The following is a 53923-nucleotide window of genomic DNA, read 5'->3' on the forward strand; positions in this document are numbered from 1 at the left end:
TGCGCTGAATTCCAGCACCACACTCAGGCCATCGCCGGTAGCGAGTTCACGGTGATAAGTAAAGTCTTCAAAGACGTTGATCACCGTATTGAGGATCATCGACACCACCGGCGCGCCAGGGTAGGGCGTATGAGCCATAGGTGAGCGGAAGACGGCGTCGGGCGCCAACAGTTCGGGCAGGGCCTTGAGGTCACGATTGGCCAACATGGCATGCCAGCGTTGCAGGGTGTGTGCCGCTGCAGTGTTGAGCGTGAGTTCGGACATGTTCTGTACCTGTTCTTATGGTGGGAAGGTATTTCACCTGCCCAACATAAGAGCGGTATCCAAACAGGGTCAATCACCCTAACTTACAGATAAGTGACCTAAGCGCACTTAGACCATCTCCAGGTACGAGCTGTGAATCGCCCGCGCCAACTCGCGCACGGTGTCGATAAAGTCCGTGAGACGGGCGTGCAATCCCTCCTCAAGAATCTCATCGATCCCGGTATACCTCAGCCGCGCCTCGAACTCCGCTGCCAAACGCTGCGCCGTGCGCCCATAACTGCCGGGCAGGTCCGCCAGGATATGGCTCAGTTCTTCGATGCAGGCATGCAACGAACGCGGCACATCACTGCGCAACAGCAGCAACTCGGACACGGAGCGGGCATTCAATGCATTCGGGTACAGCTCGGTATACGCCTCGAACGACGACAACGCGCGGAGCAGGGCGCTCCACTGGTAATAACCGCGTGCCGACAAGTCGCTGACTTCTTCCGACTCCTCGCCAAACATCTCGTACCGCGCATCCAGCAGGCGCAGGGTGTTGTCGGCGCGCTCGACAAAGGTGCCCAGGCGGATAAACCGATAGGCGTCATTGCGCATGATCGTCCCGGACGTCGCCCCCCGGAACAGGTGCGAGCGCTGCTTGACCCAATCACAGAAGTGACTGATGCCATGCCGCGCCAGGCCGCCGGCGGCGATGCTGCGCATTTCCAGCCAGGTGGCGTTGAGGTTTTCCCACATGTCGGCGGTGATGCGCCCGCGTACCGCGTGGGCATTGCCGCGTGCGGCGCGCAGGCAGTTGTAGATGCTCGCCGGGTTTTCTTCGTCGAGGGCGAAAAAGTGCAGCATGCGCTCGGCGTCCAGCTGTTTATGGCGCTCCAGGTAACTGTCCAGGGTGCCGCTGCTGAGCAACGACATGGCCAGCTCATCGAGGCCGTCACTGCGCCCGGCCTGGGGCATCAATGACAGGGAATAACTGACTTCGAGCATGCGCGCCAGGTTCTCGGCGCGCTCCAGGTAACGGGACATCCAGTACAGATCTGCGGCGGTTCTACTCAACATACTCAGCCCTCCACCACCCAGGTGTCCTTGGTTCCGCCGCCTTGCGACGAGTTGACGATCAACGAGCCTTCCTTCAGCGCCACGCGGGTGAGGCCACCGGGCACCAAGCGGGTTTCCTTGCCCGAGAGTACAAACGGCCGCAGGTCGATATGCCGTGGGGCGATGCCGTTTTCGACAAAGGTCGGGCAGGTGGAGAGGCTCAACGTCGGCTGGGCAATGTAGGCGTGGGGCCTGGCCTTGATGCGTCGGCGGAAATCCTCAATCTCGGCGGCGCTGGAGGCCGGGCCGACCAGCATGCCGTAACCGCCGGAGCCCTGGGTTTCCTTGACCACCAATTCCGGCAGGTTGGCCAGCACGTGGGACAGTTCATCCGGCTTACGGCACTGGAAAGTCGGTACGTTCTGTAACACCGGTTCTTCGTCCAGGTAGAAACGGATCATTTCCGGCACATAGGGGTAGATCGATTTGTCGTCGGCCACGCCGGTGCCGATGGCATTGGCCAGCACCACATTGCCTGCGCAATAGGCGGCGACCAGACCGGGCACGCCGAGCATCGACTCAGGGTTGAAGGCCTTGGGGTCGAGAAAAGCGTCGTCGATACGCCGGTAGATCACATCCACTGGCTTGGGGCCGTCGGTGGTGCGCATGAACACCTTGAGGTCCTGCACGAATAGGTCCGCACCCTCAACCAACTCAACGCCCATTTCACGGGCCAGAAACGCATGCTCGAAGAACGCGCTGTTGAAGCGACCGGGCGTCAGCACCACCACGTTGGGGTTGTCCAGGCGGCTTGAGCTTTTCAGGGTCTTGAGCAGCAGGTTGGGGTAGTGGTCCACCGGTGCGATGCGCTGCTTGGCGAACACCTCGGGGAACAGGCGCATCATCATCTTGCGGTCTTCGAGCATATAGCTCACACCGCTGGGGGTGCGCAGGTTGTCTTCCAGCACGTAGTAGGTGCCGTCGCCATCGCGCACCAGGTCCACGCCGGAAATGTGCGAATAGATGTCGCGGTGCAGGTCCAGCCCGACCATGGCCTTCTGGTAACCCTCGTTGCCCAGCACCTGGTCTGCCGGAATGATCCCGGCCTTGATGATGCGCTGGTCGTGGTAGATGTCGGCGAGGAACATGTTCAGCGCGTTGACGCGCTGGATACAGCCGCGTTCGATCACGCTCCACTCACTGGCGGGGATGCTGCGCGGGATGATGTCGAAGGGGATCAGGCGCTCGGTGTCTTGCTCGTCGCCATACAAGGTGAAGGTGATTCCGGCGCGGTGGAACAGCAAATCGGCTTCACGGCGACGCTGGGCCAGCAGTTCCGGCGGCGTATTCGCCAGCCAGCGGGAAAAATCCTGGTAATGCGCACGGCACACGCCGTTTGCGTCATTCATTTCATCAAAGAAAGATCGAGCCATTCCAGTACCTTGTCAGTGCCGAGGGGAACAGGTGGCACTGCCGTTTCAAAAAACGCATTTTTTATGAGCCCGTGGCGGTGGGTGCCAATGGGCCTGGTCCTTACTTTCTTATGGGGGTCGGCTCTGGGTCGGGGGGTAACCAATGCTCCTGTATCCGGGCAGATGAATGGATAAAGCAATGCTTGTGCCGGAAACCCTATTCAAGCTGTCCAGCTGACAGGCTTTTGTAGTGAGCGGGCTTGCCTCGCGCTGGGCTGCGCAGCGGCCCCACCAAAAGCGGGAGCGCTACGCACTCCAGCGCGGGGCAAGCCCGCTCACTACAGTGCACCCCATGCTCCGACTTGGTGCACGAACAAACTTGAACTTCATCCGCCCGCGATTCTTCTAACAGCACACGAACCTGCATGGAGCACCGACGTGCCCAGAATCATTTCACCAGAGACACCGGAATCGAGCCTGCCCGATCACAGCGAACACAACGCCAAGATCTTCGGTTCGCCCAAGGACCGCCTGGACTTCTACCGGCGTGAAATCCAATACGAAACCACCATTCTCGCCAACCGTACGGACGCCTATCTCACCGCGCAGTCCTTCCTGGTGATCGCCTTCGTCTCCGGCATGGGCAACCTCAACCCCGAGTGGGGCAAGCTGTTCACCGTGGTGGTGCCGATTTTCCTCGCGGCGCTGGGCATCCTCAGTTCCCTCAACGCCTGGCCAGGGATACGCGCGGCGTATGACATCATCGACCACTGGCACTTCAAGCAAAGCGAGTTGTTGCGCAGCGAGCCGGTAATGGGCATGGCGTACGACGAGTCACCGCTGTTTTCCGAAATGGAGTCGTCCCACAAGGGCTATCGCAAGTCGCTGCTGTTCTCCATGCGCGCGCCGTGGCTGTTCATGGTGTTCTGGGTATTGCTCGCCGCTTATGCGTTTTACATTCAGGTCGACAACCCAGGGTCGTAAGCCGATGGAACTTCACCGCCCTGGGCATGACCTTAACTCTACCCAGGCGATATTTTCCGAGAGGTAACCATGAGCACAGACAAACAACCCGCCACCGGTGCGGATGCGCCCAAAGACCCGGTTCCGGCCAAAGACCCCAAGGCCAAGGAAAACGACTACAGTCCAGACTTCAAGCCCAAGCCTGAGCCCAAGCCTGAAACCGATGCCGATATCGACACCCAAGGCGGTTAGAGGAGACGGTCATGTCCAAAGAACTCGACGATGAACTCAACGACCCAGGTAACGAAGACCCGGGTTCACTGATGGACGATGCAGAAGTGCCGCTCAACGATCTGGATGACGCGGCGGATGTGGGCAATACCGAAAACCAGGACTGAGCGTCACTCGATCATCTGTGAGCCAATGGTTTTCATCCGGATCATATCCATCAACTGCCGCAACCCCGGCTGTGACTGGCGCCGGCTGGGGTAATACATGCACAGCGGCTCGCCCATGCAGGCCCAGTCAGGCATCACCTCCACCAGGCGCCCCTCTTTCAGCTCCTGCTCCACACGATTGGACAGGCAGTAGGCAATCCCCACCCCTTGCAGCGCGGCATTGACGATAGTCTCGGTATCGGCCGCGCTGAAGTGGCCGGGCACGTCGATGCGTTGTTGCCGTGTGCCGTTGCCCAATTCCCACTTGTAGGTGGTCTTGTCGCCCAGGTACATGCGGATGCAGGCATGCTCCAGCAAGTCCTTGGGGGCCTGGGGCGTGCCCCGTCGGGCGAGATAGGTGGGGGAGGCGACCATGATCCAGCGCAGCTCAGCCGTCAGCGGTACAGCGACCATGTCCTGGGGCACGGTGGCACCGTAGCGGATACCCGCGTCGTAACCTTCAGCGATGATGTCGATCATCTGGTCCTGCACGATCAGGTCCAGGCGCAGTTGCGGGTAAGCCGCGCAAAAGTCCCCAAGAATCGGCGCCAGCAGCAAGACCGCCGCGTCCCGTGGCACATTCAGGCGCAGGCGGCCGATCGGTGCCTCGCGGTACAACTCCAGGGTGTCGAGGCCGTCCTTGATGGTGGCAAACCCCTGGAGGAGTTTTTCCGCCAACAGGGAGCCCGCATCGGTGGGTTCCACGGCGCGGCTGGTGCGATAGAGCAGCTTGACGCCCAGGCGGGTTTCCAGGTTGCGCATGGTGTGGCTCAACGCCGAGGTGGTCACCCCCAGTTCATGGGCGGCGTGGCGGAAGCTGCGGCGGCGGATGATCGCCATGAACACGTTGAGATCAGCCAATTCGGAGCGGTTGAAAGCAGCCATTTCAAGTCTCTTGAGCGGGAATTCGGCTGTATGCGGCGTTGAGCCCGATTCAACCGTAGATGATTTAGAGTAATTGTTTTTCTAAGCATTATTGCGCGCCATGGGATTTTTTTATGCACGTTGAGACCATCAGAATTGCCGGCATCGACCAAACGGTCTCGCGGATTGCCCTCGGCACCTGGTCCATGGGCGGGCACCTGTGGGGTGGGGCGGATAATGAACAAGCCATCCGCACGCTGCGCCATGCCCTGGCCATCGGTATCAACTTGATCGACACCGCGCCCGTGTACGGTTTTGGCCTGTCCGAAGAGCTGATCGGCAAAGCCCTGCGCGGCGTGCGCCACAGCGCGGTGATCGCGACCAAGACCGGGCTGCAATGGGACACCGGCACACCCCGGCGCAACGCCACGGCCCAGCGCATCCGCAAGGAAGTCGAAGATTCCCTGGTGCGCCTGCAAACCGACTACATCGACCTGTACCAGATCCACTGGCCCGACCCGCTGGTGGCCCAGGAAGAAACCGCTGATGAACTGGAACGCCTGCGCCGTGAAGGCAAGATCCTCGCGGTCGGCGTGAGCAACTATTCTTCCGCGCAAATGGACGATTTCAGCCAGTACACCGCACTGGCCACGGTGCAGCCGCCCTATAACCTGTTCGAACGGGCCATCGACAGCGACATCCTGCCCTACGCCAAGCAGCATTCGCTGGTGGTGTTGGCCTACGGCCCGCTGTGCCGAGGTTTACTGAGCGGCAGCATGCACTCGGCCACCCGCTTTGTTGGCGATGACGTACGCAAGCTCGACCCCAAGTTCAAGGCGCCGCGTTTCGAACAATACCTGGCCGCCGTGGCCGCGCTGGATATGTATGCCCGCGAGTGCCACGGCAAATCGGTGCTGGCCCTGGCCCTGCGCTGGGTGCTTGATCAAGGCCCGACCATCGCCCTGTGGGGCGCCCGGCGACCTGAGCAGTTGAAAGGCTACGAAGAAGCCTTCGGCTGGCACCTGACGCCCGAAGACCTGACGCATATCGACCGTATTCTGGCCAGCACGATAAAAGATCCGATCGGCCCGGAATTTTTGGCCCCGCCCAAGCGTTAACCCTGCGACAGGGATGTCGCCAGCAACACACACAACATCCCTGTACGTCGAGGTTTTTGCATGAAGCGCGGTTCCGTAGTCACGATCGCTGGTGGTTTGCTCTGTGGGTTGGTGCTCGTGGGGGCCTGGAAGTGGCGGGGAAACCCGGATGCCTTGTGGCAGACCGTCAGCCAGCAATGTGTGCCCCACCAGCAACAGCAGCTCAAGCCCGACCCCTGCCTGGCGGTGGACCTGGCCCGCGGCTACGTCCTGTACAAAGACCGCAACGGCCCGCTGCACAACCTGCTGATGCCGGCAGACAAGGTCACCGGTATTGAAGACCCGGCCCTTGGCCGCGAGCTGCTGCCGCATTACTTCACCCAGGCCTGGCAACATCGGCGGGTGTTGTCCGAGGGCTTGAAAAAACCCATTGCCGATCAGTTCGTCTCGGTGGCGATCAACTCTCGCTACGGCCGCTCCCAGAACCAGTTGCACGTGCATATCGCCTGCCTGCGCCCGGACGTCTATAGCACGCTCAACCAGCAAGTGCTGGATGAGCAATGGCGCACGCTACCGGTGCAGTTGATGGGGCACACCTACAGCGCCCGGCTGCTGTCGGCGGCCGATGCCGAGCTGCGCGACCCACTGGCAGTGTTGCGTGATTATGTGGACGCCCAGGGCGACTCGATGAGCCAGTACAGCCTGCTGATGGCAGCGCGTGCCGATGGCAATTTCGTGCTGCTGAGCACCCATGTCACGTTGAGCGAGCTGAACCTCGGCTCGGCCGGCGAATTGCAGGACTATCGCTGTGACCTGATGAGCCAGCTGTAAACCGACAAAAATCACCACAACGACCTCTTTGGAGCATAAACGACACCGCCGCAAACTTACCCATTGAACGACTGTTCAGTTTGAACTATGTTGACCGCATCCACCCGTTTGTCACGTAACGGGTTCGCGCTGTTTCTTCTTGAACGAGAGGCTCTGGCATGCGGTTTTCCCCCTTCGTCGAACGAATTGCAGGGCAGGGCGTAGCCGCCTGGGACATCCACCACGCCGCATTCCAGGCGGCCAGCCAGGGCGATGACATCATCATCCTCAGCGTTGGCGATCCGGATTTCGCCACGCCCTCCTTCATTACCGACGCCGCCGTGAGCGCCTTGCGCGAAGGTGACACCCACTACACCGAAATTCCCGGTCGCCCGGCATTGCGCGAGGCCATTGCGGCACGCTACAGCCAGACCCTGGGCCGTCCGCTGAACGCCGACAACGTGATCACGGTGGCCGGTGCACAGAACGCGTTATTCGTGACCTCCCTGTGTCTGTTGCAAGCGGGTGATGAAGTGCTGGTGCTCGACCCGATGTACGTCACCTACGAGGCCACGCTCAAGGCCAGCGGTGCGACGCTGGTGCGTGTGCCCTGTTCGCCGGAATCCGGCTTTCGCCTCGATGCCCAGTTGCTCGGCGCAGCCATCACACCGCGTACGCGGGCGATTTTCTTCTCCAACCCGAACAACCCGACCGGCGTGGTGCTCAACCCGCACGAACTGCAAGCCATTGCCGACCTGGCCATCGCCCACGACCTGTGGGTGGTGGTGGATGAGGTCTATGAAAGCCTGGTGTTCGACGGTGAGTACCACAGCCTTGCAGCGCTGCCGGGCATGGCCGAGCGCTGCGTAGTGATTGGCAGCCTGTCCAAGTCCCATGCCATGACCGGCTGGCGCATTGGCTGGATCATCGCCACGCCGCAGATGGTCGCCCACGCCGAGACCCTGGTGCTCAGCATGCTCTACGGGCTGCCGGGCTTTGTGATGGAAGCCGCCACCGCCGCCGTACTGGCCCATGACGAGGTGACCCAGGGCATGCGCGAGATTTATCGGCGCCGACGCGACCTGGTGGTGAGGGGGCTGAGTGCGTGCCCAGGCATCCAGGTGCAGGCGCCGCAAGCCGGGATGTTTGTGCTGGTGGATGTACGCGGCACCGGCCTGGGCTCCCTCGACTTTGCCTGGCGCCTGTTTCGGGAAGCCGGGGTTTCGGTGCTCGACGCCGCCGCCTTTGGCGAGTCGGCCCAGGGTTTCGTGCGCTTGTCGTTCACCCTGGGTGAAGAGCGCCTGAGCGAAGCCTGCCAACGCATCGTGCAATTTGTCGCCAAGCTGGCCGGTGAGCCGCGTGTTGCGGCGGCGCCCAGGATCGAAGGGGTGCCGCCGGCCGCAGTCAAAAAGATGATCGAGGTCATCGACCTGCACAAACGCTTCGGCAATATCGAAGTACTCAAGGGCATTTCCCTCACGGCCCACGAAGGCGACGTGATCTCGCTGATCGGCGCCAGCGGCTCGGGTAAAAGCACCTTGCTGCGCTGCATCAACATGCTCGAAGTGCCGGACCAGGGCAGCATCCATGTGGATGGCGAAAGCATCAAGCTCAACTACGGTCGGCCCGGCGCGCCCCTGGTCGCAGATGCCAAACAGCTGGTACGCATTCGCTCGACCCTGGGCATGGTGTTCCAGAACTTCAACCTGTGGCCACACCGCACGGTCCTGGAAAACCTTATCGAAGCCCCCACCCAGGTCCTGCGCGAAAGCCGTGCCGAGGCCATCGAACGCGCCGAAGCCTTGCTCGACCGCGTCGGCCTGGCCGCCAAGCGCAACGAATACCCGGCGTTCCTCTCCGGCGGCCAACAGCAACGGGTGGCGATTGCCCGTGCGCTGGCCATGCGTCCCAAAGTCATGCTGTTCGACGAACCCACCTCGGCCCTCGACCCGGAGCTGGTGGGCGAAGTGCTGCGGGTGATCCGCTCCCTGGCCGAGGAAGGCCGCACCATGATCCTGGTCACCCATGAAATGGCGTTCGCCCGGGATGTGTCGTCGAAAGTGGCGTTTCTGCACCAAGGCATGATCGAAGAAACCGGCTCGCCGGATGCGGTGTTTATCGACCCACGCAGTGAACGTTGCCGACAGTTCGTCAACGCGCATCAAACTCGCTAACTCCATAAAAAGACGGGGCAAAATCATGAAATCCAAGCGTATGGCAACGTGGTTGAGCAGTGCTGTGTTGACGTTGGCTGCAGGCTTCACCCAGGCGGCGGAAAAGCCCATCGTGTTTGCGGTCGCCGCGGAACCCTATCCGCCCTTCACCGTTAAAGGCGGCAACGGCCAGTGGTCCGGCTTTGAAGTGGACTTGATCCACAAACTCTGCGAAGGCATGAAAGCCGAGTGCCAGATCAAGGAAGTGGCGTGGGACGGCATTATTCCCTCGTTGCTGGCGAAGAAGATCGACGTGATTTTCTCGTCGATGTCGGTGACCGATGAGCGTGAAAAACAGATCGCTTTCAGCCGCGCCTACTACGATTCCCTGTTGGGTGTTGCCGGCCCTAAAGGCAGCGAAGTCGAGATCTCCCCGGCGGGCCTCAAGGGCAAGTTGATCGGCGTGCAGATCTCCACGGTCAGCGCCAACTACCTGAAGAAGTATTACGAAAACATCGCGGACCTGAAGTACTACGACACCCAGGAATCGGCCAACGCCGACCTGATCGCCGGGCGTATCGACTACATGATGGCCGATGACACCGCCATCGCCATGATGGTCAAGACGCCTGAAGCCAGCGGCCTGGCGCATATTGCCAGCGTGCCCTATGACCCGATCATCGGCCGAGGTGTCGGCGCCGGCCTGCGCAAGGAAGACACGGCGCTCAAGGCGCGGCTGGATAAGGCCATCGGCGAATTGCTGGTGAGCAAGGACTACGACGACCTGTCGCAGCACTATTTCGGGCTGTCGGTCAGCCCGTGCAAGCGCGGTGACACCCCGGCGTTTGTCAGCAAGACCTGTGACAGCCCCTATCAACAAGTCGCCCAGAAGACCGAATAATGCTCGACCTCTTAAGCTTCGGCGAACAAGGGTGGGGCAATGCGTTGCTCAAAGGGTTATGGATGACCCTGCAAATCTCCGCCGGCTCGTTTGCGGTGGGTGTGTTGATCGGCCTGGTGGTGGCCTGCGCCAAGCTCAGTGCGCCACGCCCGATTGCGCTGCTGATGCGCGGCTACACCACGGTGTTTCGTGCGGTGCCGGAACTGCTGCTGATCCTGCTGCTGTATTACGCCGGCTCCATGGGCCTCAACGCGCTGATGCTGGGGATGGGCTTCGAGCAGATGAACATCAGCGGCCCGCTGGTGGCGATCCTGGTGTTGGGCCTGGTGCAGGGCGCCTACGCGTCGGAGATCTTCCGCGCGGCGATCCTGGCGATTCCCCACGGCCAGATCGAAGCGGCGCGGGCGTTTGGCTTGAGCGGGTTTGGCCTGTTCCGCCGGGTGACCTTGCCGATCATGGCGCCGTTCGCCCTGGCCGGCATGTCCAACCTGTGGATTAACCTGATCAAGGACAGTGCCTTGATCAGCGTGGTCGGCACCAACGAATTGCTGTACACCGCCAAGCAGGCCGCAGGCTCGACCCGCCAGTACCTGCTGTTCTACCTCACGGCCGCCGCCTTGTATTACCTGGTGACGCTGGCTTCCAACTACCTGTCCGGGCGCCTGGAGCGACGAATCCGTCGCTGGATGCCGGTTGTCGAGTGAACGGGCCATGCCTGAATGGATAAGTTATTACGCCGGCCTGATCGCCAAGGGCTTGCAGACCACCTTGTCGCTGCTGGTGATCTCGGCGGTGTTGGGTTTTGCCCTGGCGGTGCTGGTGGCGTTGGCGCGCTTGTCGCGGCGCAAATGGCTGGCCCGTGGCGCGCTGGCCTACACCAGTGTGTTGCGCGGCACGCCGCTGCTGATCCAGATCTACATTTTCTATTATGGGCTGGGCAGTCTGTTTGCCCAGTTCCCGATGATTCGCGGCAGCTTTCTGTGGCCGTACTTGCGTGACGGCTACTGGTACATCGTGTTTGCCCTGGTGTTGTCGGTGGGTGCCTACGTCGGCGAAGTGATCCGCGGTGGCCTGCTGGCGGTGCCCAAGGGCGAAATGGAAGCCGCCTCGGCATTCGGCATGACGCCGCGGCAGGCCTTATTGCGCGTGCGTTTGCCACGGGCGATGCGCCTGTTGTTGCCGACCTTGGCCGGGGAGACCGTGATGTTGCTCAAATCCACCGCCCTGGCCTCGACCATTGCCGTGGTCGACCTGTTGGGCGCGGCCAACGTGGTCCGCGCGCAGACCTTGCAGATCTATCAGCCGCTGCTGCTGGTGGCGGCGGTCTACCTGTGCCTGACCTTTCTCATCGAAGGCGTCTACGCCATCGCCGAACGGCGCGGTACGCCGCTGCGCAGGTCGGCCGGATGAAACAGGACCGCTCGTTGCAAGGGATTGCCCTGTGTTCGCTGGCGTATTTGTTCCTGGCGTTGCAGGACGCGGTGGTCAAGTGGCTGGTGGCCGATTACTCGGTGTTCACCATCCTGTTCTGGCGCAGCCTGGTGGTGGTGGTCGCATGTTTGATCGCCGGGCGCATGGGCCTGGTGCGCAGTGCCTGGACGTCGGTGAGCCGGCGCTTGCTGATCATTCGCGGCTTGTTGTCGTTGCTCGCATGGTTGCTGTACTACACGGCGGCCAAGGACCTGAGCCTGGCGGAAATGACCACGCTGTATTTCTCTGCGCCGATCATGGTCACGCTGCTGGCCGCACTGATTCTCAAGGAGCGCGCCAGCCGTGGTCAATGGATCGCGTTGATCATCGGCTTTGTCGGGGTGGTCATCGCCTGCCGTCCTACGCATATGCTCGACCCGTGGCCCATCGCCCTGACCTTGGGCGCGGCGCTGTGCTGGGCGTTTACCTATATCCAGTTGCGCCAGGTCGACCCGAGCAGCTCGGTGCTGGAGCAAATGCTGATCACCAACGTCGTGTTTGTGCTGTGCATGGGCGTGACCTTGCCCTGGACTCACACACCGGCGCCCACGCCGGCCTGGCTGGGCATGTTGGCGGCGGGCTTGGTCGGCGGTATCGGGCAATTCCTGCTGTTTGCCAGCTTCCGCCGCGCCACCGCGACATTACTCGCGCCGTTTGAATACACCGGGCTGATCTGGGCGTTCATCCTGTCGAGCCTGGTGTGGGGCACATTGATGGATGGCTCGCTGATCATCGGCGCGGTGTTGATCGCCATCAGCGGCACCCTGGCCATGCTCAGCGCACGGCATCCGGTGTCACAGGACGTGGTCGGCGCCGAATGCACCCTGACGCAACCCCTGTACCCAGCAGCGGCAGATGTGCAGCCCGTTGGCGGGACTGAAGGTGCCGGGGTTGAGGCACCCCTCGAGCCAGAGTCCGTCGAGCATCGCCGATAAGCCGATGGCGGCCAGGTGGCTGTCGTGGATCAGCAGGTTTTCACTGCGGGCCAGATCGTCCAGCAGTTGTTGGATCAATGCCAGGTAGGCGTGGTAGCTGTTTTCGTGGGACTGGTTCACGTGGGGCGAATGGCGGATCAGGCTCCAGAACACCACCCACACGCCCAGCAGGTCGGGGTCCATGACCCGGGGCGAGAACGAGGCGCTGAGGAATGCATCCAGGCGCGCGGCAGGGCCTTCGGCCTGTTCCACGTGCGCCCAGAGGGCACTGGTCAGTTCGTTGGCCAGCTTGTGGTAGGTCTCGGCAATCAGCGCATCGATGCTGCCGAAATGGTGGTTGAGCAACCCCACCGACACCCCGGCCTCGGAAGCGATACGGCGCACGGAAATCCCCGCATGCCCATCGCGCGCCAGGCAGGTGAGGGTGGCAGCAATCAGCAGGTCCCGGCGTTCGTCGGGATCGGCACGGCGCAGTTTGGGCAGCTCGGGGTTCATGGGCAGGCCTTGGATGGAACAGCACAGCGCTCAGGTTAGTTGAACATGTGTTCAATCTCTACCGATTAATTGATCAGAGGAGGGCAAGGCATGGCGAAAGACCTTTCGTGGCAGGTGACGGGCGATTCCGGCAATGTGCTGCACATCGGCGCCTGGCGCTTCGACGGCGACGGGCGCGGGCCGAAGGTGCACCTGCAGGCCGGTGTGCACGCCGACGAAATCGCCGGGATGCTGGTGCTGCATAAACTCCTGCCGCGCTTGCAGGCGTGCGCCGAGCAGGGCCGACTTAAAGGCACGGTCACCGTGGTGCCCCAAGCCAATCCCTTTGGTATCGGCCAGTTTCGCCAGGGCCGCTTGCTCGGGCGCTTTCACGAAGCCACCGGGCAGAACTTCAACCGTGCTTTCGATTGTTCGCTGGCCATGGCGCGCCCGGCGAGCAACCTGGCGCAATGGCAGAAACGCCTGGTGCAACTGGCGGCCGATGCCGACTTGATTCTGGACCTGCACACCGACGACGAGGCGTTGCCCTACCTCTACATCCACCGCAGCTTCTGGCCCGAACAAGGCCTGGCACTGGCGGCAGCGTTGCAGGTGGACCTGGTGATTGTCTGGGATGAAGGCGGTGATGGCTCCTTTGAAGAAACCCTCATCAACCACGCTTCGCCGCAAATGGCCGCCACTATTGAACTGCGCGGGCAGGCAGACGTCAGCGACGCCTTGGCGCAACAGGACGCGGATGGGCTGTGGGCCTGGCTGTGCATCAACGGTGTGATCGACGAGGTGGCCGACATTGCTGAATGGCAAGGCGAGGTGGTCGACATGGGCTGTATGGAAACCGTCCTTGCCCCTTGCGCCGGCGTACTGGTGTTCGAAAAGGGCCTGGGCGACGACCTGGAAGAAGGCCAGCGTTTCGCGCGCATTATCGGCCGGCCCGGTGACCCGGCTTCCGAAGTGACCCTGCACGCCGCCCAGGCCGGACGCATGGTCACCGGCCACCGTGAGCGCCTGGTGGCACAGGGCTCGGTAGTCGCCAAGTTCACCGGCACACGCTTATCCGACAGCTACAGCGGCGGCGTGCTGGACCCGTAGCGGCGTCTGCAACTGCAGCCACTCGCGCGGGCTGGTGCCGATCTTGCGCCGGAACGCACGGGCCAGCGCCGAGGGGCTTTCGTAACCGACTTCGTCGGCGATCAGGGCGATGGGGCGACCTTCACGCAGGCGTTTCTGCGCCAGGCTCACGCGCCAGCTCAGCACATAGTCGGCTGGCGTCTGGCCGACCACTTTATGGAAGTGCGCGGCGAAACTGGCACGGGACATGTTCGACTCAACCGCCATTTCCTGCACGGTCCACGGGCGTTCGGGGTTGTTGTGCAACAGGGTCATGGCCCGCGCCAGGCGCAGGTCAGCCAGGCCCGACATCATGCCGGTGGTCATGCTGTGATAGGCCATCATGTGGCGCAGGAACTGAATCACCATCAGCTCGAACAGCCGGTTCATCACCGCCTCGCGTCCGCAGTGTTCGGCGAAGGCTTCATCGAACAGCCAGTCCAGCGTGCCGGCGATCATCGGGATCTGCTTGAGCGGCATCACGATGGTGTCGGTCAGCGCCACGGACAACGGGTTATCGATCCCCCCATCAAAACGCAGCGAAGCCGCTACCACCTGGGCGCCATCGGCTTTGGCCGCCACCAGCCGATGGGGCAGGGGACGCGGCACCAGCACCAAACTGGGTTCGGGAATGCGCAGGGTGCCGTCGGGCATTTCCAGGCTGGCCTGGCCGTCCTTGAGCAGGTAGACCCGGCCGCGCTGCTGCAGATCGCGGGTATCGAGGGCTCCGTGCAGCGGCCCACTGTGAAAGGTATCGGCACCGATGCCGAAGTGCACCAGCAGTGTGGACAAACGATCCATGACTCACCTGATTTCAATTAACGATCTGTTTAGACGATCTGCGCCATATCGTCGACTATTAGCCTCCATTTGTAAAACACGCTTCGGCATCATGGCCTCACGTTCAACGCCTTGAGCGCCCCCCCCCAACGGAGCAAACGTTCATGAAAACCTTCAAGTTCTCCCGCGTCGCCGCCGCCCTGATCACCGGCGCACTCGCCCTCGGTGTCGCCACTGCCAGTGTTGCCGCCCCACAGAAAGCCACCGTCGTGCTGGTGCACGGCGCGTTCGCCGACGCCTCCAGCTGGAACGGCGTGATCGCCGGGCTCAAGGCTGAAGGCTACCCGGTGGTCGCCGTGGCCAACCCGCTGCGCAGCGTGAAGACCGACTCGGACTACGTGGCCGATATCGTCGAACACACCCAAGGCCCGGTGATTCTGGTCGGCCATTCCTACGGTGGCTCGGTGATCTCCAACGCCGTGCATGGCAGCAGCAAGGTCAAGGCGCTGGTCTACGTCTCCGCCTTCGCCCCGGAAAAAGGCGAGACCGCGTTTGAGCTGTCCGGCCGTTACCCTGGCGGCACCCTCGGCCCGACCCTGGACAAACCCGTGATTTCCAAGGACGGCGTGACCGACCTGTACATCCAGCAAGACAAGTTCAACAGCCAGTTCGCCGCCGACGTGGCGCCCAAGGAAGCCCAGTTGATGGCAGCCGGGCAACGCCCGATCACCGAAGCTGCGCTGAAGGAACCCTCGGGTGACCCGGCCTGGAAAACCATGCCGTCCTACTTCATATACGGTTCAGCGGACAAAAATATTCCCGAGGCCGCGCTTAAATTCATGGCTGACCGTGCGGGCTCCAAGGAAACCGTGGACGTCAAGGGGGCTTCGCACGTGGTACACGTGGTAATGGTGTCGAACCCGGCGCGGGTGGTGGCGATCATCAATGATGCGGCCAAGGCCAACGCGCAGTAACCAAAAGAGTGGGGGCCCAGGCCCCCATTTTGTTATTGATCGAACAGTGAACCGCGCTGCTTCAACCGCCGCATCGCACTGTCCAGATGCGCCCTCGCGCTCGCCGGGTCGCCTTCACGCATCTGCTCATACGCCACCTGCGCCACTGCCGGGTCAATCGGCTTGAGCGGCTGCCCGCTGGCCATGGCTTTCAACTGCACCTCGGCCGCCCGCTCCAGGTAGTACAGATCATCCCAGGCTTCGGCGATGTTCGGCGCAGCCACCATCACTCCATGATTCTTCAGGAACAGAATGTCGGCATCGCCCAACGCTGCAGCGATACGCTGACCTTCACCGTTATCCAACGCCAGGCCGTTGTAATCCTCATCCACCGCCGTGCGCCCATAGAACTTCAACGCCGTCTGCCCCAGCCACAACAAGGGCGGGCCTTGCAGCAGGCACAGTGCCGTCGCATTCGGCATATGGGTATGAAACGCCGCCTTGATGCGCGGCTGCTGTTGATGCAGCTGGGCGTGGATGTAGAACGCCGTGGCTTCCGGCGTGCCGTCGCCGTCGATCACGTTGCCGAGAAAGTCACACACCAGCAGACGGGACGCAGTGATTTCCTCGAAGGCGTAGCCGAACGGATTGACGAAAAACACATCGTCATGCCCCGGCACCATCGCCGAGAAGTGATTGCAGATGCCTTCTTCCAAGCCATGCAGCGCCGCCAATTGCAGGCAAGCCGCGAGTTCTACGCGGGCGTCGATGGCGGCCAGGCTATCGAGATTCCAGCGCCCGGCGCGCGGGCCAAGGGAGGAGGGCGTGAAGGTATGGGCCATGGTTCACCACCCCAAGGACTTGAACAGTTCGGGAACGCCGTCGAGGGTTGGCAGGATCGCGTCGGGCGTGTAGTCGGCCAGCAATTGGCGACCGGTGCCACGGTCGATCCATACGCAACGAAAACCGATATCTCGCGCGGCGGCGTGATCCAGGTGCGGGCTGGCACAGATGTGCACCACTTCATCCAGGCTCACGCCCAGTTGTTCATGGGCATAGTCGAACAGGCGGCGGTTGGGCTTGTAGGCACCGGCTTGCTGGGCGGTGATCACCCGGTCGATGTAGCCACCCAGTTGCGCCACATTGCCGGCGATCACGTCATCATCGGTGTTGGAAACGATGCACAGTTTGTAGCCCAGGGCCTTCAACTGTTTGAGCGTATCCACCACTTCGGGAAACGGTGGCATTGCGCTGATGCTATCCGTTAGCGTCGCACCATCGTGGTCATTGGCAGGCAAGCCCAGCTCCTTGAGCGCGAGTTGCAGGCTCAGCCCGGCCAGGGTGCGAAAGCTGCGGTGCGGTGGGGTTTGCTCCAGGGCGTGTTCGTGGTGGTCGTAGACGCTGAGCAGCGTTTCGCGGTCGATCTGGTGTTCGCCTTTCTGATCCAGGATCCGGTCGATGGCGACACGCAGGCCTTCATCCCATTGGATCAGGGTGCCGTAGCAATCAAAGGTCAGCCACAACGGGCGAGGGGAGTGTTCGAGTGGCATGGAGCACCTGTAAAAAGAGTGGGTGGTCGATGCAGCATAGGAAACCTCGCCCTTAGTAGGAAATTAAATTAACCTCTACATCACAGTTGAATTGTCGATAAGAAGGTTGCCGCCATGTTTGATCTGGAACTCTTGCACACGCTGGTCTGCGTGGTCGACGAAGGCAGCTTCACCCGTGCCGCCGAGCGCGTTCACCGCACCCAGTCCACGGTCAGCCAGCAGATTCGCAAGCTGGAAGAAAGCGTCGGCCAGGTGTTGCTGGTGCGCGACCGTTCGGGCCAGCAAGTCAGTGCCACCGAACACGGCGAACTGCTGACCCATTACGCGCGCCGCCTGTTGAACCTGTCCCGCGAAGCCCGCGATGCCTTGGACACTGAGGCCAGCGTAGTGCCGGTGCGCCTGGGCGTGCCCGAGGATTTCGACGCGACGCGCATGGCGTCGATGCTTTCGGGTTTCGTACGTGCCCGCCCCGAGGCGCGGCTGGAGACGGTCAGCGGCATGAGCACCGACCTGCGCCGACAATTGGAAAGCGGCGAAATCGACATCGCCCTGGTCAAGCGCGAAGCCGGCAGCGGCGAGTGCCACGCCAGCTGGCCGGAGCCCTTGGTGTGGGTATGTGGCCAGGGCCAGGATATGCAACTCGACACCTTGCCCCTGGCGCTGTTTCCCCAAGGCTGCATCTACCGCCAGCGCGCCATTCGCACCTTGGACAAGGCCCGGCGCAGTTGGCGAGTGGCGTTTGGCAGCCACAGCCTTACCGGGATCCAGGCGGCGGTCACGTCAGGGTTGGGCATCAGCATCCTGCCGAAAAGTGCCGTACTGCCCAGCCACCGCATCTGCAGCGAGCTTCCTCCTGTGCCGCCGTCGGAACTGGCGTTGGTCAGCGGCGCCGAGCGCCTGAGCGCGACTCACCGTGGATTGATCGAGTGCCTGCGCGAGGAGATTTCACGGAGTCTCTGAACGCTCCAGCAGCAGCCGCTCCAGGGTGGCCACCGGCAATGGCCGGCTGAACAGGTAGCCTTGGATCTGATCGCAGCCGGCGTCCTTCAGGAACGCTAATTGCGCCTGGGTTTCCACGCCTTCGGCGACGACCCGCAGGTTTAGACTGTGGGCCAGCTCAATGATGGTGCGGGTGATCGCGGCGTCCTGGGGGTTGCTGGTGACTTCGCGGATAAATGCGATGTCGATCTTCAGCGTGTCGATGGGAAAACGCCGCAGGTACGCCAGGCTTGAATAGCCGGTGCCAAAATCGTCGATGGAGATTTTCACGCCCATGGCATGCAAGGGTTGCAGGCTGGCGATGGTGTGCTGGGTGTTTTCCATCAGCGAGCCTTCGGTCAGCTCCACTTCCAGCCAGTGCGGCTCGACGCCGGTTTGCGCGAGGATACGTGCGATATCGGCAATCAGGTCGCCTTCTATGAGTTGATGGCCGGAAACGTTGACCGACACCTCCACGGCGCCAATGGCACTGCGTTGCCAGGCGGCAATCTGCTGGCAAACGGCCTCGATCACCCATCGTCCCACCGCTACGATCAGGCCAAGGCTCTCCAATACCGGTACGAACACCGCGGGGGACACCGCGCCATGCCCCGGCCGGTCCCAGCGCAGCAGGGCCTCAAGCGCGCAAAGCTGGTCCGTCGCAAGCTCGACTTTAGGCTGGTAGTGCACGATGAATTCATTGCGTTCCACGGCCTGGCGCAGGGCGGTTTCCAGATCCCGACGGTCGACGTCGGGTTGCAGGGCTTGGCGTAGGTTATCCGCCCGCTCGCCGTGCGCGGTGAGCCGCAGCAGGTTGCGCACGCGCAGGGACAGTTCGATACGCTCGATCGGTTTGCTGAGGAACTCTTCGGCACCGCTTTCCAAACCACTGACGCGCGCACCAGGATCACTGAGGGCCGACAGCATGATGATGGGAATACCCGCCGTGACGTCGTCACTTTTCAATTGGCTGGCCACTTCATACCCATCCATCCCCGGCATCATGATGTCCAGCAGGATCAGGTCGGGCGGCTGTTGCGCCACCACCTGCAGCGCCTCTTCGCCGCTGCTCGCGCTGACGGTCTGGTAGCCTTCGTGGTGCAACAGCGTTTCCAGGAGCTTGCGCACCTGAGGTTCATCATCAACGATCAGCAGCGTGGCCATGGGTGCATTCTCATCTGAGAGGGTCGTTGTGGGTTTGCAGCAGCGTATCGATCACCTGATACAGCTCCTTGTAACGCAGGGGTTTGATCACATAGGCGTCGCAGCCGGCCAGCCGGGTCTTTTCACGGTCTTCCTTCATCGCCATGGCGGTCAGGGCGATCACCGGAATGTGCGCCGTCAGCGGGTCCTGCTTGAGCAGAGCCGTGGCGGCCAGGCCGTCCATGCCAGGCAGTTGGATATCCATCAGTATCAAGGCCGGTTGCTGTTCGCGGGCCTGGGTCAGGCCGGTCTCGGCATCGGGCGCCCACACGGTTGTATGGCCGGCGTTCACCAGCAACAGGCGCGCCAGGCGCATATTGGCTTCATTGTCTTCAACGATCAGGACGTGGGCCATGGAGCCTCCGCCGCGCGGTGCAGTGGCAACCACGCCACAAACCGCGCGCCACAGCCTTCGCGACTGGCCACCGCAACACTGCCACCGTGCAAGTCGGCCAGTTGCTTGACCATCGCCAACCCCAGGCCCGTGCCTTCGAATTTGCGCGCCAGGCTGCTGTCGATCTGGCTGAAGGCCTTGAACAGCTTGCCCATATCGTCCTCGGCAATGCCGATACCGGTGTCGCTGACGCTCAACTCTAGGAATTGCTGCTGAGGGCTCGCGGGCAAGGCAAAGCGATACACCGGCCAATCGCCGGGAATTCGCCCGACCTGTTCGCGGGTGACCTGGCGCACCGTCAGCGTTACCGAACTGCCGTGTTCGCTGAACTTCACCGCGTTGGCCAGCAGGTTGTAGACGATCTGCTTGGTCTTGCGCAGGTCCAGTTCCAGGTGGCCGAGGTCGTCGGGGCATTCCAGCTTCAATTGGATGCGTTGCAGCGCGGCCTTTTCTCGCACGATCAACAGGCTGTTGGCCAGAAGGCCCGCCAGCTCAACGCTTTCCAGTTCCAACTCCATCATTCCGGCCTCGACCTTGGACAGGTCGAGAATGTCGTTGATCAACGACAGCAAGTGCTGGCCGCTGGTGAAGATGTCCCCGATGTACTCGCGCTGGGTCTCACTCATGTCGCCGACCAGGCCGTCTTTGAGCGCCTCGGAAAAGCCAATCACCGCATTCAACGGCGTGCGCAGTTCGTGGGACATGGTGGCGAGGAACTCGGACTTCATGTGGCTGGCGTGCTCCAGCTCCAGGTTCTTTTCTTCCAGGGCGCGCTCGAAGCCTTTGCGCTCGGCTTCTTCCTGCTTGCGCGCGGTGTTGTCGGTGCCGATCAGCAGGTAGCCGATGATGGTGTCATGCCGGTTGCGCAGGGCGGTCACCGAGACCATTGCCGACAGGCGACTGCCGTCCTGGCGGATGTAGGTCAGCTCGTAGATGTCTTCGATGCCGCGGGAAGCCTTGAACACCAGGGCTTCGAAACCCGGCGTAATCGGTGTGTCCAACTCAAGGCTCAAGGCAGCGGCACGGGTGATCAGCTCGACGGGGTCGGAAATATCGGCGGGGGTGATGCGGTTGACTACGTCGGCGGCGGCATAACCGAGCATGCGTTCGGCACCGACGTTGAAGATCTGGATCACGCCTTTTTCATCGGTGGCGATGCTGGAGAAGTAGGCGCTGTTGAAGATGGCGTCTTGCAGCGCGCCGGTCTTGAGCAGGGTTTTCTGCCGTTTGAACTCGACGATTTTTTCGGCACGCGATTGCGGCTGTTCGGGTAACGGTGTGTCCATCGCTTGGGCGTTCCGTGACGTTCAGGCCCGCCACCGTCAACCGACAATGGCGCAGAGCATGCTCACAGAAGATCGCTTGGGGGCGATGAGGAGGAGATGAGGTCCTTGGACAATAGCAGACAAACGGTAAAACCGATGCTTTGCGTGCCTATTCAATAAATTGGCTTGATGAAACGTTTCTTCACGCACAAAAACCGATAGGCAAGCGCTTGCGTAAAGAAATGTTTCTACATTAGAGTCGGGCCACTGACGACAAAAATAATAAAACCAGGAGCTCATTCATGAGCCTTGAACCCTTGCTTGAAATGCAGGGCATCAGCAAAACCTTCAACGGTTTGCGCGTGCTCAAGAATGTCGGCCTGAAGGTCTACCCCGGCGAAATCCACGCCTTGATGGGGGAGAACGGCGCCGGCAAGTCCACGCTGATGAAAATCCTCTCCGGCGCCTATCAAGCCGATCCCGGCGGTGAAATCCGCATTGCCGGCGAACCCATTACCTGTTTCGACCCCGCCACCGCGAAAACCCTCGGCATTGCCGTTATCTATCAAGAACTGAGCCTGTGCCCCAACCTGAGCGTGGCCGAGAACATCTACCTGGGCCGCGAACTGCGGCGTGGCTGGACCATCGACCGCAAGGGCATGGAGGCGGGGTGCATCGAGGTGCTGCAACGTCTCGGCGCCGAGTTCAAACCCGCCACACGGGTCAGCAGCCTGTCGATTGCCGAGCGCCAGTTGGTGGAGATCGCCCGCGCCCTGCATGCCCACGCCAAGATCCTGGTGATGGACGAGCCGACCACGCCGTTGTCATCCCGCGAGACCGACCGGTTGTTCGCGCTGATCAAGCAACTGCGCAGCCAGGGTCTGGCGATCATCTATATCAGCCACCGCATGGCCGAGATCTACGAGCTGTCGGACCGCGTTTCGGTACTGCGGGACGGCCAATACATCGGCGAGTTGACCCGCGACGCGCTGTCGGCCGAAGTGCTGGTAAAAATGATGGTGGGCCGCGACCTGTCAGGCTTCTACAAAAAGGAACACGCCGCCTACAACCCCGGCAACCTGGTGATGCGCGTGCGCGACATGGCCGACGGCAAGCGCGTGCGCCATTGCAGCTTCGACCTGCATGCCGGTGAAGTGCTGGGCATTGCCGGGCTGGTCGGGGCAGGGCGCACCGAGCTGGCGCGGCTGATCTTTGCCGCCGACCCACGCACCTCGGGCACCTTGGAAGTGGTCGGCAAGACCGTCACCCCACTGCGCACGCCGGCGGACGCGATCCGTGCCGGCGTGGTCTACCTCACCGAAGACCGCAAGGCCCAGGGCCTGTTCCTCGACATGAGCGTGGCGGACAACATCAACGTCTGCGCCTGTGTGCCGGATGCGCATGCCGGTGGCGTGCTGGATCGCGGGCATGCCTTGCAGCGCTCGAATGACGCGATCAAGTCGCTGTCGATTCGCGTGGCGTCGGGCAAGGTGAATGTCGGCGCGCTGTCCGGTGGCAATCAGCAGAAGGTGTTGCTGGCGCGACTGCTGGAGGTCAAGCCGCACGTGCTGATCCTCGACGAGCCTACGCGTGGCGTCGACATCGGCTCCAAATCCGAGATCTACCGCATCATCAATCAATTGGCCCAGGCCGGTGTCGGCATCGTGGTGATCTCCAGCGAGCTGCCGGAAATCATCGGCACCTGCGACCGCGTGCTGATCATGCGCGAAGGCCAGCTCGTCGCTGAAGTCGGCGGCGCCTCCGGCCAGGCTATTTCCCAGGAACGCATTATTGACCTCGCCACCGGTGGCGATCAGGTGGTTGCCCATGGCTGAGTTGAATATCGCGACAATCGGTAAAGCAGAACGCGCACGCGAGTTGATGCGCACGGTGGGCATGTTGCCGGTGCTGATCCTGCTGCTGGTGGGTTTTGCCCTGGCCAGCGAGAACTTCCTGACGGTGCAGAACCTGTCGATCATCACCCAGCAGGCGTCGGTGAATGTGGTGCTGGCGGCGGGCATGACCTTTGTGATCCTCACTGCCGGTATCGACTTGTCGGTGGGCGCGATCCTGGCTGCTTCAGCAGTGGTGGCGTTGCAGGCATCGATGTCGCCGCAGTTCGGCATGTTCGGGATTGCTGCCGGTATCGGCTTTGGCCTGCTGCTGGGGTTGGTCAACGGCGGCTTGATCGCCTTCATGCGCCTGCCGCCGTTTATCGTCACTCTCGGCGCGCTGACGGCCATGCGCGGTCTGGCGCGGCTATTGGCGGACGACAAGACCGTATTCAACCCGGACCTGCCGTTTGCCTTTATCGGCAATGACTCAGTGCTCGGCGTGCCCTGGCTGGTGATCATTGCCGTGGCCGTGGTGGCGCTGTCGTGGTTCATCCTGCGCCGCACGGTGATGGGCGTGCAGATCTACTCGGTGGGTGGTAACCCGGAAGCGGCGCGCTTGTCGGGGATCAAGGTGTGGAAAGTGCTGCTGTTCGTCTACGCCATGTCCGGTGCGCTGGCCGGATTGGGCGCAGTGATGAGCGCTTCGCGGTTGTTTGCCGCCAATGGCCTGCAACTGGGGCAATCCTATGAGCTGGATGCGATTGCAGCAGTCATTCTCGGTGGCACCAGTTTTACCGGCGGCGTCGGCACCATCGGCGGCACGTTGATCGGCGCGCTGATCATCGCCGTGCTCACCAACGGCCTGGTGCTGCTGGGTGTGTCGGATATCTGGCAATACATCATCAAGGGCATCGTGATCATTGGCGCGGTGGCGCTGGATCGTTATCGCCAGTCCGGTGCGCGGACCTGATTCCTACAACAATCACAAGAGAGACCCGCATGAACCTTAAACGTATCTTTCCCGTCATTGCCTTGGCTGCCCTGATGTCCCAAGCCGTCGAAGCCCGTGAGTTGAAGGCCCTCGGTATCAGTATGGGCTCGCTGGGCAACCCGTATTTCGTGACCCTGGCCGACGGCGCAACCGCTCGGGCCAAGGAGCTGAACCCCAACGTCAAGGTCACTTCGGTGTCGGCTGACTACGACCTGAGCAAGCAGTTTTCGCAGATCGACAATTTCATTTCGTCCAAGGTCGACCTGATCCTGATCAACGCCGTCGACCCCTCTGCCATGGCCTCGGCGATCAAGAAAGCCCGCGATGCCGGCATCGTTGTCGTCGCCGTGGATGTGGACGCCAAGGGCGTGAACGCGACCGTGCAGACCAACAACGTCGAAGCCGGCAAGCTGGCCTGCCAGTACCTGGTGGACAAACTCTCCGGCAAAGGCAACGTGATCATCCAGAACGGCCCGCAAGTCACCGCCGTGACTGACCGCGTCAAAGGCTGCAAGGCCGCGCTGGCCGCTGCGCCGGATATCAAGGTGCTGTCCGACGACCAGGACGGCAAAGGCTCCCGCGAAGGCGGCTTGAACGTGATGCAGGGTTACCTCACGCGCTTCCCGAAAATCGACGGCCTGTTCGCGATCAACGACCCGCAAGCCATCGGCAGCGACCTGGCCGCCAAGCAGCTCAAGCGCAGCGGCATCATCATCACCTCGGTGGACGGCGCGCCGGATATCGAGAATGCCTTGAAGACCGAGACGCAGATACAGGCGTCGTCCAGCCAGGACCCGTGGGCCATGGCGCAGACCGCAGTGAACGTGGGCAATGACATTCTCAATGACAAAGCCCCGGCCGAAGCGGTTACCCTGCTCACGCCCAAACTGATCACCCGTGACAACGTCGCTACGTACAGCGGTTGGTCGAGCAAACATTGATCCACTGAGAAGGAACAGCGTCGTGGTCACCATGGATGACGTGGCAAGCAGGGCGGGGGTGTCGACGTCGACGGTGTCCCACGTGTTGAACGGCACCCGCAAGGTCAGCCCGGCCACCGTACTGGCGGTACAGCAGGCGATCCAGGCGTTGGGCTACATTCCCAACACCCTGGCGCGCTCGTTGGCCCGGTCGAGTACCAACACCATTGGCGTGGCGATCTCGGCGTTGTCCAACCACTATTTCAGTGAGACGGTGCACGCGATTGAAACCGCGTGCGCCCAGCACGGCTACATGATGCTGTTTGTCGACACCCATGATGATCCGGAGCAGGAGCTGAAAGTGGTCATGGCGCTGCATCATCGGCGGGTCGATGGGATTGTGCTGGCGCCTTCAAACGGCTCAAAGGCCCTGGATTATCTGCGCACCAACGAAATTCCAGCGGTGCTGGTGGACCGCATGATGAGTGAGCACTTCGACCAGGTTGGGGTGGAGAATGCCCAGCCTACCCAGGTGCTGGTTGAACACCTTATCGCCCATGGTCATCGGCGGATCGGCTTTATCGCCGGGCGCGAGGGGTTCAGCACCACCGATGAGCGTGTCTCCGGTTACCGCGCCGCATTGCAGGGGGCGGGGCTGGTGTTTGATCCGGAGCTGCTGGTCAATGGCGGCTCCAATACTGAGCCTGCGCGCCAGGCCACGGTGCAGTTGCTGGGCCTGGCGGCACCGCCGACGGCGATCATGGCCGGCAACAACCTGATGACCCTGGGCGCCATGCAGGCCCTGCGTGATGCGCAGATCGACGTGCCGGCGCAGATGGCGCTGGTGGGTTTTGATGATTTCGACTGGGCGGATTTTTTCGTGCCGCGCCTCACATTGATCGCACAGCCGGTGCAGGCACTTGGCGCCCAGGCGGTGAACCTGTTGTTGCAACGCATGGCATCGCCCCACGCGCCGACCCGGAGCCTGCGCTTGGCGCCGACCCTGCAATGGCGTCATTCATGTGGCTGTAATGGAGTGGAATGACCCCGTATGAGCAATCCCGTTTCCCTCGGCATCGACCTCGGCACCTCGGAACTCAAGGCCATCCTCATGGACCTCGACGGTAAGGTGCTGGCCCATGCCGGCGTGCGCTTGAGCGTGTCGCGGCGTCATAGCGGCTGGTCCGAGCAAGACCCGCAGGATTGGTGGCAGGCCTGTTTGCAAGCGCTGGCCCAGTTGCGCCTGCATGAGGCATTTGCGCGTGTGGACTGTATCGGCCTGTCCGGGCAGATGCACGGCGCGGTGTTGTTGGGGGCGGATGATCGGGTGTTGTACCCGGCGATTCTGTGGGATGACTCCCGTGCGGTCGCCGAGGCCGAGCAGTTGGGCCCGGAACTCTCCGGCATCACCGGCAGCTTGCCGATGGCCGGGCTGACGGCGCCGAAACTGCTGTGGCTGCAACACCATGAACCTGAAGTGTTCAGGGCCATTGACTGTGTGCTGTCACCTAAGGACTACCTGCGGTTGCGCCTGAGTGGCGAACGCATCAGTGAGATGTCGGATGCTGCCGGCACGTTATGGCTGGATGTGGCACGACGCGCGTGGTTCGCTCCCATGCTGCGCGCTACGGGACTTGCGCCGGAGCAAATGCCCCGGTTGATCGAAGGCGGTGCCGCGAGCGCTTGTTTGACGGCGATGGACCTTGGGTTGTCGGCTGACGTCGTGATCGCTGGCGGCGGTGGCGACAACCCGGTGGCGGCTGTCGGAATCGGTGCGATCAATGCTGGCGACGGCTTCATCACCCTCGGCACCAGCGCAGCCATCGTCGCAATCACCGACCACGCCGCCGGCAACCCGGCCAGCGCCGTGCACAGTTTCTGCCATGCGCTGCCGAACCGTTGGTACACCATGGGCGCCATGCTCGCCGGGGCCAGTTGCCTACGCTGGGTCACACGGCTGACGGGCACTGCGGATGAACAGGCGTTGCTCGACCAGGTGCAGGCGCAATTGCCGATCGAACAACCCGTGCCACTCAGCACGCCTTTGTTTCTGCCGTACCTTGCCGGTGAGCGCACCCCCCACAACGACCCACTGCTGCGCGGCGGTTTCATGGGCCTGGGCCACGACTGCACACCCGCGATGCTGGGTTATGCCGTGATGGAAGGCGTGGGTTTCGGTTTGCTGGATGCGCTGCGCGCCGTGCAATCGGCCGGCGCCGACGTCGGGGCCTGCGCCTTGGTGGGCGGCGGGGCGCGCAGCGAATATTGGGCGCAGTTGCTGGCCAACATCCTGCAGCGGGAGATCTTCACGTTACACGGCAGTGAGTTGAGTGCCTGCATCGGGGCTGCGAAGCTGGGGTTTCTGTCGATCGGGCAGGGGGAAGGGTTGTTGGAGGCGGGGATGGCGGTGAAGGCGCGATATTTTCCGGATGCCAAGCAGCAGGTGGTACTGGAAGTGCGTTACCGCAAGTTCCAAGGCTTGCTTACTGCGGCAAAAGCGATGCATGACTGACGGCTGCCGCTTCCTGTGGCGAGCAGGCTTGTTGTGGCGAGCGGGCTTGCCCCGCGTTGGGGCGCGAAGCGGCCCCTGTCAAGACCACCGCAGTGTGTCAGGCAATACCGCATTGCCTGGACTTGGGGCTGCTTCGCAGCCCAACGCAGGGCAAGCCTGCTCGCCACAGGAAACCTGTTCATTTATTCATCAGCTCGCGCAATACCGTTTGTAACGGCGTCGCCCCTTTGAGCACCTGATCATGTTCAAAACAAATCCACCCTTCATTGAACCCATCCACCATGCGCATGCGCGGCAGTGGGTTCTGCGCACCTTGCGAACGTAGCAGCGCTTCCCAGGTGTCACGCTCAACCACCTCGGCGTGCACGTCGCGGCCCAGCAATTGCGCAAGGGTGCGGGCGATATCGTTGGGGCTCACCCATTGGCCTTCCAGTTCCACCACACGCTGGCCGGCCCAGTCCTGTTGCAGCAACTGCGCCGCTACGCTGCCGATATCCGCCGTGGCGATCATCGGCACGGCTTTGTCCAGCGGTTGCAGGAAGCTATGGATCACGCCGGTGTCGCGGGCTGAGATCACGTCGTACAGCGAGTTCTCCATGAACCACGCCGGGCGCAGGAAGGTAACGGGGATGTCGAGGGCGCTGAGGGCTTGCTCCATCAAGGTGCGCTGGGTCAGCAGGTTGACCTGCTCAGCCTGGGCGCCGATGGTCGACAGGCACAGCACTTTCGGCGGTGCGGCGGCTTGCAGGGCCTGGCTGACCGCGCTGATCACGGCGCGGGCCTCGGGGAAGCCGGGTTGCGGATCAAAGCCTGGCGGCGGCAGGATGAACACGCCGGTCGCGCCGGTGAATGCAGCCGTCAGCGCTTGAGCATCTTCCATCTCTGCAAACATGACTTCGCAGCCCAGGTCAGCCCAGTAGGCTGCCTTGCCTGCATCACGCACGACCGCGCGCACCGGCTGACCCGCCTTGATCAGATTATGCGCCAGAGCGCCGCCGACTTTGCCTGTGATTCCCGTAATGACGTACATGAGCGTTCTACCTGTTGTTCCAAAGAGTGGTGCCAGGATAAACAGCGCTCAGTCATGACGGAATGCTCGCTCAGGCATTGCGCTAGTGACTCAAAATCACTAATCCCCCAACGGCGGCAGCCGGCGTTTCACCGGGGTTTTCTTGACGATGGCAGTGTTGGTTTCGGCGTAGGCATTCAGCTTGTCGAGCAAGCTGTCCAGATGATCCATGGTGCGCACATGCAGGCGTGCGATGAAGCAGTCGTCGCCGGTCACCTTGTCGCACTCGGTGAATTCGGGAATCGCCTGGATCTGCCGTTCCACCTCATGCAATTTGCCGGGCAGGGGGCGGATGCGCACGATGGCTTGCAGCAGGTAGCCGAAATGCTTGGGGTCGATGTCGACGGTGTAGTGGGTCAGCACGCCGCGTTCTTCGAGACGGCGCAGGCGCTCGCCGACACTGGGCGAGGACAGCCCGGTAATGCCGGCCAGGGTCTTGAGGGACAGGCGCGAGTCGTCCATCAAAGCCGCGATGAGTTGCTGGTCGATGGTGTCAATCATGGTGTCCACCTAATAAGTAAAGGCAATCCAGCGATTTGGCCTTTTTTAGGCGCTGGAGCCGCTGCTGAGCAGATTGCCATAATTGAGCCTCACTTGAGGAGCTTCAATCATGGACACATCCATCCGTCGCGGGTCGTGGGAAATGATCGCCGCCATGCTGATCTCGGGCACCATTGGCTGGTTTGTATTAGTGTCTGGCGTGTCGGTGATCGAAGTGGTGTTTTGGCGTTGCGTGATCGGCGGGCTGACGCTGTTGCTGGTCTGCGCACTGTTGGGTTACTTGCGCCTGGACCTGCTGAGCTGGACCAAGCTGGGCCTGGCGATGCTCAGCGGCGTGGCGATTGTCGGCAATTGGTTGCTGCTGTTCGAATCCTATTCCCGTGCGTCGATTGCCATCAGCACGGCGGTGTACAACGTGCAGCCGTTTATGTTGGTGATGCTGGCGGCGGTGTTCCTGGGAGAAAAGATCACCGTGCAGAAACTGACGTGGCTGGGCGTGGCGTTCTTGGGCATGCTCGCGATTGTCACCGCCCATGGCGACCAACCGACTGGCGACGACTACTTGGTCGGCATCGCCCTGGCGCTGGGCGCGGCCTTTCTGTACGCGATTGCGGCGCTGATCATCAAGCGTCTTAAAGAAGTACCGCCGCATTTGATGGCGTTGATCCAGGTGACCACCGGCGCGCTGTTACTCGCGCCGATGGTGCCTTGGAACAGTCTGCCGGCCACCCCCAATGCCTGGACGGCTTTGGTGACGCTGGGTGTGGTGCATACCGGTTTGATGTACGTGCTGCTGTACGGTGCGATCCAGAAACTGCCCACGGCCATTACTGGCGCGCTGTCGTTCATCTACCCGATTGCGGCGATCTTCGTCGATTGGATCGCCTTCGGGCATCGTCTGGGCTGGCTGCAATGGCTGGGTGTAGCGGCGATTCTACTGGCGGCGGCGGGGTTGCAGCGGGGCTGGTGGTGGCCCCGCTCCCAGAGGGTCAGTGCGTACCCTGGAAAATGATGTTTTCCGGGTTGAAGTGCTCCACTGCGCTGCCCGGCTGCGGCAAGCCAAGGATGTGGCCCTTGATCTTGCCCACGACGTGCATCTCGCACGGCTTGCAGTCGAACTTCAGGGTCAGCACTTCATCGCCGTGAATCAGTTGCATCGGCGCGACCTTGGTCTTCACGCCCGTGACACCCTTGGCCTGTTTAGGGCACAGGTTGAACGAGAAGCGCAGGCAGTGCTTGGTGATCATCACCGGCACTTCGCCGGTTTCTTCATGGGCTTCGAAGGCGGCGTCGATCAGCTTCACGCCGTGACGGTAATAGAAATCACGGGCTTTCTGGTTGTAGACGTTGGCCAGGAACGACAGATGCGCTTCCGGATAGACCGGCGGCGGGGTGGTCTCGGCTTTGCGTCCACCACGCGGGTGAGCGGCCACACGGGCAGCGGTCAGCGCTTCGATCACTTCGCGGCGCAAGGCCTTGAGCTGTGAGTTGGGGATGAAGAACGCCTGCGGCGCATCCAGTTGGATGTTGGTCGCATGGTATTCGGTGGTGCCCAGTTGGCCGAGCAGGTCGCGCAAAGTATCGAGCGCCTGCTCCGGCTTGTTGGCCACGCCGAACGGGCCGGGCAGGGTGACGCTGGCACTGATGCCTTCTTCGCTTGTAGCGGTGACTTCCAACTGTTCTTCACGCAGGCGCGCGGCCCAGGTCAGGCCGATACGGCGCTCGGATGAGGTCTTGAGCAGCGCCTGTTGCCAGTTGTGGTCCAGGTTACGGTTCAGCGGATGATTCGGGCGCAACTGGTGTAGCCCGGCCGGCATTTCATTCGGCTCGACGCGGTAGCGGTAGCGCTTCTCGCCGTCTTCCTCGAACTCGCCTTTAGGCTCGGCGATGTTGGCGCGGAAACCCACCACTTCGCGCTTGATCAGCACGTTCAGGCCATCGCCATTGGACAGCGGCTCATGGGTGACCACTTGCAGGTCACGCTTGCCGGCTTTTTCCACCACTCCCACCGGCAGGCCGGTGAACGTTGGAGTGTCGAAGGCGCCGATGTCGACCTTGCGATCGGTAACAAAATAGTCGGTGCTGCCACGGTGGAAGGTTTTTTCCGGGTCCGGCAGGAAGAAGTGCGCGGTGCGGCCGCTGGAGGCGCGAGCCAGGTCCGGGCGGTCTTCAAGCACGTCATCCAGGCGCTGGCGGTAATAGGCGGTGATGTTCTTCACATAGCCCATGTCCTTGTAGCGGCCTTCGATCTTGAACGAACGCACGCCCGCTTCGACCAGCGCACGAATGTTGGCGCTCTGGTTGTTGTCTTTCATCGACAGCAGGTGCTTTTCAAAAGCCACGACGCGGCCCTGGTCATCTTTCAAGGTGTACGGCAGGCGGCAGGCCTGGGAGCAATCGCCCCGGTTGGCGCTGCGGCCGTTCTGTGCGTGAGAGATGTTGCACTGCCCGGAAAACGCCACGCACAAGGCGCCGTGGATGAAGAACTCGATGGCGGCATCGGTTTCGTCGGCGATGGCACGGATTTCCTGCAGGTTCAGCTCACGGGCCAATACCAGCTGCGAAAAACCAGCCTGGTCGAGAAATTTGGCGCGGCCCAGGGTACGAATGTCGGTCTGGGTGCTGGCGTGCAGCTCGATGGGCGGAATATCCAGCTCCATCACCCCCAAGTCTTGCACGATCAACGCGTCCACACCCGCGTCGTAGAGCTGATGGATCAGCTTGCGCGCGGGTTCCAGTTCGTTGTCATGCAGGATAGTGTTGATGGTGGTGAAGACGCGCGCGTGGTAACGGCGGGCGAATTCCACCAGGGACGCGATATCGCTCACGTCGTTACAGGCGTTATGGCGCGCGCCGAAGCTCGGGCCGCCAATGTACACGGCGTCGGCGCCATGCAGGATCGCCTCGCGCGCGATGGCGACATCGCGGGCAGGGCTGAGCAATTCCAGGTGATGCTTGGGCAAGGACATAGTTTTTTTAGTCAGGCTTGTCACGGTTGAGGCGGGCATTGTAGCGATGAAAATCCCTACAAGCATCCGCGCATTGTCCTATTGTGACCGCTGGCGAAGCTGACTCAGGCCTTGGCGGCCATCGCAGTGACTTCCACGCGCATGCCCTCTACCGCCAACGCGGCAACGCCAACCGCCGCACGCACGGGCCAGGGCTTGGCAAAAAAGCGCTTGTAGACCTCGTTGAAGGCGCCGCGATCGGCCATATCCGTCAGATAAATGGTCAGGTGCATCACCCGGTCCATAGAGCTGCCGGCCTTTTCCAGGGCGACTTTCAAGGCTTGCAGGGTGCATTCGCTTTGCAGGGTGATATCGCCCAGCTCCAGGCTGCCATCGGCGCGGGTCGGGATCTGGGTGGACACCAGGATGCCGTTGAAGCCGATCACATCCGAAGAAATCGAATCGGCATCGGGATCCGGGGTGTAGTGCAGGTCGTGGTTGGCCATGGGCGCCTCTCATTGGCAGGTTCAGAAAGGCGCCCATGGTCCCCGAAAAATACCGCAGGGGCAAACTACGCCCAGCGACGGAACAATACGCTGGCATTCACGCCGCCAAAGCCGAAGCCGTTGGACAACGCGTATTCAATCGGCATCGGCCGGGCTGCGCCGCGCAGCAGGTCCAGGCCGTTCGCAAGCGCGTCGGGGTTTTGCAGGTTGAGGGTGACCGGGGCGACCTGATCACGCAGGGCGAGTACGGTGAAAATGGCTTCGATACCGCCCGCAGCGCCCAACAGGTGCCCGGTGACAGATTTGGTCGAGCTGATCGCCGGGCTGCCGTTGGCGCCAAATACCGTCCTGATCGCGGCCAGTTCGCCTTTGTCGCCTACCGGTGTGGAAGTCGCGTGAGCGTTCAAGTACTGCACCTGGGCCGCCTCGATTCCGGCCTGGCGCAAGGCTTGCTGCATGGCGCGTCGCGCACCGTCGCCGTCTTCCGGGCCGGCCGTCATGTGATAGGCATCGGCACTGGTGCCGTAGCCCACCAACTCCGCAATCGGTTGTGCGCCACGTGCCAAGGCGTGCTCCAGTTCTTCGATAACCAGGATGCCGGCTCCTTCGCCCATGACAAAACCGTCGCGCGCCTGATCGAATGGCCGCGAAGCCAATTCGGGTGTGCCGTTGAAGTCACTGGACAGCGCCCGCGCCGCCGCAAAACCCGCCAGGCTGACCCGATGAATCGCCGCTTCCGCGCCGCCGCACACCGCCACATCGACTTCACCGGCTCGAATCATTCGCGCCGCATCACCGATGGCCTGCACACCTGCGGCACAGGCGGTCACCGGCGCACCCAGCGGGCCTTTCAAACCGTAATTGATCGACACATGCCCAGCGGCCATGTTGCTCAAGAAGGACGGGATGGTAAACGGCGATAAACGCCGTGCGCCTTTGCTGTCAGTGGTGCGTACTGCATCGGCAATCGCCGGGAAACCGCCAACACCAGACGCAATGATGGTCGCCGTGCGTTCCTGTTGTTCCACTGTGTCCGGCGCCCAGCCGGCCTGCTTCAAGGCTTCATCCGCCGCCGCCAGCGCGAACAGGATAAAGCGGTCCATCTTGCGTTGTTCCTTGGCCGCCAGCAGGCGATCCGGGTCAAATCCGGCTTCAGGGTCCTGCAGGTTGCTTTGTACCTGGCCACCGATGCTGACCGCCAAATCACCGATCAACTCTTCAGGCAGGCGACGGATGCCCGATTGCCCGGCCAACAGGCGGCGCCAGGTGGATTCCACGTCAGCGCCCAACGGCGTCAGCGCGCCCATGCCTGTCACAACGATGCGTTTACTCATGATCAATCGACTCCGGTTGCGGTGAGGGAACAGACTCTATGGACGTCACTATCATCATGAAAGTAACATGGCATCACACACATTTGCACTGACCCACAGGAAACGCCATGCAACGCAAGTCCCTCATCAGCGACGAATGCCCGATCGCCCGCAGCCTTGAGCGGGTAGGGGAGTGGTGGAGCATTCTGATCATGCGCGACGCCTTGCACGGCCTGCGCCGCTTCGACGAGTTCTCGCGCAGCCTGGGCATCGCGCCGAATATGCTGACGCGCCGTTTGAATGGCCTGGTGGAGGCGGGGATGTTGGAGCGGCGGCCCTACAGCGAGCGACCGCCACGCTACGAATATGTGCCGACGGCCAAGGGTGAGGACTTCAGTGTGGTGCTGATGTCGCTGGTGGCCTGGGGCAACCGGCATTTCGCCGAAGAAGGCCACAGTGTGGAAGTGGTGGAGCGTGCGACCGGTTTGCCGGTGCAGCCGGCGATGGCGAATGCCGCAGGCCAATGTGTGCCGTTGGACCAGTGCACGATCCAAGCCGGTCCAGCCGCCAGCGCAGGGATGCGCCAGCGGTTGGGGGCGATGCCGGATTGATTAGAGCAAGGTGAACGGATAGTCGACGATCAGCCGCAACTCATTCAGGTCACCATCACGTTGGTCGGCGTTCGATGCCACGATCGCATCGCGGACACGCAACGACAGGTTTTTCGCCGGGCCACTCTGGATCACGTACTTGGCCTCCAGGTCGGTTTCGTGGTGCGCGCCGTCGGCGCCGTAGTCGCCCACATAGGCGCTGTGATCTGGCGTATGGGTGCCATTGATGTCCGAGCCGTTGATGTAGCGGCCCATGAAGCTCAGCCCTGGCACGCCATAACTGGCCATGTTCAAGTCATACCGAATGCCCCAGGACTGTTCGCCCGGCCCGTTGAAGTCCCCCCACTGCACCGAGTTGGCCAGGTACACCGAATCGCCGCCTTCGCCCGCGCCGTTGTTGCCGGTGCCGATGTAGTCAAACGGCGTGTCGCCATGCACTTTCTGGAACGACAGCGTCAACGTGTGCGCCTGCAGGAACGAGTACGCCGCCGCTAGTGAGTAGGTGGTGTTGTTGATCGCGCCGGCCTTGGCGCTGCCAGTATCGAGGGTGCGATAGAGGTTGCCGTCCAGCGCGAGTGACTGGTCATGGGCCAGCGGGATCACGTAGTTGAGGTTGGTGTAGTACTGGCGCCAGATGTCTTCCAGTTCACCGGCATAAACGGTTGCGCTCAGGGACGGGCTGAAGGTGTATTTGCCACCGACGAAACTGGCACTGTTGGCGGCGATATTGGCGTAGGTCGCGTAGATATCGTGGTCATGGTTGCTGGTCATGCCACTGTTGGTGCTGGTGAAGTGTCCGGCTTCCAGGTCCAGGCCGGCGATTTCACTGCTGGTCAGGTCGAAACCGGTGGCGGTCTGCGGCAACAGGCGGGTGCCGCCGGTGGCGAAGACCGGGGCGGTGGGTTGCATGTCACCGAATTTGAGCTGGGTCTTGGAGATCTTGATCTTCACCGCCGCACCCACGGAGCCGTAGGCGTCTTCGGGGTCGCCATGCCGGTCGGTCGGTAGGTTGCCGGTGCCGGCGTCCGCGTGGGTGGCGTCCAGTTTCAGCCCGCCGTAGGCGTAGGCATCCACGCCGAAGCCGATAGTGCCCTGGGTGAAGCCCGAGGCGTAGTTGAGCATCGCGCCCTGGGTCCAGTCTATGTTATCGGCCCGGCCACCTTCGCGATTACGGTTCATGTAGTAGTTGCGCAACAACCCGGTGACGCTGCTGCCTTCGATAAACCCCTTGGAGTCCGCCTGGTCGGTGACCGTTTCGGCAAACGCCAGTTGACTGATACTGGCACACACCGCCAGTGCTAACAGGCTCGACTGTTTAATCATGTTGTAACTTCCCCGGGAGAATGAACGCGCGCACAGAAACACCGCACTGATTGGAGGGTGCATAAAGGTGTATGGGCAGATGTTTGCAGGTGAGCTGTTACGGTTTTTTATTGTGTTCGGCGTGGTTGCCGAGCTTGATTCTAAGCCCAGTCTGCGGGGCCTGTAGCGGGCCAAGGGATGAAACTCGATTAATTAAACTTCACTATTTTTAATCGGCTGCGGGTGTAGCGTGGACGCTGTCTTAGCCGCTCTGCTTCGACAAAATCCTTTGGTTGCCGCCGCAGATTCTGCGGCGGATTTTTTTGCGTGGCCGGGTTAGTTGAACTCACCTATGCTGCGCGACACCATTGGCATCCACCCTTCGAGACGCTGCATGAGCCTGAAATCCACCCACCTGCCGGCCTTGATCGCGTTCGAATGCGTGGCCCGTCATATGAACTTCGCGCGGGCGGCGGCCGAGATGGAGGTCACGCCCACGGCGATGTCCAAGACCATCAGGCAGCTCGAAGCGCAATTGGGCGTGCGCCTGTTCAACCGCACCACGCGCAGCGTGGCGTTGACCGAGTCGGGCAGCCAATTGCTCGACACCTTGGCCCCGGCCCTGGAGCAGATCCGCTTCTCGGTGCAGCAGGTACACGACACCGCCAGCCGCCCGTATGGCGCGTTGAAAATCAACAGCTCCTACGTGGCCTACGCCTCGCTGATCGAACCCCATGTGGCGGCGTTTCTCGCGCAGTACCCGGACATCAGCCTGGATATCGCCCTGGACAATGGCTTGAGCGACATCATCGGCGCAGGCTTCGACGCCGGTATCCGCCTGGGCCAGGCTTTGCAGCGTGACATGATCGCGGTGCCGCTGGGGGCGTCGCAGCCGATGGTGGCCGTGGCCACGCCGGAGTACCTGGCACGCTCGGCGCCGTTGAACACACCTGAAGACCTGCTGGCCCACGACTGCATCCATCAGCGTTTGAGCAGTCGCGGGCCGCTGATGGATTGGACGTTTCGCATCGGCAAGGCCAATGTCGAGCTCCAGGTGAAGGGACGCCTGGTGCTGGATGAGATGCGCACCACCTTGTCGGCGGCGCGCCTGGGGTGTGGCGTGGCCCTGGTGTTCCGGCCGTTTGCCCAGGCGGACATCACCAGCGGCGCGTTGGTAGCGTTGCTGGAAAAATACGCGGCGCCCGCCGAGACCTTCCACCTGTATTACGCCAACCGTGCGCAAATGCCCGGAAAGCTCCGGGCATTTATCGACTTCTTCCAGGCGCGTAACCGTCAGGCCACCGAGTAGCCGCCGTCGGCCAGCAGGGCGTGACCGGACACGTAGCTGGCATCTTCCGAGCCCAAGAACGCCACGACCGTCGCCATCTCTTCAGCCGTGCCGAAACGACTGGCCGGCGTGCTGGCGGCGAACGCCTGTTGGGCTTCTACCGACGGCCAGATCCCGCGATGGTGGAAGGGTGTTTCGATCAGCCCTGGGCACAGCGCATTCACCCGTACCCCTTGCTTGAACCACTCGATGGACGCGGTCTTGGTCATGCCCACCACGGCGTGCTTGGTGCCGATATACAGCGCGGCATTCTCGAAACCGATCACGCCGCCCATGGATGCATTATTGATGATGCTGCCACAGCCCTGTTCCAGCATCACCTTGGCTTCGTACTTCATGCAGTTGAAGACGCCACGCACATTGGGTTCGAACACCAGGTCGAAGCGCGCGTTGTCCTGCTCGATCAGTGGTGCGAACACGCCTTCGGTGCCGGCATTGTTAAAGGCGATGTCCAACTGGCCGTAGGTGTCCACGGCAAACTGGACCATGGCAATGATGTCGGCTTCGCGGGTCACGTCGACCACGATAGAGGAAGCGATACCGCCCTGGGCGGTGATCTCGGCAACCACGTCGTCCAGCTCGCTCTGGCGGCGGGCAGCGGCAACGATCTTTGCGCCGCGTTGAGCCAGGACAACGGCGGCCGCACGGCCAATGCCAGAGCTGGCGCCGGTGATCAGCGCGACTTTGCCTTCAAGCTGGCGGGGAGTGGATAAGGTCATGGAAAGCTCCGTTTGTGTGCTGCGCAATGCGGTGTGCTTGCGCTATGGGCACAGGTTACGGTGGATGATTACCCTGGATAATCCACGTAATAGTTAACGAGTTATGAGCTTCATGTTCATAGTTGGACCGTCATGGAATAAAACCCGCGCCCAGGGCGTTTGGAGAGGAGAACCTTCCTACCTCAAATTGGCCTTAACGATGCCGGATGACACAAAAACAAGGCAACGCGTTGCCCGTGAATTCATTTTAGAAAAGCACATGGACGCCATTGAGCGAGCCTCGACCAAAGGCAACTTCTCCATCAGTTTCAGATCGGCTGGCCGCGCTACGCTCCTGGCTTTAGAGCGTGGCGCAGCCGCCAAGGGCCATAACATCCTGGAAAAAACCATCAAGCAAAGCTCCCTCGCCAAGGCATATGGGCCCGACAAGGCCAACGACTTGCTGCTGCGCCTGCGCACCGCCGGGCTGGAGGGTTATGTGGGTCATTGGGACCCAACGGGACTGGTCGGCGTTTACCTCAGTGGCGACCTTGAGGATGACACGTCGATCCAACCCATCGACGTCAAGAACCTGGAAGGCAGCCTCGCGGCACTCAAGCTGCTCGGGAACTGGCAGAAGAAGGCTTTCACCGGGGATTATGACGCGCACGACATCATCACCTTCCGTGGCGCAGGACGGCCACGAACCGTGCTGGCGGGCTCCATTGAAGAGCAGCAAGTGATCGATTGCATCAACCGCGAAGTGGCACTGGATGACAGTAACCGGCCATTCGCCGTGCGCCAGCACAATGTGTTGCGACATGGCCCGCAGGTCAATTACCTGTCCTACATGGTCAGCCATGAAAAAGATAATGTGCAACAGGCCGGCGGTGTCTCCGGGGCCGTCGCCAGGCCAGGCGAGTTTCCGATTGCGGCGGTGCGCAAGAACACTTGGACGATCATCAACGACATCACGCAATTGGCGCAGTACTACACGTCATTGGGGGCGGTGATGAAGGAAAGTTGGCAGCCGGAAGGCGTCAGAACATTTGTCGACCAACCGGGACTTCCCGGCATTGTAAGGCTGGGGCGGCGTGGCGAGTGAAGAGGAGGGGGGATCCCCCCTCGTTCTGGCGTGAGCCTTACTCTTTTACATCCATGAATTCTTCAGCCCACGCCACGTAGTTTTCCGGCAGCGTGTAGGTGTGCGTCAACTCGGTGGCACTGAGGTTATCGGTGCTGTGGGTCAACTGGCGTTGGGCACGCAGGCTGTCATAGGTCGCCTTGATCGCGGCAAAGTAAGCGCCGTGGCCGGCAACCACCACACGCACGCCGAGACTCGCCAAGCGCTTGGCGTCATTGAGCTTGGGATTGCCGTAAGTCACCAGCATCAGTGGCACCGTCAGGTTCTCTGCAATCTTCTCCAGATGCTCGAAGTCCGCTACACCGACCATGCAAATCCCATCGGCGCCGGCTTTCTGATACGCCAGGGTGCGCTCGATGACGGCTTCGGTCGGCAACACACCGGCATTGGTCCGGGCAATGATCGACAACTCAGGATCAACACGGGCTTCCAGCGCGGCGCGGACCTTGCCGATGCCTTCTTCAATGGAGATCAGGTCGGTGGACTTGCGGCCAAACTGCGCGGGCAGCAACGTGTCTTCAATGGTCAACGCGGCCACACCGGCACGCTCAAGCTCTTCGACGGTGCGCATCACGTTCAGCGCGTTACCGTAGCCGTGGTCGGCGTCGGCAATGAACGGCAACTGGGCAACACGCCCGATACGGGTGGCTTGCTCAACGAACTCACTCAGGGTGATCAGCGCGAAATCGGGTGCGGCCAATACTTGTAACGACGCAACGGAGCCACCGAGGATGCCGACTTCAAAACCCAGGTCAGCGGCAATGCGCGCCGACATCGGGTCAAAGACGGATGCGGTTTCAACGCAGGTTGGGGTGGCAAGCAATTCACGGAATGTGCGGCGCAGGGCTGAGTGAGAAATCTTTGGCATGGGCTTTCCTGGTTCTGGTCATCGTCTTGTGACGATCAATGTCTATTCGTGGTGGGGCGAGATTAACATGTGGGTGGAGGGGAGATGATGACGTTTCAGCATTAGGGTGGGGCTAATGCAAGGATGAGCTGATTGAATTCCAGAAATGCAGTTAGAGTGGTCAGCATTGCCTCAAGTGCTGCGTGAAAAATGAACTCTCCGCTTTTTGTTTCTCTGGACGGGCCTAAAGGCACCGGCAAAACCACGCTGCTGGAGGCCGTAACGGCAGCGCTGAGGGCAGACAATATGAAAGTCATCCGGCTGTGCGAGAGAAAAAGCGATCCGTACAGAAGGGAAACCATGGCGCGTGTTAACGAACTGGCCAGGAATTCTTCGCGGGACATGGAATGGGCTGTGTGCGAACGCTTTGCTGACAGTCGTAGCTGGATTTCCCGGAACGTGCTGGCCCAGCAGCCGCGGGGCAGCATTATCCTGATGGATCGCTGGTATCCGTCTGATGCTGCGTTTCGACACACCATCCCATTTGCAGAGATTCTCCAGATGAATCTGGGGCGCAACGTGCGAGTGCCGGATCTGCATGTTGGAGTCGTCACCGCGCCGGATATTTCATGGGCAAGGGCAACGGCACGATCACGTGGATTGGGTGGCACGGTGATCCACAAGTACTCAGAGCATGTCGTGTGTACCGAGAGGTTCGAGAGAGCCGTTGCGGATCATGGTTGGGTGCTGTGCCGTAATGAAGGTACGGTCGAAGATGCGGTGAAGCAGGTGGTGGCTGAGATCCAGAAAATAGTGCGTTGATATGAACAGCCAGATACGTAATTTTACAAGTGGGCGATGTCAGATGTTCATGTATCGGTCAAAGCGCTGTTATAGCTGGTTAGCTTTCTATGAATGGGAGTGGGTGTTCATCTATATGTGTTCATGAAGCTTGTTCGTCAAGTACAACGGCAGCAGCGTCTGCTTGGAGATGGGCAACCTCAAATAGGAGGGAAAGACATTGCCGTGGTTCACGAAGAGTCCCGAAATCGCTATGTCCAGCGCCTTGCTCAAATTGTGGAGCCGAATGTTCATAAATTGATGCTCATGACAGACAGCTCTCTAGGGGGCCGCCCCCTTTTTCGGACCGCTGCAGCGCGTTCAGATTGAACGCGCTTGTCTGATTCATGCTGGACCGACTGAGCTCACCCCGAGGTGATTGAACCCGCCTGCTCTTGATACCCTTTGCGCAGTTTCTCCGTGATCAGCTTTTCCGCTTCACGCAAAGCACGTTCAGGGCTGTCGAGGGACTTGATCAGGGTCTGACCCTTGGTGCCGATACGGCCAAAATGCACCGTCACCTCGGCCTCTGCGACACCAATACGCCAGAACTTGTTTGAGTTGCCTTCACCGAAGGTGAACTCGCGCATCAAGGGTGTCGCTTCAGCGGTGACAGGTGACTCAGCCTCGATCTCGACGCTTTCCTCTACCTGTTCCGGTTCTGGCAGCGCAGGGGCTTCCTCACCTCGCAGGAGCGATTCGATGCGATTGAGTACGTCCTCCGGATCGCGCAGCCAGTCATGGCTAAGCACGTCGATGATCTTCCAGCCGAAACTGCGCAGCACCGTCGGGCGGAAGATGTAGCGCTCACGCACGTCCGTGGCCGCTGCGGTGTCGCCGTCCAGCAGCACGCCGAGGCTGAAGTGTTCGCCGCTGGCGTCACTGATCGCCAGGTCACAGCGGAACTGCGAACGCCCGACATATTCCTGGACCGAATGCCCGCGTTTGCGCAACGCGGCGGCGAGGGCGCTGCGCAGGTGGTCCTTGGGCAGGCTGACGGCAAAGGATTGCTTGGCGCCTGGGTTGAGGTTGGCGAGGATGCCTTGGGAGCGCGGCGCATCCCCAGTGGCACTGGCCTGGGCAAACTGCAGGAACGCACGCAATGCAGCGGCACCATCGTTGTGGGTGTTGGTGATGGCCTCGGACTCAATGCTGGAGACGATCGCCATGCGCTTGCGGGCGCGACTGAAGATCACATTCAGGCGTTTTTCCCCGCCACGCTGGTTGATCGGGCCGAAGTTCATCAACATCTTGCCGTTCGGCCCTGGCGCGTAGCAGATGCTCAGGATGATCACATCACGCTCGTCCCCCTGGACGTTTTCCAGGTTCTTGACGAACAGGCCATTGAATTGCCCGGCATCTTCACGCACATACTCGCGCTCAAGCCGTGTGGCAAAGGCCGAGTCGCTGCTGGCCAAGTCTTCCAACGCCTGCTCGATGGCGCCTTGCTGGGCCTCGGAAAACGCCACGATGCCCAGGCTCAGGCCGGTCTCGCGTTGCAGCAGTTCACGCACCAGGTTGGCGATATAGCGTGCTTCGGCCAGGTTGCTGCGGCTGAGATAGACACCGTCGCTCATCTTCAAGAAGCTGATCGGGCTTTCCAACAGCGTGTCGGCACCTTGGATCACGGCCTCGGTATCCGTGGAGTCCAGTGCGGCGTGGGCCGGGGCAGGGCGCTCGATACGACGGTCGGGAATGGTGATCAACCGCCCTTCATAGAACGCTGCGTTGGAGAAACTGATCAAGGCTTCGTGGCGGCTGCGGTAGTGCCACGCCAGCAGGGTCGCCGGCAGGTTACGCGCGGCTTGGCTGAGCAGGCTGTCGGCATCCAGGTTGATAGCGATCTGTTCGCCGTCCTCCATGGCAATCAGTTCGTTATCGTCCTGGTCGCCGGCACTGGAGAAGAAGTTGGTCGGTGGCAACTGCATCTCGTCACCCACCACAATCACCTGCTGCGCACGGCTCAGGGCCGGCACGGCTTCTTCGCTGGGTATCTGGCTGGCTTCGTCGAAAATCACCACGTCAAACAGGTCCGGCGTCAATGGCAGGGTGTCGGACACCGACAGCGGGCTCATCAACCAGATGGGCTTGAGGTCGTTGATCACCCGGCCACTGTCACCACTGGCCATTTCACGAATGGAGCGATAGCGCATGGTCTTGCCCAGCTCATGCTCCAGTTCACGGCGACCCTTGGCGTAGGCTTTCTTGAACTCGCGCGCCTGGGCGTCCAGTTGCGTCACCGACATCGCCGATTGCTTCACATGCTCCAGAAAACGCTGGTGCAGCGTCGCGCTGAGCACATGAGCGTTGCTCTTGAGCAGGTTGCTTTCTGCCTGGCTGACCTGGCGCGCGGCCAAACTCAAGGCCGGGCCATCGAAGCGGGCCAGCTGTGGGTTGGCGCGGTACAGGCGGGTCAGGTTTTCCTGGGCAATCAAGCCGTCCAGTGCACGTTGCGCCAAGGCGTACTGTTGCACGACCGCGAGGCAGACAGGATTGGCCTGGTGCAGCTCATTGAGCAGGGGCAGGGTATCGGGCAGTTCGTCGAGTTCTTCACGCAGATCGCGCAGGTATTCCGCCAACTCGCCCAGGCTTGGCGCGAGGTCGAACACACAATGTTGCGCGACCAGCTCGGCCAGGCGCGCCAACGGCTGACGCAGGCTGGCTTCCTGGCGCACGCCGGGGAGGGCGTCCGGGTTACCCCGCAGGCTCTCGACCCACTGGCGCAACAGCGGTGATGCGCTGAGCTGCTGGAGCAGGGCTTGCAGGTTGTGCACGAACAGGTCGATGTCCGGGATGCCATAACGGCTTTGCAAGCGTTGCTGCTCGGCGTGTAACTCGGCCGTGGCGCGGTGCTCACCCGCCAGGTTGTCGAGCACACTGCGCAAACTCGGGCGAATCGCGTGCTGGCTGAAGTCGTAGCGTCGTTGCAATTCACCGCGCAGCCGCCACCAGGAGGGTTGCAGCCAACGCAGCGGCGAGCTTTCCAACCGCTGTACCAGCTCAAGGGCCGCCTGGGTGTCTTGCGGCGCCAGTTTTTCACGCCAGTGGTGGGTGGATTCGCGGGCGTTGTGTTGCTGTACAGCCAGTGCCTGCAACGCCGCCTGTTCCGCATGCAGCGCTTGAGAGCCTGATGAGCCAGGCTCCAGCAGATCGAGGTGCGCGGCCAGGTTGGCGCTGGTCAGTTGCTCGGCGGCCTGGGTCAGTACGCACGCATCTGCCAGGCGAGTATTCCCGGACAGTAGGCTCGACGATGACTCCAGAAACAGTTCGACACTGTCCATCAACCCACTGGCTTCATCCAGGAATGCCTTGAGTTGACCATACGCATGTTCATGGGTAATCAGGCTTGAGGCCAAGCGGCTGAAAGGATGCCGTGCAAAGCTGTCGAGGCCGAAACGTTCTTTGATCGCCTGATACACGCGGCCGGTCAGCTCGCTTTGGGCCTGCCAATGACGCCATTCGGGCAGACGCTCCAAGGCTTCGGGTGGTAGCTTGGCAACCACGGGCGGCAGCTCGATCAGATGACGCACCAGCTCGCGTACCGAGCATGCCAAGGACTCCGGCACGCCCGTCATGGCCTGTTCAAAACGCTCGATCAAGCCCAGCTGTTGGCTCAGGCCGGCCAGTAAGGTGTCGCGCCGCGCTTGCAACTGCGGCGACTGGGCATCGCCGGCGATCCAACGCTCATAGCACTCGCGCAGGTTACCCACGAAGGCTTTCTTATCGGTCTGGGAGTCATGGATCAGGCAGCACAAGTCGCCCAGTTCACTTTGTTGCAGGCGATGGAATACCACGTCCAGTGCCGCACGTTTCTCGCAGACAAACAGCACTCGCAGGCCGCGGCCGGCATAGTCCGCGATCAGGTTGGTGATGGTCTGGGATTTACCCGTGCCCGGCGGCCCCTGAATAATGAAGTTGCGTCCGGTGCGGGCCAGGCTGACGGCAGCATTTTGTGTCGCGTCGCCGGCCACCACGTTCCACTGTTCCGGGAGTGGGATAGGGTCGGGGGTCTGGACCTCGACATCGCGAGGCTCGATGGAGAACATCCGGTCAAACGCTTCGTTCTGCGCCGGCTCGTCGATCAACTGCGCATAGTCACGCACCAGCGACATCTTGCGATAGTTGAAGTTGGCCAGGGTCACCTGGGTCAGGTCGATGTCCCAGGCGTAGCGATGCCCCTGGTTCTCGGGCAGGGCGAAGGTGCTGTTTTCGGCGCTACTCGCAACCATCTGAGGATGTTGATTGCGCAGCACAGGTTTGGCGCCTACGGCCAGGCGCAGCGGCAATTCGCTGGGCAGGACCTTCTGTTGGAACCATTGCAGGCCCAGCGGACGGAAATCTTCGCGGTCGTAGCTGAAGTCCGGTTTCACCAAAGGCATCGCCGAGCGCTGGCGGGCACGACGGCGCTGGAAGTGGTGCAGATGCTGCACGGCCTTTTGGTGGATCAATTCGATTTGCGGTTTGCTTTGCAGGCGTAGCTCGACGCCGGGTTCGGTCAGTTTGATCTGGCGTGCAATATCGGCGTGGATGTCTTCCAGCGAAGTCTTTTGCAGGTCGACGGTTTCCGGCAACTGGATATCGTAGAGCTGACGCAGTTGATGGCGCAGTACCGGGTTGAATTCGGCCTCGGTTTCGTCGCACTGCAACACGAACTGGTCACGCACGCCTTTTTTGCGACTCAACTCCACTGGAAGCCACAGCAGCGGGGTGACGATGCGTTCTTCCGGCGTGTCCTTGAGGTTGTGCCAGCGCATGAAGGCCACCACCAGGCGCAGGTTGCTGAAGCCAAACTCGGCACGGTCGCGGCGGGTTTCCTGGATGATGCGCTCCAGCGACGCCTGCAACCAGGTCTGGTCTTCAAAGCGCAGCCACTGTTGCAGGCCAACGGGCTTGCCGCTCAGCACTTGTTCGGAGAACCCGCCGAAGGTCGGCTGCCAGGTGCACAGCGCTTCAGGCCGGATGCTTTCAATGCGCATCACCAACGGCACGCTGGCCACGGTCAGATTGACATTGGCCTGGGTCGGCCGGAAATACAGCAAGCGATTGCGCCGCGATAGGTCAAACAAGCGGTTGCGCAGATGTTCCAGCACCACCGTACGCCGCGACGCCGGGCCTTCGGCCTGGGCCAGCACACGCTCGACATCCAGGCTGGCCGGCTGTTCGCGCCAGGACTCGAGGCGCCGCGCCAGCGAGCCCACATCCGTGGCACGTTCGTGGCGGTTGAGCTCCGTCATCTCGACGATCAGGTTGGCCAGCACCGGGTTGAGCCGGCCATTGAGCTGGAACAGATTGCGACGGTGCCGGGCAAACGTCTTGAGGTCATTGATATCGGTAAAATCCAACCCGCACGCCAGGCACGCCAGCAACTGGCCGAGCTGGAATATGTCGGTGATCTCATCGTGGTGCCCGAGGCGATGCTCCCAACTGTGCAGGTCCGGAAGGAACACCGGGTGGTCGATGGCCTGATGCAGGTCCTCCTGGACCTGCAGGTCCTCCTGGACCTGCAGGTCGGTAATGGCCACGCCGCTTTCCGAATCCCGGGTCAGGCGGACTTTGCCGACGACGTTCAGCGCCGATTCCGGATTGGGCTGCACCTGCTTGATCGCTTCCAGCGCCAGCCGCGGCGGCACGCCTTCAGGATTACGCAGTTGCAGCGTGCGTTCCGGCCCTTGCAGCACATCGAGATAACCGAGCTGGGCGACACGTCCCAGCTCGTGCAGCTGTGCCACCTGACGCAGCAGTGGCAGCGCCAAGAACAACACATCGTCGATGGGCACGGCGGCGCCATCGTGACTCTGCAGCAATTGAGTGAACGTGACGGGTTGAATTACTGGGTCCATGTGTCGACCTCCGCTTTGAGCGCGCGAACGAGCGGGTCGAGCTCACGTTTGGGTAGTTTGATATCGCGCTTGAGCACGCTGATAAAGTCATCGGCGCTGCCGAGTTTCTTCGCGGTGCGCGCGGCGTGCAGCAGAGCCTCATCCCGCAAGTCGCGGTCCACCAGGCTCAGGTCGAGCATGATGAAGTGCAGGTATTCATGGATGCTGGTGTCGATGCGATCGGCATTCAACGTCGTCAGGTCGAGCGGCGTTTCGTTGTCTTTCCAGTCCGGGAAAAAACCGCGTACCTGATTGAGCACAACCTCGGATTGCAACAGCGGGGAGCCGATGAAATGGGCCATAAAGCCGCGGGTGAGGGCGGTCAACTCGACCTGGTCGGTCACATCCAGGCGATTGAGCGACAAGGGCCCGCGCAACCGGCGATCCAGCCAGTTATCCGTCTGCGGGAGTTGCTGCCACCAGCTGTCCACCGCCTGGGAGCGCAAAAACGTCTCCGGATGGGAGACGCCCTGGGACAGCTGGGCATCCTTACCATCCAGCTCGCGGGCCTGCTTCAAGTAACTGGCCGCATCGACGCTGACAATGCCGGTGTGAATCTTGACCAGCGAGGTAATCGACGCCTCTGACCCATTGGCCACCAGTGCCGCGCCGCGGTCGGCATAGATTTCAGTGTGCAGGCTATATAGACGTGCAGTCTGTTCCAGGCTGGGCGGCGTATTCACGTCGGCCATAGCGTGATTGAGAATCCGCTCGGCGGTGAGAAAGTCACCACCGTGCTCCGACCACAGCCGGTAATGAGCCAGCTCATGCCCGAGCAATGCCAGCAATTCCTGGGCGTCGAGACGCTCAAGAATCGGCCCATAAAACACCACATGCACTTCATCGGCCAGGTAATACAGGCTCGCGTTCATCGCGCCGTCGCCAGCTTGGTAAAGGGTGGCGGGTGCCTTGATCTGCAAACACTGCAATGCGGTTTCACAGGCCTGATAAGCCTGCGGATGGGTCTCGGGGCTCAAGCGATAAGTGTCACGCAGCAATTGCGCACGTACATCCTGGGCGTGTTCCTGCTGAACGCCCAAGGACGAGGCCCATTCCCACACGGCAGGTTCATGGGCTTTCAGGTAGTCGACCACACGCTGGTGGTAAGGCAATGGCGTCAGGCTGCTGATATCCAGCGCAGGGGTACTCATCGTGTTCAAACGTCCTTGAGAGGATACGGCTCCATACACTGCGTGGGCAGCAGAGAACTGGGCTGGCATCCCGGTATCAGTGATCGGCAATAAACGCGGAGCATACCTAGGGGTGGGGGAAATTACTTGTGAAAGTGCATGAGTTAAACGTGTGGCGGGTACTGGGCATGTGTGATGCCCGATCAAAAAAAAGAATATCATTTATCTCTAATAATCAATCACATACCTTGATTAACTTTTAAAAAATAGACTGACGCGGCAGAAAAGCTAGCAATAGTCTATTTTTTGAACGTGACGTCGTATCGTGTTCGGCAGCCAATTTCGATCGTTGATAGAGACTGATGTAAGTCGCCGCTCGGCAGACTTCGCCTAGATTAGCGTTGTGGAGAGTACATCCATGGCAAATCAGCTAACCCCTGGGGAACTCATTGTCGCCAAGGGAAAAGTTGCGAAAGTCAAACAGGTATTTAGTGACAAAACGATAAGGGTAACAATTGTCGACTCTGGTGAAGTAATACTGGTGTCGGCGCGCGACATTCAGCGAATCCCTAGTGTTACGGCAATTAATGGTAGTGATCATGGGGAGGGTTTGAATGTCAATGATTACACCGTTGATCAACTTTCATTGGCAGCTGAGCGTTTTGAAATTATCAGAAAGTGGAAGGTTGAGGGAGGGGTAGTCACTAAGTACTGTTCTTTACTGGGTGTATCAAAGAGTTACTTCTATCGTTTGGCTAAAATTTTTGACGCTGACGTAGGCCCACTATCTTTAATTGCGCAGACACGGGGTGTCAAGAAAGGCGTTACGAGACTGGATGAGTCGGTTGAGGTCATAATTTTCAAGGCTGCTAAAAAATTCAAGTCGAAAGGAGCCAGCTACAGCAAAGTGTGGAGCGAGGTGGATGTTGCATGTAAGGAGCAAGGTTTTTCATGCCCTTCCAAAGATACGGTATTGAGGCGTGTACGCTTAATCCTCTCAGAAAAAACAAGAATGAGAATTAAAGAAGGTCCTGATGCCGCGACGCAAGAATTTTCAGCTCGCCCGGGTAAAAAAAATCTTGAAAGGCCGCTGCAATGGGTACAGATGGATCACACCCTCGTCGATATAATTCTGTTGGCTGATGATCGCATAAATATTATTGGACGCCCGTGGCTGACAATTGTAATTGATGTCTATACCAGGGTTATTCTTGGTTACTATCTTAGCCTTTACGTCCCGTCTACTGTTTCAGTGGCTTGCGCTCTTAGTCATTCTGTCCTTCCTAAAGTAAACTTTTCGGCAAGTGTTGGCTTGGATCCAGAAGACTACCCCTACTATGGAAAGCCTGAAGTCCTTCATATGGACAATGCCGCAGAGTTCACCAGCCCAAAATTTAAAGTAGGGTGTGAATCTTTTGGGATTTCCCCCGAATACCGACCTGTAGGAAGAAAACATTTTGGCGGTCATGTTGAACGGCTGATAGGCACGTTCATGACTACTAAGGTGCATTTCTTGCCGGGGACTACAATGTCAAATTCTGTTGCGCGCAGAGGACTTAACAGCGAAAGAAATGCAACCATGACCTTCTCTGATTTTTTTCGCTGGTTCTCTCGCGAAGTAGTTGTCTATCACTCAACAGTTCATAGCGCATTAAAGTGTAGCCCGCGACAAGCGTGGACAAACTATTTCGCGCCCAACGGAGGGCTTCCTTACCCCCCGGCAGGCTTGAATTCCGAGCAATTAAAGATTTGGTTCATGCCTCAAGAAGACCGAAAAATTAATCCTGGTGGCATTAATTTGCATGGCCAAGTTTATTGGGATCCTATATTGGGGTCTCATGTGGGGACTAGAAATGTCATAGTCAAATATGACCCGTACGATATGAATGTTGTATGGGTGAAATTGGATGGCCAATTTTGCCCAATACACCTGTCTGACGTAACCGTTGAGGCTCCTACCTATGAGGAATATCGTGCCGGCAAGCTCTATCGTCACCCAGTCCGCATCGGAGCCATAGATAGTGATGGCGGGTTAAAAGCCTACAGAGGGAAGCAAAAAATTGAAGAGGAAAGTAAAAAGTTAACGCAGAAGGAAAGACGCCGAGAGGCCGCTGAAAAAGTCTATACTGAGGCAAATCCAAATCCTAGAAGTAGTAGCTTTAACGCTGACAGGGAACATATCAAGCCAAATTATTCAGCCTCTCCAAAAAAATTTCGACCTGGGGATGAGTCATGAGTGATGAGCACGTCCGGTCGGACATCAGAAAATATTTGTCTTCTAATATTGATACGCGAATAGCCTTAATTCATCAAGAAATATGGGTGAACAATAACTCTAGTGCAGCTGTTTTTCGCATGATGAATAATATCGCGGATGTACCAGATCGTATGAGTGCGCCTGCTTTGCTTGTGGTTGGCCCAGGTGGCTCTGGAAAGACGGCTATAATATCTAAGATTCCAAACCATGTAAAAAGGAGTGCAGGGTTGATTTTTGTCTCCTTGGCTGCATCCCCAGAAATAGATACCAAAAAAAGCCTTAAAGATGAGATAGCTTTAGCGCTCGGAATACCAGTTGGCTCTGGCTCAAGTCGCCGAAGTAGCTCTGACCTGCCAAGCGAGATTAGAGAGGTTATTAGGCTGAGGCAAATTTGGGGGCTGGTGATCGACGAGTTTCATGATGCACTGCTACGCTCGAAGCAAGAGCAGCGTTTTAACATGTCTATTCTTAAAAAGCTGCTCGGCCCTGAATATGGATTGAAACTATTTTGCTTTGGCACTGCTAGTGCGCGCAACGCACTTAAATCCAATTATGAATTTAAGAGACGTTTTCACGAAGTTGCTCTTGATGACTGGATAGAGAGTGAGGAGTTCAGGTCATTCCTCTTGGAGGTAGAGGAGTCCCTACCGCTAAAACAGCCATCACATTTGTACTCTGAGGAGATGGTAGGCACTATTTTATCTATGTCGAATGGGCGCATGGACAAAACACTCGAATTGATAAGGGCGGCTGCCTGTTATGCCATAAAAATGGGGGGGGAGAAGGTGGATGTTGATATGCTGCGGCGAGCAAACAAGAATCCTTGGGGCTATTAGTAGTGAGTTTCTCTGGCTTGCCAACACCAAGTTCTGAAGAAACACTTTCATCTTGGTTGTTTCGATGCAGCATTAATCCAAACGCCGCTGGCTTCCCTCGATTATCATCAACAGAACGCCCAGCGTATTGGTGGGAGGGTGTGGAGATCAAATATTCGGACCCAGACTCAGAATTCTTATCCGCCAGCCAGCGATTAAGTTGTGTAGCCGGGGACATTACCCCTGAACTATTACGAAATTTTTTTTGCCTTCGAGGCGATAAATTAGTCGAATGGAGGTATCGCCGTTTTTTTTGCCCTGATTGCTTACGCGATGATGTGGCGAATGGTCGTTTGCCTATATGGCGGAAGGACTGGTGTTACATTTATTCTTGTGTCTGCGCTGCCCATGATCGAGAGTTGGTGAGACTAGTTGATACACCGCGTTACTCAAGGGCATGGGATGCGTTTGTCCAAAGCTGCAATTCGATATCAAACAATGCCTCCATAGAGGAAACTCTATTCTTTCGTTTTTGCTCAAGTACCTTCACAAAGATTGAGCATGCTCTGATCAGTAGAGACAATCAACAACCTACATTGCACGATTTATTTTATAGGCTATTCAATATTTTCCTTCAATGTCCCTTTCGTGGTAGTAGAGGCGGAATCGCTAGAATCCACTTGCAAACGAGGAAAGATGCACGAGCACCCGACGCAAGCTCTTTTGAGCAGAGTATATTATTGGGGGCGTCCACGGCCGATCCATCAAGTAGATTTGGTAGTTTGGTCTTAACCGCATCACTACTGGAGATTATCCCCTACTCAAGGTTTTTGATATTTACTAAACTGTGTGAGAAAAGAAGGGGCGGGATGCTGATCCCAAGAGACCTGCATAAGGCAGCGATTTTTCCATATATCAACAGGGCAGGCTATGAAACCTTGTACCGTTTTTTAGGGGGTTTCCCTAGGAAAGATTTTCCGTTGCTAGATCGCCATCTTCAACTTCAAGAACATTCGTATGTTCAAGATGGTGTCCTTGGCAAGCGTCTATTCGGATACTCACAATGAGCTATTAAATGCGCATGCCTATCGTTGCCGGCTGGCTGCAAGGAGAAAAACTCCACATGCTAGATGCACGCAGGGCTTTTAACATTTAATTTCCTGCTAGTTAATGTAAGGATTATGCCGAGATTAAGGAAAATCAGGACATAAGACCTGTATATTATTGATATAAAGCAGTTTATATATTTGCGCCTTGCCCCTCCTGCGTCATACCTGCGAGCGTCTATGCTGATCTTTTTGCATGCTTGGGTGCTAAGCGATGGCTGCTTTGGAGAGAACGGCATACCCACGACTCCGCAGCTATTCGTTTCCTCAGAAGAGCTTGGCTGGATTTCCAGAACAGCGCAATCCTGCTCTTTCGCTTGGGCTGACGGTTCAGTTCAAGGTATTTCAATGACACCGGCGAGAGCGAGGCGACGACCTTGTTTGATGCAGCCTTCAATTACCAGATTGCCAAGGACACGGATCTGGCGGTCAATGTCAGTAATCTTTTGGATGAGCAGCATGTCGTGGGCTCCGGAACTGCGGATTACTACAATCCGGGCCGAGAACTCACCGCCAAGCTGAGCTACAGCTGGTGAGCCTGTCAGTAATGGCTCCTGTTGTGGTGGTATCTCGTGTTCTGGCCGCGATCTTCGGCTGCTATGCATTCGTCTAGGGCGTGGCGGCGCTGAATGGGGTTGGGGTCGATTACCATGCCGCCGAGCAGGCGATGATGATGCTGGCCTTCGTCCTGTATCTCGCGCTGTTTCCGCAGCCAGTCTGTGGCGGGTCTCGATGGTACTGGCGCTCGGCAGCGTCTTGATGCTGGCTGTTGCCTGGCAGCTGCAGCGCATGATCATCGGATAGGAGCAGAGCCATGCTGAACAACTTTCGCCAATCCATGGCCTGGGTACACACCTGGTTCGGTTTGGTGCTGGGCTTCGTGCTGATGGTCGTCTTCTTTTTCGGTGCACTGTCGGTGTTCGACCGCGAGATCGATCGTTGGGCGATCCCCGATACGCGCTTCGAGCCGCAGCCTATGCCGTCCTACAACAACCTGCTGAAACAGGTATTTGCCGATCTCAAACCGCATCCGGTGGATATGGCGGCAACCAAAGGGCGGGTAATCGGCGACCTGCCGGCGCCGGAAACCATGCCCATGGTCTCGCTCTATGCCTACACCACCCACCGAGATCCCGTGCTGAGCATTGGTGGCGAGTTTGGTATCCCCAACCAGCCAAAGGACCCAGCGGATGATCAATCGTAAGATCTTCAAGGAGTTTTTCACCTTCCGTCCGCGCAAGCGGACCCAGCGCAGCGCGCTGGACCTGCATAACATGACTGGCGTGGTGGCGTTGCCGTTCCACTTCTTTTTTGCCTTCACCGGTTGGTGATCTTCGCGTCGATGTACTACTTCCCGGTCTCCGGGACCTTGCTCAAACCGCTGCATAATCGGCATGAGGTGATCGAGGCGGCGCATACCGGCTTGCCCCATGATGAGGCCGGTGTGCCCGCGAAGATGGCCTCCGCCAATGCCATGGTGGCCGAGGCCAAGCGCATCTGGGCTACGCGCGATATGCCGGGAGAGGTCGGGCTGCTGACTATCGAGCATCTAAATGACGCCAACGGCTACGTCAGCATCTACCGCGCCGGCAGTGATCGTGTGGCGCTGGTCGGGGAGGGCATTCACTTCAAGGCCAGTACCGGCGAGCTACTGCGCAACGACCCGCCGAGTGACCCGGTTGGTTCCGTCAATCAATTTCTCACCGGCTTGCACCTGCAGCACTTCGAACACTGGGCGCTGCGCTGGCTGTACGTGGCGGGCGGTCTGCTCGGCTGTGTGTGCATCGCCAGCGGTTTTGTGTTCTTCGTCGAGATACGCAAGCAGGAGCACGCCCGACTCGGGCTGCAGGGCTGTCGGTTGGTTGACGCCATGGCAGTCACCACGGTTACCGGCATGCTGCTGGCAGCGGTCGCCATGCTGGCGGCCAACCGGCTGCTGCCTGAGCCCATGCCTGGCCGTGGCGAATGGGAAAAGTGGGTGTTCTGGGGTGCCTGGCTGCTGAGTTTGCTGCATGCGCTGTTGCGTAGTGCACCAGTGGCCCAGGCGCGGCACAATCCGGCCTGGCGCTGCTCTGCGTCGCTGCGGTGCTGCTCAACTGGATCACCACGGGGGACCACCTGGTCAAAAGGATGCTGCTTGAACCCTACTGGGCCGTGGCCGGCGTCGATCTGAGCCTGTTGGCCTGCGCGCTGATAGCGCTACTCACCGCGCGTCGTCTGGCAAGGCCGGTTGAGGGGTCGCGGTAGGGACGGCAGTTACCTGCCGCCCCCCGCACAGATCC

At 60.1% G+C, this 53923-nt stretch carries 47 protein-coding genes and 3 pseudogenes (1 of these 50 running past the window's edge); 29 read left to right on the forward strand and 21 right to left on the reverse strand.

What is annotated here, in order from left to right:
- The 3 genes from H096_RS25755 to H096_RS25765 all read right to left on the reverse strand — a co-directional run.
- A protein-coding gene (locus tag H096_RS25755) for a nuclear transport factor 2 family protein (RefSeq protein ID WP_033902167.1) crosses the window boundary here: on the reverse strand, positions 1 to 264 show its 5' portion. The gene continues 165 nt to the left of window position 1, outside the view; only the first 264 of its 429 coding nucleotides appear in the window; it begins with the start codon at positions 262 to 264; the stop codon falls past the left edge of the window.
- Between the two features lie 108 nt (positions 265 to 372).
- Positions 373 to 1323, reverse strand: coding sequence for an alpha-E domain-containing protein (locus H096_RS25760; protein WP_016975680.1), 951 nt, complete (start codon positions 1321 to 1323; stop codon positions 373 to 375).
- A gap of 2 nt (positions 1324 to 1325) precedes the next feature.
- A complete protein-coding gene (locus H096_RS25765) occupies positions 1326 to 2735 on the reverse strand; it encodes a circularly permuted type 2 ATP-grasp protein (RefSeq protein WP_033902168.1) in 1410 nt (469 codons plus the stop codon).
- Positions 2736 to 3152: 417 nt separating this feature from the next.
- Between H096_RS25765 and H096_RS25770 the strand changes: the two genes are divergently transcribed.
- From H096_RS25770 to H096_RS34765, 3 genes are all read left to right on the forward strand, one after another.
- Positions 3153 to 3698 (forward strand): hypothetical protein, encoded by a 546-nt coding sequence (locus tag H096_RS25770; protein WP_033902169.1) that lies wholly within the window; start codon positions 3153 to 3155, stop codon positions 3696 to 3698.
- Between the two features lie 69 nt (positions 3699 to 3767).
- Positions 3768 to 3929, forward strand: coding sequence for a hypothetical protein (locus tag H096_RS34285; RefSeq protein ID WP_010210501.1), 162 nt, complete (start codon positions 3768 to 3770; stop codon positions 3927 to 3929).
- An 11-nt stretch (positions 3930 to 3940) separates the two neighbouring features.
- Positions 3941 to 4075 carry a hypothetical protein gene (locus H096_RS34765; protein ID WP_256348987.1) on the forward strand — a complete coding sequence of 45 codons (135 nt, stop codon included), beginning with the start codon at positions 3941 to 3943 and terminating at the stop codon, positions 4073 to 4075.
- A 3-nt stretch (positions 4076 to 4078) separates the two neighbouring features.
- On the opposite strand, the gene H096_RS25775 is transcribed toward H096_RS34765, so the two are convergent.
- Positions 4079 to 4999, reverse strand: a complete 921-nt coding sequence (locus tag H096_RS25775; RefSeq protein ID WP_033902170.1) for a LysR family transcriptional regulator — start codon at positions 4997 to 4999, stop codon at positions 4079 to 4081.
- A gap of 113 nt (positions 5000 to 5112) precedes the next feature.
- Here H096_RS25775 and H096_RS25780 point away from each other — a divergent pair, with 113 nt between their 5' ends.
- From H096_RS25780 to H096_RS25810, 7 genes are all read left to right on the forward strand, one after another.
- Positions 5113 to 6096, forward strand: coding sequence for an aldo/keto reductase (locus H096_RS25780; protein ID WP_033902171.1), 984 nt, complete (start codon positions 5113 to 5115; stop codon positions 6094 to 6096).
- Between the two features lie 60 nt (positions 6097 to 6156).
- On the forward strand, positions 6157 to 6906 hold the full coding sequence (locus H096_RS25785) for a CDP-diacylglycerol diphosphatase (RefSeq protein WP_033902172.1): 750 nt from the start codon (positions 6157 to 6159) through the stop codon (positions 6904 to 6906).
- Positions 6907 to 7064: 158 nt separating this feature from the next.
- Complete coding sequence (locus H096_RS34770; protein ID WP_033902173.1) at positions 7065 to 9059, forward strand: aminotransferase class I/II-fold pyridoxal phosphate-dependent enzyme; 1995 nt, start codon at positions 7065 to 7067, stop codon at positions 9057 to 9059.
- Positions 9060 to 9084: 25 nt separating this feature from the next.
- Positions 9085 to 9939: a transporter substrate-binding domain-containing protein gene (locus H096_RS25795; RefSeq protein ID WP_033902175.1), complete on the forward strand. Its 855-nt coding sequence runs from the start codon at positions 9085 to 9087 to the stop codon at positions 9937 to 9939.
- Positions 9939 to 10643, forward strand: a complete 705-nt coding sequence (locus H096_RS25800) for an ABC transporter permease subunit (RefSeq protein WP_033902177.1) — start codon at positions 9939 to 9941, stop codon at positions 10641 to 10643. The genes H096_RS25795 and H096_RS25800 overlap by 1 nt, the downstream gene beginning before the upstream one ends.
- 7 nt (positions 10644 to 10650) lie before the next feature.
- Positions 10651 to 11349: an ABC transporter permease subunit gene (locus H096_RS25805; protein WP_028616125.1), complete on the forward strand. Its 699-nt coding sequence runs from the start codon at positions 10651 to 10653 to the stop codon at positions 11347 to 11349.
- On the forward strand, positions 11346 to 12344 hold the full coding sequence (locus tag H096_RS25810) for a DMT family transporter (protein ID WP_033902178.1): 999 nt from the start codon (positions 11346 to 11348) through the stop codon (positions 12342 to 12344). The genes H096_RS25805 and H096_RS25810 overlap by 4 nt, the downstream gene beginning before the upstream one ends.
- Here the strand turns inward: H096_RS25810 and H096_RS34630 are convergent.
- Positions 12300 to 12839, reverse strand: a pseudogene (locus H096_RS34630) (TetR family transcriptional regulator C-terminal domain-containing protein); the annotation flags it as partial. The gene H096_RS25810 and the pseudogene H096_RS34630 overlap by 45 nt on opposite strands.
- 90 nt (positions 12840 to 12929) lie before the next feature.
- Here H096_RS34630 and H096_RS25820 point away from each other — a divergent pair.
- On the forward strand, positions 12930 to 13928 hold the full coding sequence (locus H096_RS25820; RefSeq protein WP_033902179.1) for a succinylglutamate desuccinylase/aspartoacylase family protein: 999 nt from the start codon (positions 12930 to 12932) through the stop codon (positions 13926 to 13928).
- Here H096_RS25820 and H096_RS25825 read toward each other — a convergent pair.
- The gene (locus H096_RS25825) at positions 13890 to 14747 is read right to left on the reverse strand and encodes an AraC family transcriptional regulator (protein WP_033902180.1); all 858 of its coding nucleotides are present in this window, start codon (positions 14745 to 14747) and stop codon (positions 13890 to 13892) included. The two genes, H096_RS25820 and H096_RS25825, sit on opposite strands and share 39 nt — an antisense overlap.
- A 143-nt stretch (positions 14748 to 14890) precedes the next feature.
- Between H096_RS25825 and H096_RS25830 the strand changes: the two genes are divergently transcribed.
- Positions 14891 to 15700 (forward strand): alpha/beta fold hydrolase, encoded by an 810-nt coding sequence (locus tag H096_RS25830; RefSeq protein ID WP_033902182.1) that lies wholly within the window; start codon positions 14891 to 14893, stop codon positions 15698 to 15700.
- Positions 15701 to 15732: 32 nt separating this feature from the next.
- Here H096_RS25830 and H096_RS25835 read toward each other — a convergent pair whose 3' ends face one another.
- Positions 15733 to 16521 (reverse strand): aldolase, encoded by a 789-nt coding sequence (locus H096_RS25835; RefSeq protein WP_033902184.1) that lies wholly within the window; start codon positions 16519 to 16521, stop codon positions 15733 to 15735.
- A 3-nt stretch (positions 16522 to 16524) separates the two neighbouring features.
- Positions 16525 to 17229 (reverse strand): haloacid dehalogenase type II, encoded by a 705-nt coding sequence (locus H096_RS25840; RefSeq protein ID WP_033902185.1) that lies wholly within the window; start codon positions 17227 to 17229, stop codon positions 16525 to 16527.
- 114 nt (positions 17230 to 17343) lie between these two features.
- Here H096_RS25840 and H096_RS25845 point away from each other — a divergent pair, with 114 nt between their 5' ends.
- A complete protein-coding gene (locus H096_RS25845) occupies positions 17344 to 18189 on the forward strand; it encodes a LysR family transcriptional regulator (protein ID WP_033902186.1) in 846 nt (281 codons plus the stop codon).
- Here H096_RS25845 and H096_RS25850 read toward each other — a convergent pair.
- Genes H096_RS25850 through H096_RS25860 form a run of 3 tightly spaced genes read right to left on the reverse strand, consistent with a single transcriptional unit; the run spans position 18175 to position 21090 of the window.
- A complete protein-coding gene (locus H096_RS25850) occupies positions 18175 to 19371 on the reverse strand; it encodes an EAL domain-containing response regulator (RefSeq protein ID WP_033902187.1) in 1197 nt (398 codons plus the stop codon). The two genes, H096_RS25845 and H096_RS25850, sit on opposite strands and share 15 nt — an antisense overlap.
- A gap of 10 nt (positions 19372 to 19381) precedes the next feature.
- Positions 19382 to 19765, reverse strand: coding sequence for a response regulator (locus H096_RS25855; protein ID WP_016975699.1), 384 nt, complete (start codon positions 19763 to 19765; stop codon positions 19382 to 19384).
- The gene (locus tag H096_RS25860; protein ID WP_033902189.1) at positions 19750 to 21090 is read right to left on the reverse strand and encodes an ATP-binding protein; all 1341 of its coding nucleotides are present in this window, start codon (positions 21088 to 21090) and stop codon (positions 19750 to 19752) included. Before H096_RS25860 ends, H096_RS25855 begins: the two co-directional genes overlap by 16 nt.
- Positions 21091 to 21371: 281 nt before the next feature.
- Here H096_RS25860 and H096_RS25865 point away from each other — a divergent pair, with 281 nt between their 5' ends.
- The 5 genes from H096_RS25865 to xylB are packed head-to-tail and all read left to right on the forward strand — an operon-like array spanning position 21372 to position 27327.
- Positions 21372 to 22904 (forward strand): sugar ABC transporter ATP-binding protein, encoded by a 1533-nt coding sequence (locus H096_RS25865; RefSeq protein ID WP_033902190.1) that lies wholly within the window; start codon positions 21372 to 21374, stop codon positions 22902 to 22904.
- Positions 22897 to 23874, forward strand: a complete 978-nt coding sequence (locus H096_RS25870) for a sugar ABC transporter permease (RefSeq protein WP_016975702.1) — start codon at positions 22897 to 22899, stop codon at positions 23872 to 23874. Before H096_RS25865 ends, H096_RS25870 begins: the two co-directional genes overlap by 8 nt.
- 29 nt (positions 23875 to 23903) lie before the next feature.
- Entirely contained in the window at positions 23904 to 24836 is a 933-nt protein-coding gene (locus H096_RS25875) for an ABC transporter substrate-binding protein (protein WP_033902191.1), read from the forward strand.
- Between the two features lie 22 nt (positions 24837 to 24858).
- Positions 24859 to 25860, forward strand: a complete 1002-nt coding sequence (locus H096_RS25880; RefSeq protein ID WP_033902192.1) for a LacI family DNA-binding transcriptional regulator — start codon at positions 24859 to 24861, stop codon at positions 25858 to 25860.
- Positions 25861 to 25866: 6 nt separating this feature from the next.
- A complete protein-coding gene (xylB, locus tag H096_RS25885; protein WP_033902194.1) occupies positions 25867 to 27327 on the forward strand; it encodes a xylulokinase in 1461 nt (486 codons plus the stop codon).
- 178 nt (positions 27328 to 27505) lie between these two features.
- Here xylB and H096_RS25890 read toward each other — a convergent pair whose 3' ends face one another.
- Both H096_RS25890 and H096_RS25895 read right to left on the reverse strand, forming a co-directional pair.
- Entirely contained in the window at positions 27506 to 28357 is an 852-nt protein-coding gene (locus tag H096_RS25890; RefSeq protein ID WP_033902195.1) for an NmrA family NAD(P)-binding protein, read from the reverse strand.
- Between the two features lie 99 nt (positions 28358 to 28456).
- Positions 28457 to 28897, reverse strand: coding sequence for an Lrp/AsnC family transcriptional regulator (locus tag H096_RS25895; protein WP_033902196.1), 441 nt, complete (start codon positions 28895 to 28897; stop codon positions 28457 to 28459).
- Positions 28898 to 29006: 109 nt separating this feature from the next.
- Here H096_RS25895 and H096_RS25900 point away from each other — a divergent pair, with 109 nt between their 5' ends.
- The gene (locus H096_RS25900) at positions 29007 to 29909 is read left to right on the forward strand and encodes a DMT family transporter (protein ID WP_033902197.1); all 903 of its coding nucleotides are present in this window, start codon (positions 29007 to 29009) and stop codon (positions 29907 to 29909) included.
- Here H096_RS25900 and H096_RS25905 read toward each other — a convergent pair.
- The 3 genes from H096_RS25905 to fabF form a co-directional block, all read right to left on the reverse strand.
- Positions 29887 to 31866, reverse strand: a complete 1980-nt coding sequence (locus tag H096_RS25905) for a U32 family peptidase (protein ID WP_033902198.1) — start codon at positions 31864 to 31866, stop codon at positions 29887 to 29889. The two genes, H096_RS25900 and H096_RS25905, sit on opposite strands and share 23 nt — an antisense overlap.
- Positions 31867 to 31970: 104 nt before the next feature.
- The gene (locus H096_RS25910; protein ID WP_033902199.1) at positions 31971 to 32351 is read right to left on the reverse strand and encodes a RidA family protein; all 381 of its coding nucleotides are present in this window, start codon (positions 32349 to 32351) and stop codon (positions 31971 to 31973) included.
- Positions 32352 to 32416: 65 nt separating this feature from the next.
- Entirely contained in the window at positions 32417 to 33685 is a 1269-nt protein-coding gene (gene fabF, locus H096_RS25915; protein WP_033902200.1) for a beta-ketoacyl-ACP synthase II, read from the reverse strand.
- Positions 33686 to 33792: 107 nt separating this feature from the next.
- On the opposite strand from fabF, the gene H096_RS25920 reads away from it, so the two are divergent.
- Positions 33793 to 34275 (forward strand): helix-turn-helix domain-containing protein, encoded by a 483-nt coding sequence (locus tag H096_RS25920; RefSeq protein ID WP_016975712.1) that lies wholly within the window; start codon positions 33793 to 33795, stop codon positions 34273 to 34275.
- Here H096_RS25920 and H096_RS25925 read toward each other — a convergent pair whose 3' ends face one another.
- Positions 34276 to 35598 (reverse strand): OprD family porin, encoded by a 1323-nt coding sequence (locus H096_RS25925; protein ID WP_033902202.1) that lies wholly within the window; start codon positions 35596 to 35598, stop codon positions 34276 to 34278.
- 373 nt (positions 35599 to 35971) lie between these two features.
- Here H096_RS25925 and H096_RS25930 point away from each other — a divergent pair, with 373 nt between their 5' ends.
- Positions 35972 to 36886, forward strand: coding sequence for a LysR family transcriptional regulator (locus tag H096_RS25930; RefSeq protein WP_033902211.1), 915 nt, complete (start codon positions 35972 to 35974; stop codon positions 36884 to 36886).
- Here the strand turns inward: H096_RS25930 and H096_RS25935 are convergent.
- Entirely contained in the window at positions 36871 to 37644 is a 774-nt protein-coding gene (locus H096_RS25935; protein ID WP_033902203.1) for a glucose 1-dehydrogenase, read from the reverse strand. The two genes, H096_RS25930 and H096_RS25935, sit on opposite strands and share 16 nt — an antisense overlap.
- Before the next feature lie 259 nt (positions 37645 to 37903).
- On the opposite strand from H096_RS25935, the gene H096_RS25940 reads away from it, so the two are divergent.
- Entirely contained in the window at positions 37904 to 38728 is an 825-nt protein-coding gene (locus tag H096_RS25940) for a hypothetical protein (RefSeq protein ID WP_206542904.1), read from the forward strand.
- A 37-nt stretch (positions 38729 to 38765) separates the two neighbouring features.
- Here the strand turns inward: H096_RS25940 and H096_RS25945 are convergent, their stop codons facing one another.
- Positions 38766 to 39635, reverse strand: coding sequence for an oxaloacetate decarboxylase (locus tag H096_RS25945; protein ID WP_033902205.1), 870 nt, complete (start codon positions 39633 to 39635; stop codon positions 38766 to 38768).
- A 189-nt stretch (positions 39636 to 39824) separates the two neighbouring features.
- Here H096_RS25945 and H096_RS25950 point away from each other — a divergent pair, with 189 nt between their 5' ends.
- Positions 39825 to 40436, forward strand: a complete 612-nt coding sequence (locus tag H096_RS25950) for a dTMP kinase (protein WP_033902206.1) — start codon at positions 39825 to 39827, stop codon at positions 40434 to 40436.
- Positions 40437 to 40819: 383 nt separating this feature from the next.
- Here the strand turns inward: H096_RS25950 and H096_RS25955 are convergent, their stop codons facing one another.
- A complete protein-coding gene (locus H096_RS25955) occupies positions 40820 to 46294 on the reverse strand; it encodes a WGR domain-containing protein (protein ID WP_016980298.1) in 5475 nt (1824 codons plus the stop codon).
- Positions 46282 to 47484, reverse strand: coding sequence for a M48 family metalloprotease (locus H096_RS25960; protein ID WP_016974323.1), 1203 nt, complete (start codon positions 47482 to 47484; stop codon positions 46282 to 46284). Before H096_RS25960 ends, H096_RS25955 begins: the two co-directional genes overlap by 13 nt.
- Before the next feature lie 397 nt (positions 47485 to 47881).
- Between H096_RS25960 and H096_RS33635 the strand changes: the two genes are divergently transcribed.
- The 6 genes and pseudogenes from H096_RS33635 (at position 47882) to H096_RS34420 (ending at position 53814) form a co-directional block, all read left to right on the forward strand.
- A complete protein-coding gene (locus H096_RS33635; protein WP_024075432.1) occupies positions 47882 to 49699 on the forward strand; it encodes a Mu transposase C-terminal domain-containing protein in 1818 nt (605 codons plus the stop codon).
- Entirely contained in the window at positions 49696 to 50556 is an 861-nt protein-coding gene (locus H096_RS25970) for a TniB family NTP-binding protein (protein WP_024075431.1), read from the forward strand. The genes H096_RS33635 and H096_RS25970 overlap by 4 nt, the downstream gene beginning before the upstream one ends.
- A 1444-nt stretch (positions 50557 to 52000) precedes the next feature.
- Positions 52001 to 52177 (forward strand): annotated as a pseudogene (locus H096_RS33640) (TonB-dependent receptor); the annotation flags it as partial.
- A 302-nt stretch (positions 52178 to 52479) separates the two neighbouring features.
- Positions 52480 to 52845, forward strand: coding sequence for a PepSY-associated TM helix domain-containing protein (locus H096_RS34410; protein WP_223194063.1), 366 nt, complete (start codon positions 52480 to 52482; stop codon positions 52843 to 52845).
- A pseudogene (locus H096_RS34775) lies at positions 52838 to 52945 on the forward strand (PepSY-associated TM helix domain-containing protein); the annotation flags it as partial. The gene H096_RS34410 and the pseudogene H096_RS34775, both read left to right, overlap by 8 nt.
- A gap of 38 nt (positions 52946 to 52983) precedes the next feature.
- Entirely contained in the window at positions 52984 to 53814 is an 831-nt protein-coding gene (locus H096_RS34420) for a PepSY-associated TM helix domain-containing protein (protein ID WP_196448527.1), read from the forward strand.
- The last annotated feature ends 109 nt before the right edge of the window (positions 53815 to 53923 follow it).

The organism is Pseudomonas sp. FH1 (assembly GCF_000510895.2).
GTDB classification, from domain to species: Bacteria; Pseudomonadota; Gammaproteobacteria; order Pseudomonadales; family Pseudomonadaceae; genus Aquipseudomonas; species Aquipseudomonas azotoformans_A.

Excerpts from the sequence above, each read along its gene's own strand:
- H096_RS25925 (WP_033902202.1), bottom strand. The coding sequence starts at position 35,598 with ATGATTAAACAGTCGAGCCTGTTAGCACTGGCGGTGTGTGCCAGTATC.
- H096_RS25845 (WP_033902186.1), top strand. The coding sequence starts at position 17,344 with ATGTTTGATCTGGAACTCTTGCACACGCTGGTCTGCGTGGTCGACGAA.
- H096_RS34765 (WP_256348987.1), top strand. The coding sequence starts at position 3,941 with ATGTCCAAAGAACTCGACGATGAACTCAACGACCCAGGTAACGAAGAC.
- H096_RS25920 (WP_016975712.1), top strand. The coding sequence starts at position 33,793 with ATGCAACGCAAGTCCCTCATCAGCGACGAATGCCCGATCGCCCGCAGC.
- H096_RS25950 (WP_033902206.1), top strand. The coding sequence starts at position 39,825 with ATGAACTCTCCGCTTTTTGTTTCTCTGGACGGGCCTAAAGGCACCGGC.
- H096_RS34420 (WP_196448527.1), top strand. The coding sequence starts at position 52,984 with ATGTACTACTTCCCGGTCTCCGGGACCTTGCTCAAACCGCTGCATAAT.
- H096_RS25940 (WP_206542904.1), top strand. The coding sequence starts at position 37,904 with ATGGACGCCATTGAGCGAGCCTCGACCAAAGGCAACTTCTCCATCAGT.
- H096_RS25910 (WP_033902199.1), bottom strand. The coding sequence starts at position 32,351 with ATGGCCAACCACGACCTGCACTACACCCCGGATCCCGATGCCGATTCG.
- H096_RS25830 (WP_033902182.1), top strand. The coding sequence starts at position 14,891 with ATGAAAACCTTCAAGTTCTCCCGCGTCGCCGCCGCCCTGATCACCGGC.
- xylB (WP_033902194.1), top strand. The coding sequence starts at position 25,867 with ATGAGCAATCCCGTTTCCCTCGGCATCGACCTCGGCACCTCGGAACTC.
- H096_RS25805 (WP_028616125.1), top strand. The coding sequence starts at position 10,651 with ATGCCTGAATGGATAAGTTATTACGCCGGCCTGATCGCCAAGGGCTTG.
- H096_RS25945 (WP_033902205.1), bottom strand. The coding sequence starts at position 39,635 with ATGCCAAAGATTTCTCACTCAGCCCTGCGCCGCACATTCCGTGAATTG.
- H096_RS25795 (WP_033902175.1), top strand. The coding sequence starts at position 9,085 with ATGAAATCCAAGCGTATGGCAACGTGGTTGAGCAGTGCTGTGTTGACG.
- H096_RS25850 (WP_033902187.1), bottom strand. The coding sequence starts at position 19,371 with ATGGCCACGCTGCTGATCGTTGATGATGAACCTCAGGTGCGCAAGCTC.
- H096_RS25955 (WP_016980298.1), bottom strand. The coding sequence starts at position 46,294 with ATGGACCCAGTAATTCAACCCGTCACGTTCACTCAATTGCTGCAGAGT.
- H096_RS25935 (WP_033902203.1), bottom strand. The coding sequence starts at position 37,644 with ATGACCTTATCCACTCCCCGCCAGCTTGAAGGCAAAGTCGCGCTGATC.
- H096_RS25860 (WP_033902189.1), bottom strand. The coding sequence starts at position 21,090 with ATGGACACACCGTTACCCGAACAGCCGCAATCGCGTGCCGAAAAAATC.
- H096_RS25785 (WP_033902172.1), top strand. The coding sequence starts at position 6,157 with ATGAAGCGCGGTTCCGTAGTCACGATCGCTGGTGGTTTGCTCTGTGGG.
- H096_RS25930 (WP_033902211.1), top strand. The coding sequence starts at position 35,972 with ATGAGCCTGAAATCCACCCACCTGCCGGCCTTGATCGCGTTCGAATGC.
- H096_RS25800 (WP_033902177.1), top strand. The coding sequence starts at position 9,939 with ATGCTCGACCTCTTAAGCTTCGGCGAACAAGGGTGGGGCAATGCGTTG.
- H096_RS25825 (WP_033902180.1), bottom strand. The coding sequence starts at position 14,747 with ATGGATCGTTTGTCCACACTGCTGGTGCACTTCGGCATCGGTGCCGAT.
- H096_RS25820 (WP_033902179.1), top strand. The coding sequence starts at position 12,930 with ATGGCGAAAGACCTTTCGTGGCAGGTGACGGGCGATTCCGGCAATGTG.
- H096_RS25855 (WP_016975699.1), bottom strand. The coding sequence starts at position 19,765 with ATGGCCCACGTCCTGATCGTTGAAGACAATGAAGCCAATATGCGCCTG.
- H096_RS25870 (WP_016975702.1), top strand. The coding sequence starts at position 22,897 with ATGGCTGAGTTGAATATCGCGACAATCGGTAAAGCAGAACGCGCACGC.
- H096_RS25775 (WP_033902170.1), bottom strand. The coding sequence starts at position 4,999 with ATGGCTGCTTTCAACCGCTCCGAATTGGCTGATCTCAACGTGTTCATG.
- H096_RS25875 (WP_033902191.1), top strand. The coding sequence starts at position 23,904 with ATGAACCTTAAACGTATCTTTCCCGTCATTGCCTTGGCTGCCCTGATG.
- H096_RS25765 (WP_033902168.1), bottom strand. The coding sequence starts at position 2,735 with ATGGCTCGATCTTTCTTTGATGAAATGAATGACGCAAACGGCGTGTGC.
- H096_RS25900 (WP_033902197.1), top strand. The coding sequence starts at position 29,007 with ATGGACACATCCATCCGTCGCGGGTCGTGGGAAATGATCGCCGCCATG.
- H096_RS25890 (WP_033902195.1), bottom strand. The coding sequence starts at position 28,357 with ATGTACGTCATTACGGGAATCACAGGCAAAGTCGGCGGCGCTCTGGCG.
- H096_RS34770 (WP_033902173.1), top strand. The coding sequence starts at position 7,065 with ATGCGGTTTTCCCCCTTCGTCGAACGAATTGCAGGGCAGGGCGTAGCC.
- H096_RS25865 (WP_033902190.1), top strand. The coding sequence starts at position 21,372 with ATGAGCCTTGAACCCTTGCTTGAAATGCAGGGCATCAGCAAAACCTTC.
- H096_RS25760 (WP_016975680.1), bottom strand. The coding sequence starts at position 1,323 with ATGTTGAGTAGAACCGCCGCAGATCTGTACTGGATGTCCCGTTACCTG.
- H096_RS25780 (WP_033902171.1), top strand. The coding sequence starts at position 5,113 with ATGCACGTTGAGACCATCAGAATTGCCGGCATCGACCAAACGGTCTCG.
- H096_RS25905 (WP_033902198.1), bottom strand. The coding sequence starts at position 31,866 with ATGTCCTTGCCCAAGCATCACCTGGAATTGCTCAGCCCTGCCCGCGAT.
- H096_RS25970 (WP_024075431.1), top strand. The coding sequence starts at position 49,696 with ATGAGTGATGAGCACGTCCGGTCGGACATCAGAAAATATTTGTCTTCT.
- H096_RS25960 (WP_016974323.1), bottom strand. The coding sequence starts at position 47,484 with ATGAGTACCCCTGCGCTGGATATCAGCAGCCTGACGCCATTGCCTTAC.
- H096_RS25835 (WP_033902184.1), bottom strand. The coding sequence starts at position 16,521 with ATGGCCCATACCTTCACGCCCTCCTCCCTTGGCCCGCGCGCCGGGCGC.
- fabF (WP_033902200.1), bottom strand. The coding sequence starts at position 33,685 with ATGAGTAAACGCATCGTTGTGACAGGCATGGGCGCGCTGACGCCGTTG.
- H096_RS34285 (WP_010210501.1), top strand. The coding sequence starts at position 3,768 with ATGAGCACAGACAAACAACCCGCCACCGGTGCGGATGCGCCCAAAGAC.
- H096_RS34410 (WP_223194063.1), top strand. The coding sequence starts at position 52,480 with ATGGCCTGGGTACACACCTGGTTCGGTTTGGTGCTGGGCTTCGTGCTG.
- H096_RS33635 (WP_024075432.1), top strand. The coding sequence starts at position 47,882 with ATGGCAAATCAGCTAACCCCTGGGGAACTCATTGTCGCCAAGGGAAAA.
- H096_RS25840 (WP_033902185.1), bottom strand. The coding sequence starts at position 17,229 with ATGCCACTCGAACACTCCCCTCGCCCGTTGTGGCTGACCTTTGATTGC.
- H096_RS25895 (WP_033902196.1), bottom strand. The coding sequence starts at position 28,897 with ATGATTGACACCATCGACCAGCAACTCATCGCGGCTTTGATGGACGAC.
- H096_RS25810 (WP_033902178.1), top strand. The coding sequence starts at position 11,346 with ATGAAACAGGACCGCTCGTTGCAAGGGATTGCCCTGTGTTCGCTGGCG.